Here is a 57,671-nt window from a genome sequence, read left to right on the forward strand (position 1 = left end):
AAGTGTTCGTCGTCACGCTTTGCTTCGCCTTCTTCGGTCTGGCTTTCTTCACGGAAGTGACCGCCGCAAGATTCTTCACGGTGGAGGGCGTCGAGAGTGAGGACTTCTGCGAATTCAAGGAAGTCAGCCAGACGGCCAGCACGTTCCAGGTTCTGGTTGAAGGAACCTTCGGAGCCAACAACGTTGACGTTTTCGTAGAATTCTTCGCGGAGTGCGGGGATTTCCTGGAGAGCCTTTTCGAGGCCAGCCTTGTTACGGGCCATGCCAACGTATTCCCACATGATGTTACCGAGCTGACGATGGATATCGTTAACAGTGCGGTGACCCTTGATGGAAAGGAGCTTGGAAATCTTTTCTGCGGTCTGCTTCTTGCAGTCTTCGAAAGCAGGATCAGATTCGGAAACCTTTTCCAGCTTGGTGCCTGCGAAGTAGCCACCGATGGTGAACGGAATCACGAAGTAACCATCGGAGAGGCCCTGCATAAGAGCAGAAGCGCCGAGACGGTTAGCACCGTGGTCAGAGAAGTTTGCTTCACCGAGAACGAAGCAGCCCGGGATGGTGGACATCAAATCGTAGTCAACCCACAGACCACCCATGGTGTAGTGGATTGCCGGGAAGATGCGCATCGGAACCTTGTACGGGTCTTCGTCAACGATCTTTTCGTACATCTGGAAGAGGTTACCATACTTAGCAGAAACGCCTGCAACGCCCATGCGCTTGATAGCGTCTGCGAAGTCCAGGTAAACTGCGAGGCCGGTGTTGCCTACGCCGAGACCGGCGTCGCAAACCTGCTTTGCGTTACGGGAAGCCACGTCACGAGGAACGAGGTTACCGAAGCTGGGGTACTTTTCTTCGAGGTAGTAGTAACGATCTTCTTCGGGGATCTGGTCCGGAGAACGCTTGTCGCCAGCCTTACGGGGAACCCAAATACGGCCATCGTTACGGAGAGATTCGGACATCAGAGTCAGCTTGGACTGCAGGTCTCCATGACGGGGCAAGCAGGTCGGGTGAATCTGAGTGTAGCAGGGGTTAGCAAATGCGGCACCCTTCTTGTAAGCGCGGAATGCTGCAGTGACGTTAGAACCCTGAGCGTTGGTGGACAGGTAGTAGACGTTACCGTAACCACCGGTGCAAAGGCAGACTGCGTCGCCAACGTGGCTTTCAAGTTCGCCAGTAACGAGGTTACGAACGATAATACCGCGAGCCTTGCCATCGACAACCACGAGGTCCATCATTTCGCGACGAGGAAGGAGAGTTACCTTGCCTGCTGCAACCTGGCGCATGAGAGCCTGGTATGCACCGAGGAGGAGCTGCTGACCGGTCTGACCGCGAGCGTAGAAGGTACGGGAAACCTGGGTACCACCGAAGGAACGGTTGTCCAGGAGGCCACCGTATTCACGGCCGAAAGGAACACCCTGAGCGACGCACTGGTCGATGATCAGGTTGGAGTTTTCGGCGAGACGATGAACGTTGGCTTCACGAGCGCGGAAGTCACCGCCCTTAACGGTATCGTAGAAAAGACGATAGACAGAGTCACCATCGTTCTTATAGCTCTTAGCAGCATTGATACCACCCTGGGCAGCAATGGAGTGAGCACGACGGGGAGAGTCCTGAATGCAGAAGGACTTCACATTGTAGCCCAGTTCTGCGAGAGAAGCTGCAGCGGAAGCACCAGCAAGACCGGTACCCACCACGAGAACGGTGAACTTACGCTTGTTAGCGGGGTTCACGAGCTTCAGTTCAAACTTATGCTTGGTCCACTTTTCTTCAATGGAACCACCAGGAATTTTAGAATCGAGAATCATTAGTTATGGTCTCCATTAAACGTTGGTGGAAATGATGCCGACAGAGGGAACGACGAAAGAAGTCTTAGCTTCGGAAGCGGCCTTCTTCTGTTCCAGCTGCTGCTGGAGTTCATGAGACTTGGCGCGGAGAGCTTCGGTTTCCGGCTGATGAGCGATGTAGCAGGAGAATGCAGCTTCAACAGCAAAGCCGATTGCAATCACGATGCTGTATGCAATGCCAATAACTTCGATAACCGGAGTCCACTTCTGGTGAGCAAGGCCGAGAGTCTGGAAAGCAGAAGAAATGGCATGGAACAGGTGGATGCCGATAACGAGCATGGCAACCAGGTAGAACACGGTCCAAACCGGGTTAGCAAACATGTCGATGGTGGTGAGCCACATGTCGCGGACGATTTCGCCGGCAGCGTTCTGGTACAGGTAGTGAGCACCGAACTTGAGGTTAGCGAGATGCTGGATGCCAAAGCCGAGAATGATAAGGCCGGTCCAGATCATGGTGAAGGTAGCGAAGGACTTGTTACCCTTGCGAGCGTTGACTTCGTAACCCACAGCGCCACGAGCCTTCTTGTTTTCGAGCTTCAGCAAAACGCCGAGACCGATATGGAGACCGAATGCAGCAACCATGCCCAGTTCCATGAGGTAAATCAACTTTACCGGGAAGTGGAGCGGGTTGAAGCTGGTCAGGAATTCAGTATAGGCATTGTAGGATGCCTGTGCTGCAGACTGATCAAAGTTCAGCAACTGGAGGTTGCCGCACATGTGGACGAGGATGAACAGAGCGAGGAACGCACCAGAGCATCCCATGATCTGTTTCTTACCAATGGAAGAGGTAAGGTACTTGATGATCCATTGCATTGTTTTGTGTCTCCTTGAGAGGGGTCTTTTTTTTGTTTGTAATTCTAACAGACCTTAAACTGCCATTAGAGGATGCAGCAAGCCTTCTTGCTTGCAGCTTCGTAGGCGTAGCGGTCTTCCTTCTTGAACCAGAAGTCCAGTTCGCGTTCTGCGGATGCAGGACTGTCGGAGCTATGGACAACATTTTCGGTCATGGAAGGAGCAAAATCGTAGCGGAGGGTACCGGGTTCTGCCTTAGCCGGATTGGTAGCACCGTTGATAGCGCGAACCTTGGCAATGGCATTTTCGCCACCCAGAGCGAGCATCACGGAAGGACCCTTAGTCATGTAGGCTTCCAGTTCCGGGAAGAAAGGCTTCTCGACGTGTTCGGCATAGAAACCGCGAGCGTCAGCAGAAGTCATCTGATGCATCTTGATAGCGCAGACGGAGAGGCCTGCAGCTTCGTAACGGGCAATAATTTGACCAATCAGGCCGCTCTTCACGGCGTTGGGCTTGATCATAGCGAATGTCATTTCCATAGGGTATACCACCTTTTATTGTGAGTACGTTAAATATAACTCTTTATTCTTCGGCACTGATTTTCTTCATCAAATCATCGGCCAATTTTCCATTAGATTCAATGTTCTGCACCAGCCAGTCCACCGACTCCTTCAGTTCGCTGTTCGGATATTTCTGTTGGAAAGTCTTGAGGACCTGGAGAGCCTCATCGTTCTTATTGAGATTCTCGCTCAAGATAAAACCGCGGCTGAACAAGGACTTTTCCGCTTCAGGGCTATCGGGGAAGATTTCGTAGCAAGCCTGATACTCCGCTTCAGCTTCTTCAAAGCGGCCTGTCTCGTTATAAATTTGAGCGCTTTCGTAGATAGCCAACTTCACAAGAGAATCGTTTTCGCCATAGGCAAAAATCAAATTGCGATAGGCTTCCAGGGCTTCATCATTCAAGCCTTCCTTACGCAAGGAATCAGCGTTGGCCACCAGTCGATCAGCCAAGATCGTAGGCTCCCATTCCTGGATACTGCTATCGTAGAAGTGAAGCACAGCAGACTGGTAACTTTCAGCAGCAAAGCGGGCTTCACTCATATCGCTCTGCATCCTCCAGTTCTGTCTGAAGAGGGCCGGAAGAGTTTGTTCGAAATCAAGTTTAAAGTAGCTAGATTTTTTACTCAGGAAATATTCGTGCCTAAGGATATTCATCGGGAACATTGCTGCGGCACGAACCTCACTGCGTCCCTGTTCAAAGGAATATTCCTGATGCACGGGGCTTCCATAACGTTCGTAGAAAGCCTTCAGGGAATCTTCGCTAACTTCTACGTTCTGACGTTTCTTAAAGAAGTAGTTATCGAAGATGAAATTTCGACGGGCTGCACGCACCAAGGCGCGGTATTCCCAGGTTTTATCCAGTTTCAAATTCAGGGCAGCCTTGCTGAACAGCAGTCTTTCTACAACCATGCTAAACAAGTGCTGATGGTTGCGAGCATTGACCTCGGCCATGAAATCCCTTTTGCAAATACGCTTCAGTTCCCCTTCAGTCAGCAAAGTTTCACCATTTTCAGACAGGAGAACATAGGAAGAATCCACATCAAAGAATTCTCCGCTAGCCAACCCCTGCTTGATAGAGGCTTCAACGCGATCAAAAGTCTTTTGTTTCGGCTGAACCAGGGAAGACAGATAGAATACGTGGTAGGCATTACCGACATCGGCCTTGATTACAGGCGATACAAAGCCTGCATCCTTGCCATTCAAGGCGGCACTCAAACCAGAAACCATGCCAATACCGTACGGCATGGCAAAGCCGTCCTTGACGTAGCCGACAAAGCCGCCTTCCTTGGCGGTAGCTTTATTTGCACTCTTTGTGGAAGCGATTTTCTTGAAATTTTCAAGGTCAGTGGTTTCGTTAAACAGGGCTGCCAGGGCAACGGAATCTGTTCCCTGCACATGATACAGCTCATAACCGGGGGCAGTCATGAACATATCCATATGCTTTTCGTAGAAAGCCTTCGGTTCCGGCTTAGGCAATTCATGGAACGTCACATGAAGGTCTGAGGCGAGGTTCCTTGCAATCTGTTCCTTGAGTTCAGAACGGTGGAGTTCAACGAACTTGGTCTTCCAAGTTATGGAATCTTCTCTGGACGTAGAGCCCATCAAGTGTTCTTTCAAGTAAGCGTTCAAGGCTTCCTTGGAATGAGACATATAGTATTCGCAGGCAACAATTCCCTGAATGACACTAAAATCAGGAAGGGGCGCCTCTTCAAACAGGCTGCGATGTTCGTCATAGAAATGACGAAGTTCCGGTTCGGAATAAGTAAGGCGTTCATTCAGGTAGAAACGCTGATAGACGGAAGCAAGCAGCTTGGGTTCAATCAAACCGAGAAATTCTTCCCATTCCTTGTTCAACTCGGGGAACTGTGTCAAAGCCTTGGAAACGACGGCTTCCTTCGCATAAACATTTTCGTAGAGACGCTTGTTCAAAGGTTCCTTGGAGGAAATGGAATTTTTCATCAAGAGAACAAGGTCTTCTCGATAGACGACTTCCTTATCAATGCGAGCAAGAATGGTATCCTTATCCCCCACACTGTTGCAGCCAGTCAAGGCAAACAGATTTAGGAGACTCACAGTAAAAAAGGCAAAGCGGAGTTTCATGTAACCTCTTGTTTCCGGCGGGCTCCAAAGCCCAATAATAGCGCACTGAATATAGTAATAATAATAGGTAAAAAAGCAAAATTTCCGCTCAAATTACAGGTGTGCGCCCGATATCGGAAAGCGACAATAAAATACTACACAAAAAAGCACTTGTGTACAAATTACGAGCCGTTTTCATAACTTGTTGACCATCAACGAATTATCGCATTTTCTATACTTGGACTCAGTTTGAAAAAACGCAAACAGACATTCTTTGGAACAGCATTTTTTGCAACTGCTGCAGTAGGCGCCATCGCTCTTGGCGTCTGGTTTGTTCATGCGTTTGTGGAACGCTACCTTTCCGCCCCACACACTTTTTCCGGGGTAACGATTACCCCCTACGGCCACAACGCGCAGTCCCTGTTAGAGCATTCCTTCGATTCCCTTTTCATTTCGACGGACTCTACCGAAGTAAAAATCATAAACCCTAACCTGGACATCACCATTCTTGGAGAAAACCGGGGGGTAAGCCTGAAAATGGACCATGTGGATGCATTCATCGCCATTCCACAAAGCGACACCCTTTCCGCGACAAAAGATACCACCAACCCTGCATTCCCCGACAACCTTAGATTCCCGGCAAACGTTTCAGTCAACATCGAGGACGCAAACATCAAGCTGTCCGACGGAAAGTCCTGGAACGCCAAGGGGCTCAGCGTACAGAACAACGGGGAATACGCGCTCAACGTAGGAATCAGGCAAGTCAACGGAGACTTCGTAAGCAACCCCGCCTCAGTCAAGATGAAAGGGGACTTCGCAGGGGCAAAGCTGACTTTAGAGGCAAGCGTAAAAACAAGCAAGGATTCCGTCCAGATCAAGGCAAACGTTCCCAAGAAGGACATGAGCCGAATCAAGGCGAAGACCAACATTTCTGTAAAGAACCCCGCCGAATGGTTGCCGTTCAAGCTCCCCGAAGAGATTCCTGAAATCGGTAAAATCGATGTCGTTGCCGAGGCAACCTTAGACACCCGAAAGGAAACGGTCTTCTACAACAGCACCATCCGCACACGAGTCGGAGCCCTGTGGCCGCTGGAACCGGAACGAGTGACAATCAAGGTCCAGGGAAATCAGGAAAAGATTAACGCCGACATTCTTCTGCAAAACGACGAAGGCGGCTCCATCCACCTTGCCGGAGATTTCGACACGAATCTTAACGGACACGTAGAAGGCAAGGTCGAAAACATGAGCGCCCTGTACGGACCGCAGATGATGCCTATGGACGTAGACATTCGTTCCGCCGACATAAACGACATGGTCATCCGAGCCTCCCTGGAAACAAGACAGGGGTCCTACGTCAATGGAACAATCGACTTGAGGGATTCCCTGATGATTACATTCATCGGAGACATCTCCCCTTACGAACCTTGGGCTCTGGACTGGACTCACGGAAACTTGACCTTGGGCGGAAGACCGCAACTTTACGGAACCTGCGACGGACACAAGCTCCGAATTCTGGCGAAGTTCGACACCGTTGCCTACGCCTATCACATGACGGCCGATTCCATGCAAGTCACCCTGGATCTTGACACCAAGGGAATTGATTTTTCAAAGGGTGTCATCTACACCCCGAATGAAACGTTCGATTTCGATGGCGACGTAAAATGGAATCATGAACGTCCTCACACCTCATGGAACATCACTCAACGACATGGCGGTAAGGCCAGCGCCTATATCGACATCGGAGATTCTATCGCAATTGATGTCAGCGCAGACAAGGCCATCATTGCAACAATACCCTTTGCGGATTTGTCCATATCAGACCGAATTAGAGGCCGCGTGAGCGGAATGTGGCATTGGAATATCGACGACTCCACTGGATTCGCCAACGTTACCATTGACGGCGAAGTGGCCGAATACAACATGGTTGCAGACGTAATCGCAAGACAGAATAAGGACACGATTTTCATTGACAGAGCCCATAGCATTTACAACAGGAATGAAGTAAACGCATACGGTTCATTCATATTGCCCAATGATTCGAACCCGGATTTCAAGCCCACTCCCTTCCTTCCCATCCAGGTTCTCGAAGCAAGTATTTCCTCAAATGACTTCAGTATTCCGCTCCTGCTAGAGCCACTAAACGACAGCACCTTCGCCTCCGGTATGCTCTCGGGCCAATTGTCGTTCAACCAGAATACAGGCGTTATGGGGAACCTGGACTTCTCCAATATCGAGTTTAACGACCTCTCGCCAGATTTGCTCCGAATCAAGAAGTTGAACATCTTTGCAGAAAAAGACAAGGTCGAGCTAAATTCCTATCTGGACATTGGCCGTGGTGGTTGGACAGGAAACACGCAGATAATCATCGATCATATTTTTGACGACAGGCGACACCTCAGTTTCTCTCATGGAAGTGACAATGGTGGCACTTTATGGTCGGAAGGCTTCATCGACAACGACTTGAAGTTCAAGGGTACCGTTGACGCAAACGGTTCCTGGTACATTCCCGGAACTATCAGCGAAATCACCAACACGGACCTCCATGTCGACATTACCGCAGACATCCGCAAGGGATTCAAGGGAATTACTGCAGACATCACCGCAGATTCCACTCGATATAACCCGCCCAAGATGAACGTTTCCTTCCCCATCAGTTTAAGAGGACGCATTGAAAACGGTCTACTGGACATTTCCTCCGCCAAGACAACCAATCGCAATAACGAAACTATCGAAGCTACATTAAAATTCCAACTTGACAGTCTAAAGCTTAATGCCATTGACGTTAGGTCAGACCGCTACACGATTGAGATGGACCAGCACAAGCTGGTTCTGGAAGGTATCAGCGGGCACCTTGAAGATGGAGACGAAAATCTCACCATAACCGCAGACATTCCAAAGATCACCTACAATTTTAACGATGACGTTATTGGACAGGCTGAAGCATTAGCCAGAGGCGACATTGCCTACATTATCCCCCATAGCAAGGCGGGCCAGATTCAAAACAACACCATCGCAGGAAACATCCTTATAGACAAACTCGTTTATTATCGCGATCTTGATATCGAAGTTACACCTTCGGCCATTGACAAATACATCGCCATGTTCAACAACGGCGTCGCCAAGTTAAAGAAAAAAGAAGTTCAAGAAGAAAAGCTCTCTACGGCAAGCCCAATCAATCTTTCACTTCATATTAGCGATTCCCAAAGGGATTCTGTTGGTATCGTGACACCGTTCGCTACCTTCCCCGTTACTTTGGACATCTGGGTCTTGGGCAATACCACAAGGCCCTTGCTCAGAGGTGACATTGCAAATACGAACAACGGATTTATCGGCATCCACGAAGTCTACGAATTCAACTTGAACTCCTTCCAAATTTCTTGGAACGATGTGCCCTGGCAAAAGGGCGTTATCGACGTAACCAGTAGCCAGGATCTTCCCTATTGTAACGAAAATTCAGAAAGCGTTAACGAAACCTGTCCTATCAATTTGGACATTCAGGGAACAATTACCAATCCCCAGCCCATGCCATCTTCGAATTGCGGTATCGAATCATCCCCTGCGGTAATTTACTACAACGTTCTCCTAGGCTGTATTGCAGACAAAGGCGGCGAATCCGCAGACTGGAACCGAATCGCAGGCAAGGCAATCGGCAAGGTTATTTCAACAACGGCAAACAAGACTCTTGGCGGCGACTACATTGGCGACATTGACATGAAGGTGATGCTGTTTGAAAACACCACCACCAGCGACAAGGATTCCAGCTACTTCAAGATTCCGGTTTCATTAGACCGCTGGGTAAAAAATTTGAGTCTGGTATTCGGCTATACCAAGGACCAGAGCGTAAACCCCACCTACGAACAATCCGTTCAGTTCGGAGCTAACTACACACTTCCTGTATTCCAGGAAGCTGAATACTCCCACAAGAACCACATTGCACCGGCATTATCACTTAACGCCCTATTAACCAGAAAGCAATACCTGACCAACTCCGGTACAGAACGCGACGATGACCGACTTGAAAAGAATATCGGCATCAACTATGTCTACCGTTATTGGAACCCCTGCTTGCTAGGAATCGGCCGTTGTGAAAGCATAGGTAGCCAGCATACCCAAAATCAGGATTCCAGGGAGGACACATCCAAATGAATAAATTTCTAATCCTCCTCTTGGCAATGATTGCGTTTTCATGGGCAGCAGACGATGTAAAGCATCCCTGGTTTGTACAAATCTCCGGAAACAAGGCGTTCTCTAATTACCAGTTAGAAGAACAGCTCGACGTTCCCGAAGAGTTCGGCCAGATGGACACCACAAAGCAAGACTTCCTCATGAGACTTTCTATAGAGAACATCAAGGCTCTCTATTACTCTAGAGGTTACTACAGCCTTGACATGGCACTCAACATCCGCAAGGACACAACCTCGGAAGGTATTGTCCAGAGAGGTTATATCATCCACATCCGAGACGGCGAACGTTACAAATTTAGCGGTGCAAAAATCATCGTTCCCGAAGAAGCAAAATTGGAAATTGACGAAAGCAAATTGAACATTTCAAAGGAAAACTATTACAACCAGGAAGACATCTCAGAAGACCTGCAGGAAATCCAGCGCGTATACCGCAAGGAAGGCTATCTTCACGCCTATCTTTCTTCCATTGAAATGTTGGATTCCCTACACAAGAAGATATTTGTCGAGATTACAATTACCCCAGGTGCCAAAGTCCTGATGGGAAACATGATCAGCACCAGCTTCCGTTCCGCCGACAAAAAACTGCAGGGGCCAACGGAAGCAGGACTTACGGATACCGCCTGGCTTTCAAGCCTATGGAAAATCGAACAAGGCGAACTGATTGACGGAAACCAGTACAATTCATTCAAGTCGAAACTGTTCTCGACCCAGTTGTTCACTCAGGTAAAAATGAGCGACACCCTCCGCGAAGACGGTCTGTCTGACGTATATCTAAACGTAACGGAGCGTGTACCCGGCGAAACTCGTTACGGATTCTTCTATGAAGAAATCTACGGATTCGGAGCCTTGGCCTACGCTCGTCACAAAAACTTCTTCGGTCACTTCCACGAATTTTCATCAAGTGTTCAAATTGCACAACACAAGCAGGAAGCCTCCATCGGTTACGCAAACCCGCTACTTTTCGGAACATCCGTAAGCTTTATTCCCACAGCAATCCGTTTCGACAACCGACTGACATTAAACCACGAAAAAATCACGCAGCCCGCCTACGATGACCGATACGAAGAACGCTACGAAATCATCAACCGAGGAGACATTACCTTCGGCATTACCAACCATATTAGATTCCGCGGCACGATCGATACCCGATACGTTTCCAAAGCCAAGGATACCGTACTTGTCGTAAGCAAGGAGAATTCAGGCACCGCAGACATCAGCGATACAGCAAGCCTCTCAAGTTCACAGGACTCTTTGCTAGAAACGCAAAATAAAGATAAGTTGCTTAAGCTAAAGGGTGAAATTGCCCTTACATTTGACTTTACCAACGACTATTTCAACCCCACCAAGGGAATCCGCCTTGCCCCCACATTCGGCGCAGGAACGAACTGGGACGGCGATCTGAAATCATTCAACATGAGAGGCGATCCCTACACCTACGGCGAAATAACAGCAAACGCCTACCTCCCCCTATTCTGGACATTTTTCGGAGCAATTAGTGGAAGTACGGGCCGCTTCTTCGCAAAGGCCCTGGAAGAAGACGCACGCATTTTCTACCAGGGCGGTTCCCGATCCGTTCGCGGTTATAAATTCAGACATATTTTTGCCAGCCGAGATTCTATCATCTACACAGGGCAAGAATCTTCCATCAAGGCAGACACAATCATCAACACAGGCCTTACCCCCACCTACTTCAGATTCAACGAAGAAATCCGCTGGATGTTCCCCTGGAAAGGATGGAGACACTGGCAACTCGTACAATTCTACGACTGGGCTAAAGTAACCGACGATGAAGACGACATCTACACATCAGCCCGAAATGAAAGCCTTGGCCTCGGAATTCGCTATAGTTGGCAATTCCTGACTTTCCGACTTGATTACGCCTTCAAGAAAAATTTGACCGATTGGAGTGCAGAAGGATTCGCCTGGAGCAGATTCGCCTTCGACCTATCCCACACGTTCTAAAGTCAAGACTAATATTCGGGATTAGACGTTCTCTTTATAGATATCCGCAAGAGAGGATCCCGCATACCTTATAGAAACCGAAGGAAGGCCAGCGCTTTCTAAAGCACGCTGAATCAGCTCCTGGGAAACATCCTGTTCAAAGGACAAGTCAAAATTTTTGCCCTTTTGCAAAGGAGAGTGCGCATTAGAAGGAGCTGCCCCCGCCTTCAGAATCTTGCCATGGTTCACAATGGCATAATCTGTAGCTTCCTGATCCATTTCGGCAAGGATATGGGAACACACAATGGCGGTGCCACCATCCCGTTTACGCCAATCCGCAATAAGGCGCCAAACCGTTTCGCGGGACATTGGGTCCAGATTAGCTACAGGTTCATCAAGAATTAATAACTTTGGATTATGAATCAGGGCTCGCAGGATTTGAACCTTCTGACGGTTCCCCAAGGAAAGAGCGGAAAGTTTCGTCGACAAGGCAGGCAACTCCAAGTCCCTGGCAAGGGATTGCAAACGGGTACCGCATTCGCCACAGCCGTACATGCCCGCAAAATACTTCACATATTCTTCAACGGAAAGCTTCGGGTAGACGCCAGGATTTTCAAGGAGAATTCCATAGGACTTGGGGTCAAGAAAGCCGTTAGGCCCGCGGAATCCTTCCGCAATATTCAAGGTTCCCTCATAAGACGCGAAACGACCGCAAAGCAATCGCAACAAGGTCGTCTTCCCCGCCCCATTGGGGCCCAGCAACGCAAAGAAACTCCCCTGGGGAATTTGAAGATTCACCTGGGAAAGAGCCTCTACAGCCGCCCTTGGATAGCGAAAGGAAACGTTTTCAAGCTTGATTGCGTCCATATTCAGAATATAGAAAAAAGACCCCAAGTCGCTCATAGACGACTTGAGGTCTTTTCAAAAGCGCGAAGCGCTTATGCGTAAAGCGGGTGCTTCTTGCAGAGGTCGATGATTTCCTGACGGATAGCCTTCAGGCCTTCTTCGTTGTCCTTGTTCTGGATGCAACGGTCGATGATCTGAGCCACCAGGCGGGAATCGTTTTCGTCGAAGCCACGGGTAGTGATGGCAGCGGTGCCAAGACGTACGCCGGACGGATCCATGGGCTTGCGAGTGTCGAACGGAATGGTAGAACGGCTGCAGGAGATGCCAACCTTTTCCATTGCGATTTCGGCATCCTTACCACCGATACCCTTGGAAGTCATGTCCACAACCATGAGGTGGTTGTCGGTACCGTCGGAAATGATCTTGTAGCCGAGCTTCATCAGTTCGTCGGCCATAGCCTTTGCGTTCTTGATGATGTTCTGGGCATAGGTCTGGAATTCCGGCTGGAGAGCTTCCAGGAAGGCAACAGCCTTACCAGCGTTGATGTGGTCATGGGGACCACCCTGCATACCCGGGAACAGACCTGCGTCGATTGCCTTGGGCAGGGAGACTTCCTTTTCTTCGCCCTTGACGATCTTCTTGATCATCTTGTCCTTGCACATGATGATTGCAGAACGGGGACCGCGGAGAGTCTTATGGGTGGTGGTGGTGACGATATCGAAGTAGGGAACCGGAGATTCGATTGCCTTACCAGCGATGAGGCCAGCAACGTGAGAAATGTCAGCCATGGTGAGAGCGCCGACTTCGTCAGCGATTTCCTTGAACTTCTTCCAGTCCAGGTTGCGGCTGTAAGCGGAGAAGCCAGCGAGGATCATGCGGGGCTTTTCCTTGAGGGCGATTTCACGGACCTTGTCCATGTCGATGCGGCCAGTTTCCTTATCCACTTCGTACTGGACGAAGTTGTAGAGCATACCGGAGAAGTTCACCGGATGGCCGTGAGAAAGGTGTCCACCGTGGTCCAGCTTGAGGCCGAGAACCTTGTCACCCGGCTTGAGAACGCCCATGTAGACAGCGGCGTTTGCAGGAGAACCGGAAAGGGGCTGGATGTTTGCGTGGTCACAACCAAAGAGCTGCTTGCAACGTTCGATTGCCAGGGCTTCCATCTTGTCGATCACTTCGTTACCACCGTAGTAGCGCTTGCCAACGTAGCCTTCGCTGTACTTGTTGGTCAGCACGGAACCCATAGCTTCCATGACGGCCTTGGAGGTGTAGTTTTCGGAGGCGATCAGTTCGATGCCATATTCCTGACGTTCGGCTTCTTCCTTGATGATGTCGAAGATTGCCGGATCGGTCTGCTGCAGAGTAGATTTAAGCATTAGTAGCTCCTTTGAGTTTACGGACGTAAAAATAGTATTTTAAGGCCGTTTTTTAAAGATTTTTGCCGTTTTTTGCTTCATTTCGCCTATCGCTTTCGTAATCCATTGACTTTCAACAAGTTACGAAAAATTAGACGTTCCTAGGGATTTTCAATACACCACCTAAAAGCAAAAAAGCGCCCTTTCGGGCGCCATTTTAGCAAATCGTATTATCGGAGGTTCACCTTTCGGGTCATGTTCACCGCACCGGAACGGACTCTGACAATGTAGTTGCCACTGGGAACTGCGGACAAGTCAGCAGAACCAACCACATTCTTCAGGCGGACCATGGGACGACCTTGCAGGTCAAACAAATCCACATCGGCGGAGGTTACGCCAGCGATGTTCAGCATGCGGCCAGCCACAGCCACGGTGATATAGGACTTCTGGACAGCAGCCAGGGCCGCTGTAGCAGAGCTTGCCGGAGCCTGGGAATCACTGGAAGCGATTTCTGTACCGGCGGCAACGACCTTCACGTTCAAGGTCAGCTTTTCACCGTTAACGGTAAAGGTATCCGAGTAATCACCCGTATTCAAATACTGATCGATTGCACCACCCTGGGTACTGATAGTCACCTTATCCCCTTCCTGTTTGACCTGGAGGAAGTAAGCTGAGTAAGTATCGCGATTGAAGCTGCTCACGCCAGTAATGGTAATGGTGTTAAAGGTACCGCCCTGAGCCACAGTCTGATTCAGGCTACCGGAAACATTTGCGCCGCCGGTAACAGTCTGGCTAGCACTGGAAGTAATCTGCTGCTGGGCGCTGGAGTTTGCGACCTGCTGTTGAGCGCTGCTTGACTGAGCCTGCTGCTGAGCACTAGAACTTGCGATCTGCTGCTGGCTGCTGGAGCTGGCAATCTGCTGCTGGCTATCAGAAGACGGAGCAGAAGAACCGTCGCAAGCCTTATAAGTTGCCGGCAATGCAGCAAATACGTTCTCGTTTGTCCAGCTACCGCTTTCGGTATAGCTCCACTGGCTAGAAGGAGTACTTGCAGAAACACCGGTAGTGAAGTAGGAAGCCGTTTCAGCCTTGTTGGACACAGACCAGTTGGCACCGGAGAGCTGGTTGGTCTTCATCCAGTTGTACCAGGTAGTACTGTAGCTTTTAGTAAAGCCGCCATCGCCACTGGGACCAGAGTTACCCCATTCCGTAACGAACACAGAGTAACCCTTGTTCATCATATTTTCGGGATTCTTGCCAAGTACATCCACCTTGTGAGTCCATTCGGAATTCTGGACTTCTTCACCTGCGTAATAATGAAATGTATAGGCAACATTCTTGTCGTTAATAGGCTGAACGGCCGCAGCATCTACGTACTGATCGTAATATGGCGTACCAACAACAACCAGGTTGTCGGAATATTTACGAATCTCAGAAATGACGGCATTTGCATAGGGATAGATGTTAGATTTCCAGTAATTCTTTGCTTCTGCAGCATCGTACCAAGGATTTTCTTCGTTGCAATCACCATGCTTGGGTTCGTTATAAATTTCGAAGATTACGTTGTCGTACTTGCCCCACTTCTGAGCCATCTTGCCAAAGAACTGAGTTGCACCTGCAGTATTCTTTTCGGCGCAATGGGAATGATAGTCGATAAGCACGTAGATATCGTTATCGATAGCAGCCTGGACAACGGCATTCATGGCGGTTTCGTGCATGGCATTGGTGTAGTAGTTGCCAACATCATCTTCCCAGGAGCCATCAACACCCATGGGAGCACGAATCAGCTGGATCTTGTGCTTATCCACCAGGCCCTTGATGACGTCTCCGTTCCAGAAATTAATACCGGCAGTTTTCGTCATGGACCAGAAAAGGCTCATACCCTGAACAGCGACTTCGTTGCCGCTGGTGCTGTAAGCCGGGCAGCTACCGTAAATACGGCCCTTGCCTGCGGCGTTCTTGCCAGCCTGAAGCTGACCATACTGAGAAACGGGACCGACGCGATTTGCGCCAAATGCCATAGTGGCAAGACCTGCGGTCATAAGACCCAATGCGATAATCTTCTTCATAACATCCTCATACACTAGGGTGAATCCCAATCATCCTAACAAAAAGATAAACGTACAAAGAAAATTTCGCACGGGTTATCAAAAAGCAAACTCAAACAACTGTACTAGCTGTTTGAGTATTTTTTGATACACATCACATTTCAAAAACGCATTTGATACAAATTGTACCAAAATTACAGTTCATAAATCTCGCTGTATTTGCTTTCCAGATAGTCCAGGAAATCCGTGGGAGTAAAATCACGGCCCGTAATGTTCTTAATCCAGGTCTTTGGCGACTCCCTATCGGCGCGTGCCCACACGTTTTCGGTCATCCACCCGTTGATTTTTTTGAAATCGCCGGCAAGGACAGCAGACTTTATATCGAACTGCTTATTCATGGTGTTATAGTACATGGCATTATACATATTGCCCAAGGCGTACGTGGGGAAATAGCCAAATCCGCTGGTCCAGTGAACATCCTGAAGAATACCCTCCGCATCATGAGCCGGACGGATTCCCAGATATTCGGCATACTTGTCATTCCACAATTTCGGCAAGGCGGCAACATCCACGTCGGCACCACCATTCACAATCATCTTCTCGATTTCATAACGGATAATGATGTGGAAAGTGTAGGTAAATTCATCCGCTTCAGTACGGATCAGGCTAGGCGTTACCGTATTCATGGATTCATAGAATTCCTGTTCAGAAACGCCTTCAAAAACATTGGGGAAAAGTTCACAGCACTTGGGGTAAATCAGCGAAATGAATTCACGGCTGCGGCCAATGCGATTCTCATAAAATCTGCTGGTACTTTCATGCATTCCCATAGTCTTATTGAATTCAATAAAGTGGCTATAGTTTTCCTTAGGCTGGTTCTGTTCAAACAGCGCATGACCACCTTCATGAATAATACTGAAGATGTTGGAATAGAACATATCCGGGTAATAATGGGTCGTCACGCGAATATCATTCTTGCCAATTTCCGTAGTAAAGGGATGTTCCGTAGTGGCAAAGGCTCCGCGGTTAAAATCGAAGCCCATGGTTTCCAGCAGATACTGAGTACAAGTTTTCTGGGCCTCATCCTTTACAGGGCGGCTCAAGAAATCCGTGCGGATCTTTTTCTTGCTGTTCATGACGCGCTTAAGCAGCGGCACCAGGCGAGCCTTGCATTCGTTAAAACAATCATCCAGGTCTCGAGAAGACAAGCCCTGTTCATAACCGTCGAACAGAGTATCGTAGGGCGTTTCCTTACGTTCTTCATTGAGGTTCGCTTCACGAACCTGAATCTTCTGCACCTCGGCAAGACTTGGAGCAAAAATGCCAAAATCCTTCGACTTTTTCGCCTCAAGCCAATTAACATAAGCCTTGTTGTACGTCAGGGAACGTTCGTGCTGCATTTCGGGAGTCACGTTTTTTTCGCGGGCATAATCACGATGAAGACTTTCGGCCAGGCAGCGGTCAAATTCGTCAGTCAGTTCATCCCGATGATCATAGATGTACAGACAAGCCTCGATATAGGCGGCATCCTTCTGAAGGACAAAGGCCTTATTACTCAAGAAGGCATCCACCTCGCCTTGAGCATTCATCCCCTCCTTGGGGCAAATAGTCTGCATATCAAAATTCAATACAGCCGATGCCTGATTATACATGCGAACTTCAGACAGGATTTTTTTTACCAGAGACAAGGATTCGGAAAGTTTGGACATACGAGACCTCTAAAAAAAGACGTACTATACAGGGAATGTAATAGAAAAACGTCTAACCTTGAAAGACAGACAGATAATGGAAAATTCCAATAGTCAAAAACAACATGTTCCTGTTAATGCAAGAACCATGCCAACCATTGAATTCAGGAATTTTCGTCCTTGACGTTTTCGTTGTTCTTTTCGGCGGACTTTCTGGAGAATTCCTCTTCCGAGGCCTTGCGGGTCGCTTCCTGCAGTTCCTTCAGTTCCTGCCAGGTTGACTTTTCTTCTCCAGATTTTTCCTTAGTATTGAACAGGACACACAGCACGGCAAAAACGGCCATATAAAAGCCCATGGCCGCCACCACACCAAGAAGTTCATGTCCGGAAAGTTCAGCCACCTTCAGGTAGACAACCACAGAAAAGCCGGTTGATATCAGGAACAGAATTGCAGGAAGTTTTTGTTTCATTTAACGAGGTCCAGTTTTATCCTTGAGGGTCCAGGCAAGGTCTGCATCGGCAGGCTCTGCCAAATAACCATAGTCCGGTTTGTATTCCAGGGATGAAACTGAGACTTTCAGAGGATCACCGCCAACCGTATACCAGTTACCGACCATCTTGGGGAAGCCAACTGAAGTATCGATCGGAGCGCCTTCGTCATCAAAGAAACTGTAAACGAGCACAGGATCATCCATGTTGAACACGTTGCCTTCAATATAGCAACTGGCGGAGTCCGTGCATTCTACGGCATAGCGATCCAGGTTCTTAAAGAAGTTATTGAATGCATGCAGGCGACCGCGTCTTGCAAAAGCGCCAGACCAGCTCATATTATCAAAGAAATTGTGATGCAACGTCAAAGTCTGAGTCGATTCATCGATCAAATCCGGAGTCAGGCCAAAAAGGACACCCGTTTCTGCATTTTCAAAACGAGACCATGAAATAGTTACGTCATGGGAACCGCGTTTCACATCAACTTCGACAATGGGATATTCTTCAAAGGAGCAATGGTCAATCCACACATGATGGGTGTTATTGTGAAGAGAAATGGCCCTGCGATTTGCTGTATCGGAAACAACTGTCGACGGAGCAGAGAACGTCAGATTTTCAAAAATCAGGTTAGACGATTCCTCCGTCATAATTCCCATACCAGAAATGCGGATATCTCGACCGCGACCATCAAAAGTCTTGTTGGACTTAATTCGAAGAGCCGCCGTCAAATTATAAGTTCCGCTTTTCTCGAAAAGGATCCAGGTCGGTCCATCACGATAGGCGCAATCCCGCAAGGAACCGGGAGCGATTACGGCGGTAGTGGCCGCCTTTCCGGTAGAGTCCACATTGGTGGTATCTTCTACAATGATGTAATCCTCTGTTGTCGTAACAAGGCAAATTTCACCCTGGATAGAATCTGCAGCCAGGCTGTCGATGTAGCCTTCACCGCCACGAACACCCGATGCATAGCCGACAACTTCCCTCAATAAGGCCGCGTGATCCTTCCAGTCTGCAGGATAAGTTGAACGATCCTCGCCTACGCCCATTGAAATCTTTTTCAGGGATTCTTCAGAAACGCCGCCCAGGAACACATCATCCAGGAAGACGGTATCCCCAGCATTCACACTAAAGTCAATTCGGTTTACAGCAACTTTCTTCGACCCCACAGGAAGAGCGAATCCTTGCCAAACCTTTGACAGATCCACGTCAAACTCTATGCTCTTGGCAGAGCTATCATAAGCCGAAAGAGCCACATGCAAGGTTCCATGGCCACGGGCACTGAACATCAGGGAATCAAAGCCAGGCAATTCGTAATCAGTTCGATATCCGCCCAGCAAGAAACCCAAGTGCGTCGAAGAACGAGAGGATTTACCTTCTCCAAAAATTCGGGCGCAACCACCCGACGCACAGCCATCATTACCAGAGAATGTCTGCGTCAGGGATTCATCCCAGAGGGGCATCAAGTTCTGGCCATCGGCATCCATGGTAAACCACCAGCCATCACCAAGAATAGCTCCCGTGGCAGAAATTCCGCTAAAGCTTTCGAAATCTTCCACAGCAAAACCACGGGGAGCGCCCAGGTTTATTTCGGGCACGGTTTCACCGGCAGATGCGCTCAACTTGATTGTACCGCGGTTGCTTCGGCTCTCGATAAGAACTTCAAAATTTCCGGCAGGAAGGGAATCAATTACAAAATGTCCAGCGCTATCGGGAACTACAAAACGTTCCAAGCCAGGAATTCTAATGACAGAAGGACCTTGCCCAGGTGCAACAAAGCCCTCGATGGTAGTGAGTGCGCCAAGTGCAATGGAATCAACAGCAGACACTTCCTGCAGCTCTACGGACTTGGTAAATACGGCACCTAATGCAGAGGAATCACTTTCTCCACGGATTTCTACAGAGTATTCACCAGGATCCACAGTTAGCTTTACATAACCGCGGTCATCCGTATCAGACCATTCTTCCTGAGACAAGCCGTCAGACAAATATCCTACCGGCAACACGCGAATACGGGACTTGGCAGCAGGCGCACCATCCGCCAATTGGATCTGCAAGGCAATTGTAGATTCAGCTTCGGTACCACCGGCAACTTCATCCTTGTCATTGGAACAGGATGTTGTCAATGCAGCGAGAGCTCCACCCAAAATCAACCAGAAGGGCTTTTTAATCATTGGAAGCCTCCATCTGTTCGCCTGCAACTTCGTCGTTAACTTCGTTGCGGATTTCTTCACCGATAATACGACGCTTACGTCCACGCCTTACGGGAGGTGGATAAGGATCGCTTAAAGGGAACAACTGCATCCCCAACTGGAAAACTCGATTGGGTTTCTGGCATTGATTCACCTTGGCCAGAACTTCGCGACGGAAACGGCGAACCATTTCAACCAATTCCTTATAGGTATCTTCATCGCAACCAAATGCCAAAGTAGAGAGGTTTCGTTCCTCTCGTTCAAAGCGGTCAATAGCCGATGTAGCCACATCCAGATTCTGCTGGATGTAAGAATTAACCGCCGTGCTATAGGATTCGCTTCCGCTAGAAATCAAGCCCTGGGTCTGTTCATAAAAACCAGTTTCCGGATTCTTGCGGATCATGGAAAGACGTTCCAGCAAGGCCACAGAGGATTTCACCTGACTAGCGGAAATCGGCGGACGGACCATGAGGCCCAAGGCCGCATCATCCCCCACATAAGGGTAGAAGGTAATCAATTCGCGAATAACCGCATGATACCAGTGATCAAAATATTCAAACTGGTCGCGGGCCACATTTTCGACTTTGCATTCCTTGGTGGCCACCAACTTTTCGAGGTACTGGCGACTTTCGGAATGGTTTTTGGCCTGATTGAAAGAGACCATGTCCGCGAAATACTGTTTTTCGCGACCGTCATTGCAGAACAGGTCTGCAAAAACTTGAACCAGACGCGGAGTCAAGTTGCGTTTGCCCTGAAGAATCTTATTGAACATGGAGCCATCGATTCCGGCCTTTTCTGCGATAAAACGGTGGCTGAAACGCCATTCAGCCGCATGCCGTTCTTCGTAGGCATCCTTCAGGAAATCGCGATAGTTCAAGTATTCAAAAAGATTCACCATAATTTACAATATACAAAAATGACGATCGAAGTCTACAGTTTAAACATTAAAAACGTCTACAGTTTAGAATAACCGTAGCGCAACAAGCACTACGGTTGTTCCAAATCACAACTAAGAATTACTTAGCTTTCTTGTTAAGGTATACGCCGTGAGAAGCCTTGGATCTGACAGTACGACCAAGCAGATTCACCTGTTCGGTGCGGCCATTTATCTGAACATTCTGGCGGACAGTTCGACGAATGGATACATTGCAATCTTCATCGCCTTCGGCACAGACAGAACTGCTGGACTGATCGGAACTACTGGAGCTTTCAGGAGCAGGTTCTGCACCAATACGGTAAACGTCCTTGATGTCAAAGCCAACCATATCAATATTGGGGCCGCCGTCAGAAGTTAAAGACGTAAACTTCAGATCGAAATCGCAAGCATCCAGCCACACGTCATCTACATAGACCGTATCCCAGGTATCCCAGTTTGCACTAGGCGGAAATTCCACTTCGTACGTTTTAGCATCCACCTGAACACTCATCTTACTTGTAGTGGTTTTACCATTGCAGTAACGAATAAACATTCTTGCATTGGAGGCAGACTGATAAGAAGTCATCTTGTAGGTAGCGTAACGGCCCGTAGCATTGTCAAAGTTGAAGAAGCCCTTTCCACTAAAGCCTACATGGTTTGCTTCAGTCCAACCCTGAACATCCTCCCCTACGTTGGGATAAGACAAGTCGCTTACGCTAGGCCATTCTTTTGAGCCTTCAAGAATTTCAAACTTGATTATTTCACTACTAGAAGAAACGCTCGGCCCCTCGCTAGCACTGGATCCCGGCACAGGAATATTTTCTTCGCCGTGAGCCGTCGTGACGCAGTTTGCACCACCTTCGAACATCGCGGTAAAGGTGATATCGCGGTAGGGCATTTTGACCTTGTAATAGTTGGAATCAGCAGTTACCTTATTGCAATCATCATCAGCCCAGTACTGGAATTTCTTGCCGAAACTTCCCGGAGAAACATGAAGATTCAAGGCGGCGCCACCAGGCAAATTCTGGTTATGGGTAATAAGGCCACTGCCTGAAACATTGGCCTTTACGGTCAACTTGTAGGTCGGAGCAATTACGCCCACCAAAGTAGTCAAGGCGGCCTTTTCAGAAGCATTTACAGAAGAACTATTCAAGTTTTCACGAAGGCCATCCATGATAAGCTGCGCATGAACTACAGAACCGGATTCCTGGAAATGGGTGGTACCGTCATTGGTAACGCCATTGGGATAATTGGGGTATTCTCCTGGCAGGAACATCTTGAAAACGTAACGGGAAATGTAGGCGGAGCTTAGCTGCGTATACAGATTATAAGTCTTTGTGGTAAGGTCAACAAAGGGAACACCATTCTTCTGGGCGACTTCCTTAATCTTATCCTTTACAGGATATTCCTTATTCTTGTGGGCAGCATCCGTAAGATTATTATCGAATACGTTACGAGGGTAAGTATTCAGCATCAGGGGGCTCATAAGAACAATGTGAGCACCCTTGCTTTTAGCCCCGTCAACATATTTCTGGAACCAATAAGCACTGGAATCAATGGGAACGTAGCGATCCGCCTTGGAGTAGTCACGATCATTGGTTCCCATCTGAACAAAGATGTAATCACCTGGTTGTGTCGCAGCCAAAACTGAATTTAGACGACCATCGTTAATAAAGGATTTGGAACTACGACCACCAATGGCGTAGTTAATCACCTTTACACGGGACTGATCAAAGAAAGGAGCCAGAACCTGGCCCCAACCGGTCTGCGGATAAGCATTTTCCTTGTAATCGCAAACCGTGGAGTCTCCAATCACGTGAATGGTAAAACTCGTCGTATCGCTAACGGCAACACTTGTAAAAAGAGCAGCAGCGGAAAAATACTTCAAAAGTTTATTCATTTTGCCACCCTTACTTTGTCTTTGCCATAGTCTGATGAATAAGCTGGGAACCCTTGCGGATAACCACATGGTAAAGGCCAGAAGTTTTTACCATTCCGTCAAATTCAGCAGAAGAAATTTTGTTGCCCACAACCATCTGCTTCTTGGCAACAAGCTTACCATGCATATCGAAAACGCTAACCGAGGCTTCGCCCATCTGCGGAAGATTCAGGGAGGCATTCACAAATCCAATAGAGGAATCGTTCTTCAGGGAATCTGCAGCGGCAATGGAATCCTTTTCAGCCTGTTCCTTGGCAATGACTTCTGCAACACATGCTGTATCAGAAACTCGACAAACATCATCAATGCTGAAACCGAAGGCGTCAATATTGGGAGCACCATCAGATGTCAAGCTGATAAACTTCAAATCGGCTTCACCAAGGGGTGCATCCATAACAACATATGCGGTATCCCACTTGTCCCAGCCACCAGTTGGAGGAGCATTCAGGTAGTAGTCATGATCCAGATAAGCGTTAAACATACGGTCAGAAGTTCCGCCATTAGCATAACGCACGGCAAGAGTCACATAGCCTGCCCCCGGGAAACGCATTCTATAGGTACCAAAGGAATTCTTCTCGTTGGCAAAGTTAAAGAAGCCTTCACCCGTATGGGCCCAGTTGTCTTCAGAGAAACCAACACCTGTATCCGGCTTAAAGGCATCAAAATATTTCTTGATGTCCTTATTTACAGCCACTCCATTAGTATCGCTTCCGCCGATGGGAGTGAACGGTTCAAAAGTCACATCATCAAGACTCGTAGGAGTTGTTGTGGGGAAGCTAGTCAAAGCCTTTCCGTCACCCTCATACTTTACGGCAGAACCACCTTCATAAACGGCTGTATACTGGGTAGACTTATTGCCCATCTTGAAAGTATAGATGTACTGAGATTTAACGGTAGAAATGGCATTACCGCTAACCTTATTTCCATTACCATCATACCAGCCCAGGAATTTCTTGCCGCTCTTGGGAACGGTCTTCAACATGACAGTCATACCTTCGGGATAATAGGCACCAATAGATGTTGCTTCAGCAGCACCTTCCGGAGAAACCTTCACGTCCACCTGGTACATAGGAGCCATGTAATTGCCCAACTTCTTTACCACAGGGTCGGAATGAGCACGCATCTGTTCGGTAATAATACGGCCAAAGGCATTGGCTCCATTCATCTGCAGATGAACGGCATCAGTCTGGTCAGACTTCAAATTGCTGTATTCAGCAGAAGTGGCGTAGTTGAAGATAAACTGCTGGGCGTAATATTCACCCACAGAAATCATGTAGTTTGCCACCAGTTCACTCATGTCGATAAATGGAATATCAAGGCTATCGGCAATGGCCTTGGCACGAGCAGGATAACCGCGGTAGCTGTTATGGATCTGCGTCGGAGAATCGTAATAGAGTCGACGAATAGGGCTCATGATAATGGGATAAGCCCCCTTTGCACGAGCTTCCTTTGCCATGGTGGCCATAGCTACGGTAAACTTAGCTTCGTCACTCTTGCTCACATCATTGATACCGAACTGAATTACCGCATAGTCGCCAGCCTTCAGCTTGCTCACAATGCAGTTGCCCTGAGTACAATCGCTCTTCCAGAAAAGTTCGTAATAGCCATCGGCCGCCATACCGCCCTGACCGCGATTAACCACGGTAGCCAAGCCAGAATCAAACCAATAATGGAAATCCTGCCCCTGGCCCTGCTTGGGGCAGTAACCACTAGCCCAGTCCTGCATGGTGGAGTCTCCACACATATAGATAACAACCTGAGCCAAAGCGGCAGGAGCCGCTAACATAGAAGCCACGACGGCGCCCTGCCAAAACTTACCAGAAAAGAACTTCATACCCATAACACTACTACTTCAAGGAGAAACTGGACTTAGCAATAGTCTTGCCGTTCAACATAACCTTCACAACGTAATTGCCCTTAGGCAGCAAATCTCGATCGATATTCAGCACAGACTGACCTGCAGGAACCTTAGCATCCATGCTACCCACAATCTGGCCGCGCATATCGTAAATGCGAACTTCTGCATAACCAGAAAGATTGGTGCGCAAGATACCTGTATTGGGATTATAGGCATTCACGCCAGCAGCAAAGGGAACGGGAGCAAGAACAGTACCCGGATTTTCAGGATCCGTCGGCTCAGGAACTTTCTGGTTATTATAGAGTTCAATGCCATCCATACCAAAGGTAAAGGTATCCACATTGGGACCACCATCAGAAGTGGTAGAAGACAATTTCAGAGTATTCTTACCGGCCTTGAGCGCTACATTTACAGTTACTTCCGTGTAGGTTGTCCAACCACCGGGAACAAATTCCACGGTACCTGCAGACTTGCCATTTACAGTAAGAGTCATGTTACGATTGGAATTTCCACCATTGGCAAATCGAATGGTCAAGGTAGTCTTTACATCCTGGGGAGAGTAGATTTCCCACACGCCATAACTGCCAATGCTGTTATCAAAATTGTAGAAGCCATCCTGTTCAAAGCCTGCATTATCCGTCTGACATTCAAAGCCAACACCATCTACAGGTTTGCAGATTTCCAGCGCAGACGTTCCATCCTTAATAACCGGATATTCATCGGTTTCATCAGGAACAGAAACAATGGGTTCGCCCACAATCTGAATTTCAGGAGCAGTTAATTTCTTGACAGCATCCGGCAGGTAATAACCCAGGTGAGGCGGCTGATTGTAGGCAGTATTCTGCCAAGCAATAGCTGTACGATAAACCGGATCATGCATCAAGGTGTACACACGATAAGGTGAGGTCACCGGAGTGCCGATGATGTAGAGAACGGACGGGTCTTCGGAATTACGAACCACCAGTTCTTCGCGCCAGTCACCAAAGAGGTCTGCCACCAGACTGGGAGTGTTCTTGGTGCCGTTACAACCTGTTGCGCCAAGAGCCTTTGAGCCATCGAAATAAGTTTCAGATTCTCTCTTAGTGATGTTAAACTTCGTTACATAAGCGCCATCAAGAAGTTCGTCCTGCAAGTCACCATCAAAGTAAATACGGAAGTTAGTGGAAACCGCAGGAGAGCCCATGGACTTGCCCTTGATATCATGCATGCCGCCACTATAGCTGGACCACACTTCGAAGCCACGATGAGTAGAATCAATGTCAGCAGCCATGCCGCGACCATTATCCTTACCCGGCTGCGGAGTACCCCAAATAATGGTTCCATCGGGTGCGCGAACTTCATCGGTATACTTGGCATCAGTATGTTCATGCACATCAAAGAATTCCAGGCCAGGAAGATCCGGATCCAAGTCAGACAAATGACCTGCATCCCCATGACCCAACTGAGTGGAATAACGGAGAGTACCGTCGTGATTCAAAGCGGCACCGCCGAAAACGATTTCATCATAGCCATCCCCATCAATATCGCCGGTAACAATATTGTGGTTGCCCTGGGCATAGAAACCCTGGCCAGGATCTTCAGATTTGTGATACCAGCGCTGTTTCAAAGTCTTGCCGTCAAAATCGTAGGCAACAATGTAGGAGGAGCTATAGTAGCCGCGGATAAAGATCGCACTGGGATGAACGCCGTCCAGGTAGGCAGTGGCGGCAATATAGCGTTCGCAACGGTTACCGTAGTTATCGCCCCAGTAGCCCTTCTTATCCACGCCCTTTACGTGCTGGTTGATATTACGGCTGGGAACAAAATCAATGGTAGTGATGGCGGCACCATCTACACCACGAAAAACTGTAAGGTATTCGGGGCCATCAAGAACAGTTCCACCGGAATTACGGTAATCCTTGGACTTGTCGCCAATGGCCTTGCCCGTACCGTCAATGGTTCCGTCGGCAGTCTTCACGATCATTTCGGCCTTGCCGTCACCATCGTAGTCATAGACCTGGAACTGGGTATAATGGGCGCCAGCACGGATATTCTTACCCATGTCGATACGCCACAAACGGGTTCCATCCAACTTATAGGCATCAATGAATACGGTGCCTGTGTAACCACCCTGGGAGTTATCGTGGGCATTGGACGGATCCCACTTCAAAATCAATTCAAGTTCGCCGTCACCATCCAGGTCAGCAGCGCTCATGTCGTTAGGAGTATATGTGCAGATTTCACCATCAGGCATGGTCTGCTTTGCGGGAACTTCAAGTTTAATGGTCTTGTAGGGGAAAGACTTTCCGCTATTAGAAACGGTCTGGCCCAAAACTACAGATAATCCAGATTTGGCACTTTCCTTACCATTCAAGACAGCAGTCACCTGATATCCGGAAGAAGTCTTACCTTCTGCATCCAGATAGTTTGTGCCATCGGTTCCCTTGATGGACGCAATCTTTGTACCATCCCTATAAAGATTAAACTCCGTTTGCGGATCATCAGAGCCTAGTAAGCGCCAGCTTACCAGCATACCCTTACCCACATTCGCAGCAACAAGACCGCGAGTCAAATTTTCCATCTGCTTGGGAGCAGCGAAAACCAAACTATTCATGCTCAAAAGAGCAGACCCAATAAGTAATGCCTTTGAAATATTACGCATACACACCACACCTATCTTAAAACTGTAGACAAATATATACTAAAATTGTCCACAGTTGCACTTTTGTAAGATATTTTTATTGACATTCTGTCAACATCCCTTAAAAAAATACCCCGATATGGAATGATAAAATCGTTTAACATTTATCATTTTTTCTTACAAAAAACTATCATTTATGATTGAATAGACTCTAGAGTGCCCTATGAAAAGATTTTTCTCATATTTTTTCGCAATTATTCTGGCTTTCGCCTACACAGCAAACGCCCAACCTGGGCCTAAAAATGTCCACAATCGTGGAGACAAGAAGCCAAAGACTGTCCGTGTAGGATACTATCAGAACGAAAGTTTTCAGGAAGGCGGACAGGGATCTCCGCTGTATGGCTTCGGTTACGAATATTACCAACGCGTCGCCCAGTACTCTGGCTGGCGTTACGAGTATGTCTACGGACCCTATGAAGAACTCTATCAGAAATTCATTGACGGCGAAATAGACCTGTTTGCAGGTCTCGCCCGCACCCCGGAACGAGAGGCCAAAATGTTCTTCCCTCAAGCTCCCATGGGCCGCGACATCTACCATTTGATCAAGAAATCCAACAACACGTCTATTCACGAGGATCCTACCTCCCTCCAGGACAAGAAAATCGGGACACTCCGCGGAGCTATGGAACTGGCACTCATTACGCTTCTGCAATCCAGACATGTCAAAGCCAACATTATCGTATTCGATGACATTAGTTCCCGAGACCAGGCCCTGAGCACAAATTCCATTGACGCCGCCATCGTTGAAAACGCAGGATCCAGTGTTCAGGAAGGTACAGAAACTTTCTTGAGAATGGGAAATACAAATTTTTATCTGTGCGTTACCAAGAAACGCCCCGACCTATTTGGTGAGTTAAACCGGGCCATCGGACAGTTAATGACCGACGACCCGATTATCATGGCCAAACTGTACGACAAGTACATGCGCGCCGGTGCCGCCTCAAAAACATTGACATTGCCAGAAAAGATTTGGCTTGCAAACCACGACACCATCAGGATCGGCTATCTCCGCAACATGCTCCCCTACAGCGACGACAGGGATAACGACAAAAACGCGGAACAAAACCACTCAGACCGCATCGTAGCAAGCAGCGACAAGCCCTCAGGCATCGTGAGCGAAATATTCCCTGAAATGGCAGGTCACATCACTTCGAAAAAATTATTCCTCAAGTATAAGGGATACGATTCCTACGATGAAATGATTTCCGCCCTTGTCAAGGGCGAACAGGACGTAGCCTTCCCTGCAGGAGGCAGTCTATATAGGGCAGAACAGGCGGGAATCCGAGAATCAGCCCCAGTCATACGATCCGAATTGAACCTAGTCTACAAGAACGTCTTCAACAAGAATACGGTTTCCAGTTTTGCAGTCAACAAGAACAACAGGGTCATGGATTACAACATCCAGGACAACTTCCCCAATGCAAAAATCGTTTATTACAATTCAATCCAGGAGTGCCTTGACGCCGTACAGAAAGGCCAGGTCAATGCAACAATTCTAGGAAATCTCCGATCCATCCACCTACTAAAGAACCGCCAATATTCTAACCTGTCGGTTAAGTTGCTAAACATCCCCGACGACAAGTATTTCGGCGTTGCCAACGGAAACGAACCTTTCCTGAAGATATTGAATCGAGGAATTGCATTGACAGGCGCAGAATATACGTTAAACCTGGCCTATCAGTACGCAGAAAAACTGTATCAGCCGAGTCTAGTAGAAACAATTTCCGACCATGCAGCGCTCTTCTTCTCGCTGCTTGCCGCATTTTTCGTATTGATATCCGCATTCATCATCAGCCGCTACAGACGAATCAAGAGGGAAACCGCCAGGGAAAAGGAACAAAACGAACGACTCAGTATGCAGTTGGACGTGATTAACTCCATTAGCGACTTGTACCATAGTGTATTCCTGGTCAACATTCCCCAAAATACCTTCACCATTCTACATACATTCGAATCCATTGAAAAAGCCGTCGGACATTTAAGAAATGACGCCCAGCAGGCATTGAACCAGATGGCTGAGAACATGATTCAGGACAAGTTCAAGCCTATTATACGAGAATTCAACAATATCGCCAGCTGGAAAAACAAACTGGCAAATTCAGATTCCATTTATGAAGAGTACGTCGGTAAAATTCAAGGTTGGTGCGGAGTCAGCATCATTGTAGCCCGTCGCAACGAAAAGGGCGAGCCGACGCACGTACTCTACATTTCACAGGAAATCAACCGTCAGAAAAAGACGGAACAGAACCTGCAGGAAGCTCTTGAACAGGCGGAACAGGCAAACAAGGCCAAGACGTTCTTCCTGAACAACATGAGCCACGATATCCGCACCCCCATGAATGCCATTATCGGTTTCACGACACTCGCCGCCACTCACATGGACGACAAGGAAAAACTTTCTGACTACCTCGGAAAGATTACCACCTCCAGTGAACATCTCCTGTCCCTGATTAACGACGTTCTTGACATGCGCCGCATCGAAAGCGGGAAGGTCAAGTTGGAAGAACGCGAATGTCATCTGCCTGACCTGCTCCACGACATCAAGACTATCGTACAGGCAAACATCCTCCGCAAACAGCAGGAGCTGTTTATCGACGCCATGGACGTAGTCAACGAAGACGTCATTGTAGACAAACTCCGTCTAAACCAGGTCTTGTTAAACCTTCTGAGCAATGCAATCAAGTTCACCCATAACGGAGGCACAATTAGCCTGAGGGTTCTTGAAAAGCCTTGCACCACTAAGGATTACGCCCGATACGAGTTCAGCGTCAAGGACAACGGTATCGGTATTAGCGAAGAATTCCAGAAGCATATTTTTGATGCTTTCTCCAGAGAAGAATCCTCCACTGTTTCCGGCATCCAGGGAACTGGCCTGGGTATGGCCATTACCAAGAACATCGTCAATATGATGAACGGAAACATCGAAATCGTTTCTGCAGAAGGTAAAGGCACAGAATTTATCGTCTCCCTGGAATTTAAACTGTGTAAGGGTCCCACAAGAAACGTTTCCGTATCTCAGCTTATGGGCTTGAGAGCCCTGATTGTCGATGACGATTCCAACACCTGCCTAAGTGTAAGCAAGATGTTGAGAACTATCGGCATGCGCCCGGAATGGACAATATCCGGAAGAGAAGCAGTCCTTAGAACCCAAGACGCAGTGGATCAGGGAGAAGACTTCCACACGTTCATTATTGACTGGCAGATGCCAGACATGAACGGCATTGAAACCGTACGCCGAATCCGCAAGATTATCGGAGAAGGAAAACAGATTATTATCCTTACCGCATATGACTGGAGCGAAATTGAAGAAGAAGCGCTTAAGGCAGGCGTAACCGCGTTCTGTTCTAAGCCGCTATTCATGTCGGAACTGCGCGATGTATTGACCAGACCGGCCGGAACAGCCAAGAATAAAACTGTCAACGGATACGACTTCAAGGGAGCACCCATCTTACTGGCAGAAGACAACCCGCTTAACCAGGAAATCGCTTCTACGCTGCTTACCGAAGCCGGCTTTGAAGTGACCGTAGTGAACAACGGTAAAGAAGCTGTCGATAAAATCAACGAAGTTCCGGCAAACACTTTCAAGCTGATCCTGATGGACATCCAGATGCCCATTATGGACGGTTACGAAGCTTCCAGACAAATTAGAAGTCTAGCCGATTCCGAGAAGTCAACTATTCCTATTGTCGCCATGACGGCGAATGCCTTTGACGAAGACCGCAAGAAGGCCTTTGACGCAGGAATGAACGGACATGTGGCAAAGCCCATCAACGTGGAAAAGCTGATGGAGACTCTCAAGATCATCTTGAAAAATTAATCAGCAGACCTTTCCAAAAGGGCTTTAGTAATATTTAAATAAGATTTCTATTCTATATTTCAAACCAAGCTGTAAAGGTTTGGTATGATTCGTAGTAAAGTTGAGCCCCTGTCTATTGTAAGACTCTTATTACTCGTGGCAACATTCGTCGTGATGTTCGCCAGTAGCCCGGCCGTCGCCGATTCCGCGGAAAAAATCGTCAAGGTCGGCTGGTACCATAGCGATATGTTCCAAGAGGGAATGAGCGACGATGAGCCCAAAAGAGGTTACGCCTACGAATACCTTCTAAAAATCGCAGACTACAGCGGTTGGCAGTTCTCTTACGAGTACGGCCAATGGGTCGACCTATTAGAAAAACTTGAAAACGGCGACATCGACGTCCTTGCCGGAGTTTCGTACACCAAGGAACGTAGCTCCAAGATGCTGTTTCCCATTCATGCCATGGGAACCGACAGATACTACCTGTATCAGCACGACAAAAAGCGGACCATGGACGTTTCCGACATCACGACCTTTATCGGGAAAAAAATCGGTTGTATCAACAACAACCGCATGACCACGCACCTGATCCAATGGGCCGAAGAAAACCAGGCAAGCCTAGACTACATCTACTATGACGGATTCCGCGGACGAGACGAAGATTTCACCAACGGTAAACTAGACGGCATTGTCGCAACAGACAACAACATCAACACCACCGTTGGTTACTCGCCCGTAGCCAAAGTGGGTGAAGAACCATTCTACCTGGCCGTTGCCAAGAAGCGCAAGGACCTCTTGACCGACTTAAATCGATCTCTTGAAATTTTGCAAGAGATGAACCCCTATTTTCTTCAAAGTCTGCAGTACAAAAGCTATGGGGCCACCATGGCCAATAGCCAACTTTCTGAAGAAGAGTTGCAGTGGGTTTCTACCCATGACACACTGCGCATCGGATATCTAGGAGACTACCTCCCCTACAGCAAGAGCGATAAGGACGGAAACGCCTACGGGCTGATTACCGAAGTTATGGACGCCGCTCTCGACCATCTAAAACTAAGGGATTCGCTCGTCGTATCCTACCAGTCGTTCTACAGTTTCCAGCCAATGATCGACGCACTGACCGAAAATCAAATTGACGCAATTTTCCCCATCGGAGGGCAAATCTGGGATATTGACAGAAGTGGAATGAACACTACCACCGCAGTGGTTTCAACAGGGTTAGACCTTGTCTACCAGGGTAACTTAAGTCAAGAAAAGATCAAACTTTTTGCAATCAACAAGAACAACGAACTGCAAGAAAAATTCGTCAAGAGAAACTACCCCGACGCAGAAATTCTTTACAAGAATTCAATCGAAGATGCTCTTTATGCAGTCAAGAACGAAAACGCGGTCACCATCATCAACGGCCTTCGCGTAAATTTGATTCGCAGCAACAGCGAATTCAACAACCTCTCATTGATGCAATTGAACGCCTCCGGCAACAGCTACCTGGGCGTCAAGAAGGGGAATGTGGGCCTGCTCCTCCTACTGAACCGAGGTCTAAAGTTGACCGGCCGAGATTTTGGCATCAATACAGCCTACAAATACATGGACGAATTCTACAACGTCACATTCATTGATTTTGTAAAAAGCCGCATTATTTCCATCGGTTCAATTTTCCTTGGAATTATGTTGCTCATCATAATTCTTCTTAACAGAAACATCTACCACACCAAAAAAGATGCACTTGAAAAAGAAAGGCTGAACAAAAAACTGGAATTTTCTCGCAAACAGGCAGAAGAAGCGAATAACGCCAAAACAACGTTCCTGTTCAACATGAGCCATGACATTCGAACCCCCATGAATGCCATCATAGGCTTCACAGACCTTCTGCAAAAATACCAGGAAGATCCAGAGAAACGAAACAATTACCTCAAGAAAATCCAAGACTCCAGTACAACACTCCTGTCCATCATTAACAACGTGTTGGAAATGGCTCGCATTGAAAAGGGCGCCGAAAAAATTGAAGAAAACGCCTGGAGTACGGAACAGTTTAACGACACCTTATTTTCCGTTTTTCAGGAAATGATGAAGAACAAGGGAATCAAGTTCACCCGAACCATAGAAGTCCAGCACCACAACGTGTTGTGTGACACTATCAAAATGCGTGAAATATTCCTGAACATTCTTTCCAACGCCTACAAATACACCACCTACGGTGGCAGTGTCCATATGAACTTGAAGGAACTGCCCTACAATACCGAGGGATGGTGTCTCTATCAAACTACAATTACCGACACCGGTTGTGGAATGTCCAAGGAATTCCTCCCCCATGTATTTGAAGAATTCGCTCGAGAAAATACCTCTATCGGAAATAGGATTGAAGGTTCAGGTCTTGGCATGTCAATCGTCAAGAGACTTGTGGATCTGATGAACGGAACCATAGAAGTCCATAGCGAAAAGGGAATCGGAACCACATGCATTGTTACGGTTCCCCACAAGATTGCACGCGAAGAGGATTTGCTAGTTCATGCAAATAAAAAATTCAGTCAGGAATCCTTCAAGGGTTATAGAGTTCTTCTGGCCGAAGACAACGATCTAAATGCAGAAATCACCACAACACTTCTGACAGAGGTGGGATTCGCTGTAGATCGCGCCGTAGACGGGCATTGTTGTGCAGAACTGTTAAGCAAGGCAAGCGACAATTACTACAACATAATCCTTATGGACATCCAGATGCCCAAAATTAACGGTTATGAAGCAACTCGCATTATCCGCAGTCTGAGCGACACCAAGAAAGCGACAATTCCAATTATTGCTCTCACAGCTAACGCATTCGAAGAAGATAAACGAGCCGCATTTATGGCAGGCATGAACGGCCACCTATCCAAGCCAATCAATGTCAAAATGCTCTTGCAGGAACTTACGAGAATTCTCGGTAACCAAAACTAGAGAAGGAGTCCATGACACAACCATCTAACAAAAATTCAAGATCCGACAAGATTCATGTTTATCTGCCCCTAGTTTTCATTTGCGTTGTACTGGAATCGATATTCATCATTTCCACCTATTTCTCCGTAGAAAAACAAATCAAGACAGAAGCCAAGGCCCACGCAGAAGAGATTGTGGCCAGCATCCAGAGCGAGCTCAACAAGAGTTTTGAAACGACCAAGTTGTTGATTGACCTCCACAAAGTTTATGGGGACGTATTCCTTAAAGACTTTAACGAAATCTGCCTAGAACTGACCCGAGACAATCTGGCCATCGGCAGCATGTACTTTGCACCCAAGGGAATCATCAAGTATGCATTCCCCGACGAAGTGGATTCTGCTACGGCGAATTTCAATATGTTAGAAGATCCCGTTCAGGGATTAAAGTCACAAAAAGCCCTAGAAGACCGCAAGGCAACCATTGCCGGCCCCCACAACCTGATAGAAGGCGGCGAAGGCTTTATCCTACGAAATCCTGCCTTTATCAACGAAGAATTCATTGGATTTTCCATTGTCGTTCTGGACAAAGGTTTACTTCTGAACCAGATATCAAACAATCTCCATTTTTCTAATTACAATTTTGCCGTATGGAAGGAACCGGACTCCACTGCAGTTCTAGATAAAAATGGATTTATCCTGACCAATTTCAACAACGGAAAGATTGGTAAGGATGTTCAGCTATCATTTGACATTCTTAACGATACCTGGCACATTACCTTGGAACCTATAGGTGGTTGGAACACCCTAAAGGCAATGAGGGGATCCCTTCTCACATCGTTCCTGATTTTAGCAACACTACTTTTCCTGTTATACATGCATTCCCTTGCAGCAGTCCGCAAAAGAGAACTGCAGATGCAGATTTTTGCTAACAAGGCAAAAAGCAGCTTCCTCTTTAGCATGAGCCACGACATTCGTACACCCATGAACGCCATCATCGGCTTTGCCAACCTGATGCAAAAGAATTTAGGCAATCCAGAAAAAATCGCAGACTATCTAAACAAGCTTCAGGCCTCCAGCAAATTTCTCCTTTCCCTAATCAACAATGTTCTTGAAATGGCCCGCATCGAAAGCGGTAAGATGACTCTTGAAGAAGACATCATCTATGTAAAGAATTTCCAGAATGTTACCGATGCCGTATTCACCGATCTCGCACACGAAAAAGGGCTGGATTTTCGCAACGATTCTAACCTGATCAACGATTACGTCATCGGCGACGAAATGAAGATTAGGGAACTCGTGTTAAATATCGTAAGCAACGCCATCAAGTACACCCCTTCTGGCGGCTTTGTTCACCTATCCCTGACAGAATCTAAATGCGATCGACCCGGCTACACCATGTATACAGCCATCGCAGAAGATTCAGGCATCGGCATCAACAAGGATTACCTCCCCCACATCTTCGAGGAATTCTCTCGAGAAAAAAATTCCACTGAGAGCAAGATTAGCGGAAGTGGTCTTGGCATGCCCATTGTCAAGCGCCTGATCGATTTAATGAACGGCTCCATAGACATTCAGAGTAAAGTCGGCAAAGGAACGAAGATAACCATCGTTCTTTACCTGCGTCTCCCCACGGCCGAACAAATTTACGCCGCAAAACAGGTAAACGAGAACGCCAACGGGAAAGTCCACGAAGAATCAACCTCGGAATCCAAATCCTTCCAGGGGAAGCGAATTCTCCTCGTAGAAGATAACGACCTAAACGCAGAAATTGCAGAAGCACTCCTTGAAGAACTAGGATTCACCATAGAACGAGCAGCCGACGGGCAATCCTGTATCAAGATGATAGAGGCCCAGGATTACAATTATTATGACATAGTTCTCATGGACATTCAAATGCCGATTATGGATGGGTATGAAGCCACTCGACATATTAGGCAATTCAAGAATAAAAACAAGCGAAAAATTCCCATTGTGGCCATGACAGCAAACGCCTTTGACGAAGATCGTCAGAAAGCACTGAATATCGGTATGAATGGGCATGTCGCAAAACCAATCAACACCGCTGATTTGGTAAAGGCATTGACCAACGCACTTTCGGACAGGCAATAATTTTTTAAATTTGCCCCCACTATGCCCGAATGGTTTAAAAATTTTTCCTGGGAACGAATATTCGACGCATTGGCCGCCGTTTCTCCGACCCCTATAAAGATTGCAGTAATCGCTGGCAAGTCTTTCCTGTATTTCCATGGTCTTACCCGTGCAGCAGCCTTGACCTACACCAGTTTCTTGGCTGTGGTCCCCATGCTGATCCTGCTGACTTCCATAACTATTTCTGCCGGCTTTGGTAGTTTCTTCTCTGATTACCTCCCCCACCTCTTTGACATTCTTGATTTGGACTGGCCCACAGAACCCCTGGTAGCCATCGTGCAGAATGCAGAACACGTACCTATCGGTCGACTGGGCTTCATCGGCGCATTGGGTCTTTTCGTCACCTTCATTCTGTCTTTCGGAAGTCTGGAATCCAATTTTAACGTCGTTTGGGAAAACAAGACTTCTCGCCCCCTCCACAAGCAGATCCGTATCGCCATCCCCCTGTTGCTGGTATATGCAGGCATCATCGGCATTTACGCAGGTCTTGTAAACCAGCTGCAGGAAGCCCTTTCCCTGATCGTGGTAGATGGTTTGCATTTCCCGCCCTCTGTCATCAAGACCCTCATTAATGCATTCTGGTTCTCTTCTTTCCAGTTTGCTGTAATCTTGATGATTTTCATGGTATTGTACGCCTTGCCGGCCCGGCCCGCAGAAAAGCGATCCTACACCAAGAAGCAATTGATATTGACCTCTATCGGAGTATCCCTGCTGGCCTGGATCTGCATTATCGCCTATGTGAAGATTTTGGTGCTCATCCAGACCGCACTGGTCACAAGAATGTCTATTTTCTATGGGTCCTTAGCTTTTATTCCCCTGGTGCTTTTCCTCGTTTTCGGAATCTGGATTATCATCTTGTGCGGCAACAGTCTGGTATGGACCATTTGCAACTGGCCCGAAGCCGCAAACCGTACCTGGAACTGGGATGGAATTACAGCCGAAGGGCACGGACTTACAACGGAGGATCGTCTATGATTTTCAAGAAGATTTTGATTACGGGCCTTGCCCTCATGGGTCTGGCATCCACCGCCAACGCCGAACTGCAATCAGTCAAGTTCACCCCCGAAGAAAAGGTGAATGACGGTTGGAAGGCCTTCCTTGGCATCGGTGGAGGTAATTCCCTGGTTGCTGACGACGGTGCCATCTTCGCCAATCTGCGAATCGGTATCCAGTGGAACAACCTGCTGGCCTCCGGCCTTTTCGCCAACTTCCTCATCAGCGACATTCGCAATTATAATGTGCCCCAGAAGCAGATGTTGGACTACAATTCCTTTGGAGCCTTCATCGAACTGTTCCCGGTGCGCATCAATGAAGCATTCAGCATTTCCGTTCCCATCGAAGTGGGTGGCGGCGCCATCAATGTCATCGAAAATGGCGACAACAATTTTTCTTCCGAAGATTACTTCTTTGTAGCCGACATGGCCGTTCATTTCAACTACCGCGTTACCAAGATGCTGGAAGTTTCTGTGGGTGGCGGTTATCGCATGTTCAACGGCATCGAAGAAAACGGATTGGAAAATCTGGACTTCTGCACCCCCTTTGGCGAACTCCGCTTTACCATTAAGGAATAGGGTTCAGTACGTCTGACTTTATAACACTTCGTGGATGCAGACTCCACAACCTAAGGAATGTGGATGTCCAATTCCCCTTGGGGAAGATTACGGTTGTCTGTGGACCTTCGGGGTGTGGAAAGTCGACCCTGGTCCTTGATACATTACACGGAGAATCCAAGCGCAGGTATCTAGAAACCCTATCGCCCTACGCAGCCGAAATGCTGGGCGGTCGTAAGGTTATACCCCTTGACAGTGCTGACGGTCTGCCCGCTAGCCTTGCCATTGGCCCAAGCCACGGAGAAGCCAGCGCCAAGTCCTACGCCTTAAGCATTTCTGAATGCGACAGCAGTTTGCGAACTCTATTCGCAGCTTTCGCCAAACCGGCCTGCCCTGTTTGCGGCAAGCCCATGGAAAGCACTAGCCGCGAAGACATTATCCGCCAGGTTGCGAGCCTTCCCGAAGGAACCAAACTGCAATTTTTCGCCCGAATCGACACCGGTGCAAGTGAGGACGCCTCCGGTCGCAAACGTAGCGGCCAATCGCTAGACAAACTTTCAGCCGCTTTCCTGGCCCAGGGTTTTACCCGTGCCGTTGCTGACGACCAAGTCATTTCTCTAGCAGACCTAACAGACGATCAACGAGCAATCTGCCCCAGAGAATTCTTTATCGTTGTGGACAGAATCATAGTCCGTTCCAACACCCGCACGAGAATTGCCGAAGCCGTTGACGGAGTCCTTAAGCTAACTCACACCGAAGTTACACTAGATGAAAACGGCAATCGCCGAGTATTTAGCACAGTCCCCAGCTGTAAGGAACACGGTGCTGCGGACTTTCACGCCTTGGACGCCTCGGACTTCTCCCCCTACTGCAGAAGTTCCGTCTGCCCCACCTGTGGTGGAACCGGCACCTGCGAAAAAGACGGCAACATCGAAGATTGCACGGAATGTAAAGGTCTCCGTCTCAAGAAAGGTCTGCTCAACGCCACAGTTCAGGGAACCCGCTGGAGCGACTTGCTGACGACACCCTTCGCAAACATGGAAGAAAAAATCCACGCGGTTTTTGACGGTTCCATACAAGAAAGTAGGCAGGCAACTTTGTCCCGTCTTACGGCATCCCTGTCCGAACGAATTCAGGCCATCAACGAACTTGGCATCGGTTACTTGACTCCGGGCCGCGCAGGCACCACCCTTTCCGGAGGCGAAATCCAGCGTCTCCGTTTGGCAAGCCTTTCTACAGGTCATTTAAACAATTTGCTGATTGCGCTAGATGAACCGGCAAGTGGTCTCCACAAAAACGACGTGGAAGCCCTCTGGAACGTCCTTAAAAAAGTGCAGGCCCGCGGGAATACTCTAGTCCTTATAGAACACAATCCAGCCATTATCGAGAAAGCTGACTGGATAATAGAAATGGGACCGGGCGCAGGAGAAAAAGGCGGAGAAGTGCTGCACATGGGATCCGCCGCAGAGATTTTGAACAACCCCGTCTCCCCCACCGGAAACTGGATTAAGTATTTGAAAGGCACGAGGCGCGAGACTGAACGTCATTCTGAGCCGAAGGCGATATATGAAACTAGGGACTTTAGTCCCCTAGTTGAATTAGGTTCGAAGGAGCAGAATCCAGGAGCATCCATTCTCGTTCGCGATTTTGCCCTCTTCGATATAAAATCCGTTTCGGCAGATTTCCCTTTAAAGAAGTTCAGCGTGATCACAGGCCAGAGCGGTAGCGGTAAGTCTACCCTCATGTTCAAGAATCTGGCACCTCGCGCAGAAGCCGGCGAATTCGCCCCCTTGGGAATCGATGCCCTATCCATACTTTCTACAGGCGATTTTCATGGAAACCGTCGCAGTACGGTATTAAGCGCCACCAACATGAGCAACCTTTTGCGGGACCTTTTCGCAAAAATGCCCGAAAGCAAAGTCCGTGGTTACAACGCCGCCAAATTCGCCACCCACGCTGCTGGCGGACGCTGCGAAAACTGTAAGGGAGAAGGCGTCATCCTGGACCCCTCCGGCTATGAAGAAAACGAATGCCCCGTTTGTCTGGGCAGACGTTTCAAGGATGAAGTCCTAGACATCCGTTTCAAGAGCAAATCCATCGCCGACATTCTGGATATGGAAATCGGGAACGCCTACAAGCTTTTCTACGACATGAAGCCTTTCGCCGATAAGTTGAAACCTCTTGTAGATACAGGCCTCGACTACATCCGTCTGGGGCAAAGCACGGCCCACATGTCCGGTGGCGAACGAGCCCGCTTACGACTTTCCATCGCTCTCGCCCGTGCGAAAGCACCTAACACTCTTTTCCTGTTTGATGAGCCCGCCCGCGGTCTCCATCAGGTCGATATCAATCACCTGCTAGAGCTGATCCGCGGCCTCACGGAAGCGGGCCACACCGTAGTGGCCATCGAACACGCCCAGGATTTTGTAAACGCCGCCGACTACGTGGTGGAATTGAGCAGATAGAAACTAGTCTTGGAGACAACGAACCGACTTTGCGTTGTTCTTGTTGCTGTAGTTGAGTATCGCACTCTCCTCAGCGGAGTCCAGGTCCAAGAAGAAGGCGTTGTTACTATAGTCCTCACCCGACGACCAGAAGTTAGCGTCGTAACCGATATAGTCGAATTCACCGGCGATTTCTCTGCCGCCACCGGGGAGCGCAGAGAAACCATAGGTATCCGTTCCGTTGCCTCCAAATTTCCAACCGGACTTGTACTTCAAGAACTCGCCCGCAGTAGATGAACTGACCTTACTGGTATGTCCATATCCGAATGACGGATCAATGTAATTGATCAATGTTTCAAATTCCCTATAGCTCGGCAAGTGCCAGCCCTGGGGGCAAACACCGCGAACCGGAGTTGTTGGATTAAGGGAAACTCCGCAGGTTTTGCCATAAGTACAGGCAGCTTCATCCATGGCAACTTCCCAAGTATACAGACGACCGTATGTTGTACAATTTGCAGCAATTTCTTCAGCAGTCAAATTTTTATTACTGGAATAATCGTAGCCTCCGTCACCGTAACAGCCGCTCCATGCGTAGGAGCCCATACTAGAGACATCGCCCGGGTTATAGTTCAAGTTCTCCGCCATCCAGGTCTGGGTTCCGATGGTTATTGTCTTGTAATTTTGACCGTCGCGAGAATCAGTTAACGATCCATATTCAACGCTGGAGGAAGAGGAAGTTTCGCTCCCCTCGCTAGAGTCCCTGAGACAACGAACGTAAGCACCGGAGTTCAGCTTATTGAGCCATGCGTCGGGCACGTCGTCGATGTTGTAGTTGAAGAACCAACCGTACGCATAGTTTCTATAGAGTTCAGTAGAACTCCAGAAGATTGTGCTTTCGCCTTCGTCGTAGGAATGTTCATCATCGCCGCGATAGCCTGCCGGCAGAACCGCGAAGTCGAAGGAATCGGTACCATTGCCACCACTAAACCAACCACTGGTAGATTTCAGTGACCTACCGGCAGAACTGATTCCACCTACGGCAGTCCACAGAGTATCCCATTCCGTGTAACTTGGTAAGTGCCAACCTGTAGGGCAAGCATCCATAGCAGCAGACCATTCATATAAACGGCCATACTTAGAACAATTTCTTGTTTCACTTTCATAGCAGTAACTTTTGTTTGTATTGTAGTTCAAGTTCTCCGCCATCCAGGTCTGTGTACCGATGGAAACGGTCTTGTAAGTTCGACCGTCGCGAGAATCGTTTAACGAACCATATTTGACGCTGGAGGAAGAGTTCGTCGGCTTCGCCTGCGAGCTCGACGAGGAGGCTCCGCCCCCCTCGTCGGAATCCCTGAGACAACGTACGGAATAACCTTCGTACTTTTCGACGCGGATACGGGCCACGTCGCCGTAGTCGCAGTGGAATGTCCAAGAGTACGCGGAGTAGCTCTTGTACTCACCAGAACTCCAGAAGTCAGCGATGCCTTCCTCTCTCATGAAATCGCCATCATCGATGCCGCGGAGGCCCGCCGGAAGAACAGTGAAACCGAAGGAATCAGTACCGTTACCTTTATAGCCCCAGCCGCTGGTAGATTTTAGTTTTGCTGCGGCAATCCTGGTTCCACCTACCACAGTCCACAGAGTATTCCATTCAGCATCGTTGGGCACATGCCAGCCTTCGGGACAAATACCGCGGTGGGGGCTGTTGGGGGTGCAGGTCTTGCCATAGCCACACTTGGTTCCTGCATTTACATTAAACTGGGCAGCACTATCCATCACGGCACTCCAGGTATAAAGGCGACCGTACTTGTCGCAGTTGGAAGCCTTGTTTTCGTAGCACCAGCTGGTGGAATCGGAAGTGTAACCTTCGTAGTTGAACTTCACGCCAGTGTATGCGTAGTTCAGGTTCTCGGCCATCCAGATCTGGGTGCCGATGGTGACTGTCTTGTAAACTTGACCGTCGCGTTCATCAGTAAACTCGCCGTAGTCAATGTCAGGGTTCAGGTAGGACCAATTCGCCTTGGAGCTGCTGGATCCTTCGCTATCGCTCAGGATGACACTAGAGGAGGAGCTCAGGATGACACTGGAGGAAGAAGAGTCGTCATCATTAGCCGGTCCGTTTGAAGATTCGCCGTCGCCACAGGCGGCAAGACCCAAAGCCAGTGCAAAGGCGCCAACAGCAACCGAGCAAAATCCAAGATGCTCATTCATATTTTTCATAGATTCCTCAAACCACCCGTTTTTCAAGATTTATTCTACAAACAAATCCATAAATTACTTTCTCAAATACCCTGCGTATTGGAACAAACTAAGTCCAAATTCAGGCAGCACCGCAATCAGGTGGTCAAATATGTCAGACTGGATTCCTTCGTAGGCCACCCACTGGGTAACATTAGCGAAGGCATAAATTTCCAGAGGCAGACCTTCGGGAGTTGGAGCCATCTGGCGAGTCATCAAAGTCATGTCCTGCGCCACATTTTTTAGAGAACGTAAGTACGCCGTACAATAGGCGCGGAAAGTTCCGATGTTAGTCATGTGACGACTATTCACCATGTCTAATTCTGTAGGCACGGCATTTTCCCCATACTTGGCGGTAAATTCCGAAGCCAACTCTACGCGCTTTTCATCCATGTAGGGTTTCAAGATTTCAATCTTTGACAATCGTTCGATTTCTTCTTCAGTCAAAAAGCGGATACTCTGCTGATCAATGAAAAGTGAACGCTTGATTCGGCGACCACCGGATTCTTCCATTCCGCGCCAGTTCTTGAAACTGTTGGTAATGAGGTCATAAGCAGGAATTACCGAAATGGTCTTGTCCCAGTTTCTGATTTTCACAGAGGTAAGAGTAATGTCGATGACTGTACCATCAGTATGGTGACGTTCAATCTCAATCCAATCCCCTTTGCGGAGCAAGTCAGACAAATTAATCTGGATACCCGAAACTACGCCCAGAATGGAATCCCTAAAGATCAACATCAAGATGGTTGCGGCGGCACCCATGGCGGAGAGTATGAATACGGGGCTCTTGCCAATAACCTGCGATATGACAACAATGGCACAAACGCAGAACAAAATCAGTTTAACCGCCTGGAATGTTCCGTGGAAAGATTTGTTCTTTCGTCTTTGGTTCTGGTCGTTCAAGGTTTCGACCACATCAAAGAAGGAGCTTCCCGCCGCAAAGGCAATCAGGGCAAACCATACTGCAGAAACACGGGTACAAATATCGTACACAAGGGACTGCTGCTCCACAAAGCGGGCAAAGGCTGCGCTAAAAATTGTTGCGGGAACAAGCTGCAAAGCCCTAGAAAAGAACCGTTTTTCTACAAGGAGATCGTCAAACTTGTTGGGAGTCTTTTCTGCAATTTTTCGGGCAATAGGATTCACCACGAACATGCAGAGTAGAAGAACAACGAGAACTATGCTTAAAAAGATTACAAAATTCAAGCTCATAGCCCTAAAATACAAAAATGAAAACAGCCTAAACGGTATGCTCTAGCCTGGAAAAGAATAAATTGCTAGATTTTCGGCTATGAAAAAGTCAGTACCTATTACAGTGCTCACCGGTTACTTAGGAGCCGGAAAAACTACTCTTCTCAATTACGTTCTTAACAACCAGCAAGGCTATCACGTCGCCGTTATCGTTAACGACATTGGTGAAGTGAATATCGACCAGACCCTGATTGAAAAGGGCGGAAACATCACTAAGGCCGACGACGGCACCGTGGTTCCCCTTTCCAATGGCTGCATCTGCTGTTCCCTGAAGCAGGACATGCTGGAACAGATTGCCGAAATTCTCGAAACCGGCAAGTTCGACTACATTCTTATTGAAGCAAGCGGTATTTGCGAACCGGTACCTATCGCACAGACCATCTGCATGGCCGGCATGCAGCTCCAGAGCACCAAGGGCGAACCTCTCCCCTGCCACCTGGACAACGTGGTTTCCGTGGTTGACGTCTGCCGTCTGGCCGACGAATTTGGCGGTGGCCAGAAGCTTCTCCAGAAGGATCTTGAAGAAACCGACATCGCAAACCTTCTGATCCAGCAGATCGAATTCTGCAATACCATCATCATGAACAAGGTGGATCAGCTTTCCAAGAACGATCTCGAAAAGGTGAAGGCCGTGGTTCGAGCTCTCCAGCCCGAAGCCAAGATGATCGAGACCAACTTCGGTAAGGTTGAAATGTCCGACATTCTGGACACCAAGCAGTTTGACTTTGAAAAGGTGGCAAATTCTGCTGCCTGGGCTAAGGAACTGGGTAAGTCCGTAGACGAAGAAGACATCGACGAAGACGATGACGATCACGAAGATCATCACCATCACGACCACGACGAAGACCATAGCGACTGCGACCATGAACATGGCGTCTGCCATCACCACCATGATGATGACGATGATGACGAACATGAACATCATCATGACCATGACGAAGACCACAGCCACTGCGACCACGAACATGGTGTTTGCCACTGCGGCCATCACCACGACAAGGATCATCCCCATGGCGATGAATACGGCATTTCTACCTTCGTGTATGAACGCCGTCGTCCGCTGATCCGCGAACGTTTCGAAGTGTTCCTGGACAATTATCCCAACAGCATCATCCGCACCAAGGGTCTCCTGTGGTTCGAAGACGAAAGGGATACCAGCTACCTGTTTGAACAAGCCGGCAAACAAGCCTCTGCCCAGAATTTCGGCCCCTGGTTCGCCTCTGAACCCGAAGCCGAACAGAAACGAATCCTCAAGGAAAATCCGGACCTGTTGAAGGTCTGGGACGAAAAGTACGGCGACCGCATTGTCCGCCTGGTCTTCATCGGCCAGCACATGGAAAAGAAGAAGGTCATCGCCGCCATGGACGCTTGTCTCGGCGAATAATCTCGCAAAACCAATCCATTAAAAAATCCGGTTTCGTTCGTCGCGAAATCGGATTTTCATTTTTTAAAGTTTCGGTGGATTACCCCAAATTCTCACGCCGTTGCGATACACCGCTATAAACGGATTTATAGGAACATCAGCAACGTCTCCATAATCCTTATCTTCTTGCGGCATTCCCACATAATCAATTCCATCTACATCAGCAGAATGGGGCATCCACGACCAGTCCTTTTCATTGGGAATCAAGAAACGTTTCTTTGCAGGTTGTCTAAACGTTTCACACCAATCATTCGCATAAATACCATAAGAAAAACCAACATCAAGTCTCATCGAAGATTTCGAATTTATCACCGCAGAAGCTAAAGGTACTGTTATGACCCAAACGGACTCTCCTGTTACAGGATCATAAGAATTCGTTAAAGGAAGAGGAACAACTTCACGCATCGCACCTCTCATAGAAGCATCTGCATATTCGCCATTCTTTCCTAAGCAAGGTTGATTAAATCCGTTTTCATCATAGGCTTGGCAAATATCAGCATCTACAAGCAAAGGGCATGAACCAATTTTATCGTCAACACCCGCTACAACTTTAATCTCTTCAGGTTTTGCTTTTGCATACAATCTCAACTCAACACTATCCAATATAAATTCTTCATTATTTACAATTCTTAACTGAAGAAAATCAAGACCACCAAATTCATATTGATAGGAACGGACTTCCATATCATAAAGTTTTTCCGCAACAAGTTCCCCAGACGAAGAGGAAACTACGTCATTTGAACTAGAACTATAATCCTGTAAAGAAATTTCAGATGATGATGACGTTCCAATCGTCTCCGGAATTGAATCGGTAGAAGATTCGATCTTACTTTTTTCTGAGGAAGACGATTCCGCCTCATTTAATTCGGAAGAAGATTCAGCTTCAATTTGCCCGGAAGAACCAGTATTTTGTTTATGCGAAGATGAAGAAAGCTCTTCGACAATCACATTTTCATTGGCATCGAGATTGACGTCCGAGCAGCCGGTCAAAAAAGCCAGTCCACAAAGGGCAGCACTCAAGGTACGTTTACTTTTAAACAAACAGTTCATTTGCAAAATCCTTCATCCTTTATCATACCAATCTAGCTTAATTATTGTTATTAGTGTCCGGTAAAAAATATAGCCAAAAATAAAAATGGCAGGCTCCTCAGACGAAGAACCCGCCTCAACGGGCTGCCCGGATGGCTGGGACGGCTCAAAATCATCGATTCCACAACGGTGACGCTGTTCTCCAACCTGGTTTTCAGGGGTGTCGGCAGGGACCCGAAAATTGGAAAGAAGAAAGGCGGTATAAAGGTCCATACAGTCATCATCGCGAACCTTCTCCTGACCCTTGTGCAGCGCAGCCTTGAACGGTACTGGGAACGCATGCTGCAGCATCCACCTTGCACATCGTAGCACCCAAATTTCTAGGGAGGGGGCTTGCAACGGCAAAATAAAAGTCTAGACCGCGTAAAATCTGGAGTCTAGACGTTTTGAAAATTTTCTCCGTACACTAATAAAATATTATATTTCCCGTACGTATGGAGGATACGACTGTGATTTTCAAAGCAAATTTTTCTTGTTTAGGAATATTCATTATTTCCTTAATCTGTGCCTGTTCAGATAATTCAAGCGGACCGTCTACCGAAAGTTGGGTATCCAATCCAGCAAATGCAGGCGAAGAGGTTTATTCAAACAAGAACGGAGACCGACTTAACGGCATTGAATGCAGCATTTACGCAAGCGAAAATGCTGTATACGAAGTTTCAACAACAAATTCTTCGGGTTTTCATGTAACAACGACTGTCCAAACGATAATAAAGTACCCAACAGCCAGTACCACTGTTTACGTTGAAGCGGATCCATCCTCAGAAGACGTCATGGAGGCACTTTGTTTATCCGTCAAAAAGGATAACCAAGATGCAGACATTGAATGCACCAGGAACTACGTAAAGCTAAACAATAGCGGAGCAGTCAATGGACCTTTTAAAGATATTTTTGATTACGTAATTCAAAACGCAATCAGCCGTTGTTCCAACATATAAAAAGATATTTCATACTAAATTTTTTCGAAAAAACAATGGGGGTTCTATGAAAATGAATAAGCGTCCTTTTTTCCTTGGTGCACTGTCCTTGGGAGCAATTCTATGCGCCTGCACATCAGAAAATTCTTCCAACGCAACAGCTTCTTCTGTTACCGAGGAAAACTGGTTCAAGGATCCTGCCAGCACAGGCAGGGAAGTGTACACAAGCTCCAATCAGAAGGGCGATAAAAGTTACAGCTGTTCCATCTACGCTACAGAAAATACTTTTACAGTTGTTTCAAGGACTAGCCAACCCAGAGAAACAACAACCTCAACCGGCCACTCCACCTACACCCCAGGCTATCTTGAAACCACCTCTTATACAGAGTCTTCATTAGCATCTTCGCCAACTATGAAATCACTGTGCGAACAAGCCAAGACCATGTATGAAGCCATGATTAAATCTGGAAAGGCAAATATTGATTGCGAAGACAACCATGTCCAGATCTACTCCAGTGCAAATACATCCATGGATATGAATCAAATTATTCAAGTCCAGATTAGCCTTTGCAAAGCGGGGGAGCAGGAGTTCTTGGCAGGTTCCAGCACAAGCGATACTGTCACAAATGACGTGCCAGTAACAAACGATCCTCTGCCAGAAACATCACCGAATGGTGGAAATTCAACGACTCAGGAAAATTCCATTTCCTGTCAAATATCGCCCAGCGACCCCTATACTATGCAAATTGTCACTGCAGACGGCCGGTCGGAAACTTCATATATGACGATAAACAGTAATGGAGCATCCATAACCGACACCTATACCGGCATTGACGCAGAAACATTTACAAAAATCTGCCAGAAAGTCCAGGAAGAATTCAACGCTCAATGCGAAGACTATACAATTTACATAACCGATCCAGAAATGACTCCGGACCTGCTTTCTCCCTCAACCATCGTTGAAATGATGGAACAGGACTGCATCGATTTGTTGAGTGGAGCCATCACGTTTGATGAATACATCCTGGACTAAAGTTTCGTGAGCAGGCTTGGCATAAATTTTGCAAGATTTTTCTAGATTTTTAGCCGAAAAATCTAAACACAAAACCACCATAGCAGTGAGTTATGAGTAGTGAGTGATGAGTTTAAGTTAGGCGCCCTCGGTGCGACTATTTAGCTCACACCTCAAGACTCGTAGCTGATAGCTTCAGGAGACACTATGCTTTTCAATTTCGACATGATCCAGAAGGTCTATGCCAAGATGCCAGCCCGCGTTGACGGCGCCCGCAAGCTCCTTGGCCGCCCCCTCACCCTTGCAGAAAAGATTCTCTACACCCATTTGATCGACGGTGCAGAATCCAAGCAGTATGTTCGTGGTACTGATTTTGCCGAATTTAACCCGGACCGCGTTGCCATGCAGGACGCAACCGCCCAGATGGCACTCCTCCAGTTTACAACTGCTGGAAAATCCAAGGTCGCTGTTCCAAGTTCTGTACATTGCGACCACTTGATCATCGCCAAGGAAGGTGTAGAAGTCGACCTTCCCAAGGCAAAGCAGGACAGCAAGGAAGTGTATGACTTCCTCCAGTCCGTTTCCGCAAAGTACGGCATCGACTGCTGGCTTCCGGGCGCAGGCATCATTCACCAGGTGGTTCTCGAAAACTACGCATTCCCCGGTGGCATGATGATCGGTACCGACTCCCACACTGTGAACGCAGGCGGTCTCGGCATGCTGGCTATCGGTGTTGGCGGTGCTGACGCTGTGGATGCCATGGTTGGCCTCCCCTGGGAATTGAAGTACCCGAAGATGATCGGTGTGAAGCTCACCGGTAAGCTCCAGGGCTTCGCCACCGCTAAGGACATCATCCTGAAGCTCGCTGGCATCCTCACCGTTAAGGGCGGCACCAACGCTATTATCGAATACTTCGGCGAAGGCGCTCGTAGCCTCTCCGCTACCGGCAAGGCAACCATCGCCAACATGGGTGCAGAAGTGGGCGCTACCTGCTCCACCTTCAGCTACGATGATTCCATGAGCCGTTACCTCAAGGTCACCGGCCGTGCAGAAGTTGCCGAAGCCGCCGACAAGATCGCTTCTTACCTCCAGGCTGACCCGGAAGTTGAAGCCGAACCGGAAAAGTACTTCGACCGCGTTGTGGAAATCGACCTTTCCACTCTCGTTCCCCACTACAACGGTCCCTTCAGCCCGGACCGCGCATTCGCTGTTACCGACATGGCCGAATCCATCAAGGCTACGGTCGCCAAGCCGGAATCTACCCCGGTGGTTTCCGCAGCCCTCATCGGTTCCTGCACCAACTCCAGCTACGAAGACCTCTTCATGGCTGCAAGCATGATCAAGCAGGCTCTCGCCAAAGGTCTCGGCCCCAAGTGCCCGCTCATCATCAACCCGGGTTCCGAACAGGTCCGCTACACCGCTGAACGCGACGGCCTCATCGACTTGTTCAAGCAGTTTGGCGCAACCATCATGACCAACGCCTGCGGTCCTTGCATTGGCCGTTGGGACCGTGCCGGTGCCGACAAGAAGGAACTGAACACCATCGTTCACTCCTTCAACCGTAACTTTGCAAAGCGCGCCGATGGCAACCCGAATACTCATGCATTCGTGGCTTCCCCGCTGATGGCTGTGATCGCCGCCCTCTCTGGCGACATCCGCTTCAACCCCATGACCGACACTCTCACCAACATGGAAGGCAAGGCTGTTAAGCTGGATCCTCCTGAAAAGTGCGAACTCCCGGTCAACGGCTTCGAAGTGAAGGACGCAGGCTTCCAGGCTCCGGCAGAAGATGGTTCCTCCATCACCGTGACCATCAATCCGGAAAGCAAGCGTCTCCAGGCTCTGGCTCCGTTTGCAGCATGGGATGGCAAGGACATCATGGGTGCTCCGATCCTGATCAAGGCCAAGGGCAAGTGCACCACCGACCACATTTCCATGGCTGGTCCGTGGCTCAACTACCGCGGTCACCTGGAAAACATTTCCAACAACATGCTCATCGGTGCTGTAAACGCATTCAACGGCGAAACCAACAAGGTTCTCTGCCAGTGCGGCGAATACAAGGAAGTTCCGGAACTTGCCAAGGTTTACAAGTCCAAGGGTACCGGCTCCATCGTTATCGGTGACGAAAACTACGGTGAAGGCTCCAGCCGCGAACACGCCGCTATGGAACCCCGCTTCCTGGGCGTCAAGGCCGTGATCGTGAAGAGCTTCGCCCGTATTCACGAAACCAACCTGAAGAAGCAGGGCATGCTGGCTCTCACCTTCGCAAATCCTGCCGACTACGACAAGATTCAGGAACAGGACGTGTTCGACATTATCGGTCTTACCGAATTTGCTCCGGGCAAGCCTCTGACCCTCGCTATCCACCACAAGGATGGCAGCTGCGAAAACATCACTTTGAACCACACCTACAACGAGACTCAGTGGGCATGGTTCAAGGCAGGCTCCGCCCTGAACTTGATCAAGCTGAACAACAAGTAAGCCGAGCGCAGCGCGGTGCTCCCGTGCGTCCATAAAAATTCAAGAGTCATTTCCTTAGGGAAATGGCTCTTATTTTTTTACAAATCAGCATTACTTTACTTATATATATTAATGAAGATAAGCAACCCTTTCTACAGTTTCTATGCAATCTTTTTTGCATTGGCGATGTTAAATGCTCCCCCCTCGAAAAAGACATCAACTGCTACCGATACAAAGCCGAAGCCTACATTGTTATTGAGACTTCCATCCCAGAACAGGTGGAGGACACAGTCACACATCACCCTGCCGGTTTCAAATGCTTTAAAGACAGTTTAACTTGCGAAAAATCCTTAACATTCCCTGCCCCCCAAAGAAAATGGAATCTATTCTTTAGAGAACGCCCAAAAAATTCTTCCCAATTTTACGGGCAGCGTTTCCGCGGAAGTCAAAGCGAAACCAATTGCAACACAAGCAAAACAAAACGCACCGAGCAGGAATTTGATGTTCTGCTTATGGGCTTCTGCGAAAAAAACGATCCCGGTAGCCCACTACTGCGTACACGAAGGAAAAAAGCCTGCCCTACAACGGACCGAAGTTTTTGAATGGATTACTGTAAAAGTAAATAACCCACTTAAAAGGCCTAAATACGTCAAAAAAGCCCAAAAAGAACGTGCAGAACCACATCTTTGCAGTTTTTTTGGGCCATATCTTGACCGAATAATTTAATTATCATATTTTTGTTACAAAGTTTGACATTGCAGTCAAAAACCACGTTTTTGCAAGGAGATTATTAAAATGAAAAAGTTTTTTGTCGCCGCATTGTCTGTTGCAGCTCTTTTGATTGGTTGTTCCAGCACTCCCCAGCAGAAAGCAGCAAGCGCCATGACCGAAATGCAGAACCTCAAGACCAAGTACATCAAGTCTGAACACAGGATTGCTGGCCTCGGTAAGGGCGTTTCCTCTGACGAACAGGTTGCATACGAAAAGGCAGACCAGAATGCCCGCGTTGACCTGGCTCGCGCTGTGGACATTCAGGTCAAGGCAATCACCAAGAACTTCAAGGAACAAGTTGACGTCGAAGGAAAGGAAGCCCTGGTGGAACACTTCCAGACCACTTCCAAGACCAAGATCGACACCCACCTGAACGGCGCTACCTTTACCGATGTGAAGGTTGAAGTTTCCGAAGACGGTAAGTTCAACGTATATGGCGTGATGGTCCTGGACGTAAACCTGGTTGACGAACTGATTGCTTCCATGAAGGAACGTAACGACAAGCTGGATGAAGCCACTGTGCAGAAGGTTCGCGCCCTGGCAGAAAAGTCCTACGCAGAACTGGACTAATCCTTTAGGTTTAAAAGTCTAAATTCAAAAGCCTTGCAGTTTATCTGCAAGGCTTTTTTCATAGGCTTACCTAAATAATAAAAGAATTAACGATGCTCGTTGGTCGTAGGTTCAAGACCGCGGAAGAACGCCAGGCCATCACAGTCATTCTTTAGTGCCTGCACACATTCGCCAATCATGTAGAGACTCCCCGTAATCAGCACGGGAGCCGCATCATCAGCAGAAGCAGCAGCGCTCACCTGATCCAGGAACTCACGAGAAAGTAAGCCCTCACTGGCCACATTCAAACCGAGCCCGGCAAGAAGTTCACGCAGGTCATCCAGTTCTCTAAACCTAGGATAAGGTGTCTTGGTAATATGCCAATGACTTACATGGGGTGCCATCAGCTTCAGCATTTCACCAACATCCTTGTCTTTCAGGGCTCCAAAAACACAATGGAACTTCTGCCCCGGATAATACTGCGACAGCGTTTCCACCAGGCGTTTAACGGCATGGGAATTGTGAGCTCCATCCAAGATGAAACGCACCTGGCCATTTGAGTCTGACAGGGTCTGCATACGACCAGCCCAGCTGCGGGTCGCCAAGGTTCGTACCGCCAGAGCATCATCAAAAGCCATGCGTCCAGCCATTGAATTGCAGAACATCTTCGCCGCCATCATCGACAGGCTGGCATTTTCCACATAATGACGTCCAAGATTCGGAAGCACAATGTCTCCACGGATTTCAGGCACGGCTAAAGTGGCACCACGATTTTCGGCAAATAGACGAGCCTCTGCCAAAAGTTCCTGCGACAAGCCTCCAACTACAAATGTCTTTCCGGGAAGGTCGCCCTCCCCCAGCACAGCCATCTTTTCTTTCAAGATTGCCGATTCCGTTGTCCCGAGAACCTCCGTATGTTCTAGACCGATGCTGGTCACCACGGCAATATCGCCCTCGGCAACGGCAGTGCTATCCAGTCGACCGCCCATACCCGCTTCCAGAACAACAACATCTATTTTCTGTTCCGCATAATAGAGGAATGCCACAAGCGTAAGCACTTCAAAGAAGGTGGGTTCGATTACCACTTCCGCGGCACCGGCGTTAATGGACTCTGCAGCAGACTTTACCTTCAGAAGCAGGCGATCCAGATCTTCGGCACCAATGGGCAAATCGTTTACGCGAATACGCTCCTGCAAACTCACCAAATGAGGGCTGGTATACAAGCCCGTTCTATAGCCATGGGCCTGAAGGATTCCCGCCAGATAGAAACTGGTAGAGCCCTTGCCGTTAGTACCCACCACATGGATGGTCTTAAACTTTTCCTGAGGGTTGCCTAAGGCCTCGCAAAGTCTACGAGTCGATTCGAGCCCCGGCATCATCCCGAACATCAGTCGGGAATTCAAGTATTCCATACCTGCGTTTTGCATGCGCCAAATTTAAAAATTAATGTACCTTTATAGCACATCCATTTTTTATATCGAGTATTCTTTATATGTCCAGAAAAAAAGCGGGAGCACGCCAATTTTTTACGTTTATACTGCTGGCCGTAATTTGCGGTCTAGCCATAATTGCCCAGGCCAAGGTCGATCCGGAGGCCAAACCCAGGCATTATAATTACCGCGAAGCAGGCAAGCAGATGCGCCGCATCTATTATGGGGAACTGCAGGAAACCCTGTACTGCGGCTGTCGATACCTAGACAAGAAAACCGTAGACTTTTCCTCCTGCGATTTCGAGCCCCGCCACAACCCCAACCGCAAAAGCCTGAAACGCGCCCACTCCATCGAATGGGAACACATCGTGACCGCCCACAACATGGGCCACTTTCTCCCCTGCTGGAAAGATGGGGGCCGCAAGAACTGCAGCGCCAATGATTCCACATTCAAGATCATGGAAGGGGACCTTCATAACCTCTACCCGGCCATCGGCGAAGTGAACGGGGACCGCAACAACTTCATGTACAGCCAGTGGACCAACAATCCCGAACCCATGTACGGCAAGTGCAAGACCATCGTCGACTTCAAGGAGAAAAAAGCCCAGCCTAGAGAGGAAGCGAGAGGCATTATTGCACGAGTCAGTTTCTACATGGAAAAGACTTATGGGATTAATTTGTCTAAACAAGACCGCAAACTTTTTGAAGCCTGGGACAAAATGTACCCAGTCACAGAAAAAGAATGCGAAAGAGACCGTCGAATCTTCAAAGTCCAGGGCGACCACAACCCATTCGTCTACGAAAAATGCCGGTAAAGCCTAAACATTGTATGTTTTTGGTAAGAAACACTCCATTTTGAGCCTTCCTTAAATAGGTGTTTTTTTTACTTATGTAAATTTCTAGTTATATTGTATAACATACGAGGTTTTAAGTATGTGTAGAGGTTTTAGGTTTATTCTGGCGGTTTCCGCCCTATTTGCAAGCAATATTTTTGCCCAGGTGGAATTTCCCCTGGGTTCCAAGGTCATCAACGTCACCAAGGATCCGTATCACGCCAAGGCCGACGGCAAGACCGACGACACCGAAGCCATTCAGAAGGCATTGAACGACCATCCGGATGGAGACTACATCATCTATCTCCCCCATGGCATCTATAAAATTACCGACCAGCTGGTTTGGCCCACCACAGAAAAGGCAGAAAATTCCAGCAGACGAACCATTCTTCAAGGTCAGAGCATCGGCGGAACCATTCTCCAGTTAGCTGATAGTACCTACGGCTTTGACAATCCGGACTTCCCCAAGGCAGCCATTAACACGGGTATGGGTCCCGAGCCCAGAATCCGTAACGCCATCCGCGATATGACCATCCGTACCGGCAAGGGCAACCCCGGCGCCATCGGTATCCAGTTCAACGCCTCCAACCAGGGCGCCATCAACAATGTAAAGATTTACTCCGGCGACTCTACCGGTGTGTATGGTATTGACCTGGGCTTTAGCGAAGGCGTTGGTCCCCTGCTCCTGAAGAACGTGGAAATCCGCGGTTTCCAGGTCGGCGTTTACGCCAAGGGCGAACAGGGAACGGTCACCATGGAACACGTCACCCTGGGCGGACAGACCAAGTACGGTCTGGAAAATGAAGACATGAACCTGGCAATTAGAGCCCTACGTTTCAAGGGATATGTTCCTGCAGTCTACAACCACGGCCCTTATGCCATCATGAGCCTTGTAGACGGAACCCTGGAGTTTGACAACGAACAGAAGAAGGGCAAGCCCACAACCGCAATCAAGAACGAAAGCGAACTGTTCGCAAGATCCATGAAGGTCAGCCGTTTCAAGACCATGCTGACCTCCAAGAAAAAAGGCGTCATGGACGCCCTGTCTAACAGCGAAATCATTGAATTTACCACTCAGGAAAGCCGCCAGCTCTGCCATAGTCCCAAGCAGACTATGCGTGTTGCCGTGGCAGAAACCCCCAACTACGCAGAACAGAAGGCCGATAACTGGATTACCATCGCAGGCGACTACGGTGGACGCTCCAATACCGGTTCCGATGACTCCAAGGCCATTCAGGAAGCCATTGATGACGGTGCAGAAACTCTGTACTTCCCCCCGGGAGGCCGCTGGACCATCAACCGTGACATTTATATTCGTAACCGAATCCGCAGAATTATCGGTATCGAAGGTCGAATCGACGGCAAGGGCAAGTTCATCGTAGAAAACGGAGCCTTCAATGAGTTGACCATCGAACGATTCTCTGAATTCGGTAGCGGCATCATCCAGAAGTCCACCCGAAGCATTTTGATCAAGAACACCATGCTCCGTTCTCTGGAAACCGATGAACACGGCCGAGGCGACTTCTTCCTGGAAGACGTGGCTGTTGGAACAATCCAGCTGAACCACAACCAGAAGTTGTGGGGCCGTCAGGTTACCATGATGGGCGACACCAAGGGTCCCAAGATTACCAACAATGGCGGTACAATCTGGATTTTAGGTCTTACAGCCAAGAAAGGTAACACCATCCTTCAGAACTTCAACAAGGGTTCCGCAGAACTGATCGGCGTGCAGGTGGTGGATAGCGACAAGGCCAAGGACCGCCCCATGTTCATCAATGACAACGCAGGCCTTTCTATTGTTGGCCTCCGTGAAACATTGACTCGAGGCAATCCCTTCCACAAGGTTATCGAGGAATCTCGACAGGGATCTGCAATCAAGTCCCTCCTGGGCACAGAACTTTCCCGAACCGAAAGCGGCGGTGCATTGTTGCCCGTGTTTGTGGGCTATGCTCCTAAGCAGGGTTCCAACGAAAAACCCATCGCCAAGATCCCCGACGAATTGCTGATTGTTCAGCCGAACCGCATCCGCGTTACCGGCACGATTATCGATGACGGCCGTGGCGACGGTCTTTGCGAAGTGCCGGTCCACTGGAAAAAAGGCGCCGGTCCGGGTAAGATTATTTTCTCTGACAGTTCCGCATACGAAACCGACATTTCCTTTACGGCAAGTGGACGTTACAATGTGATTTTCTCTGGCGATGACGGTTACCAGATTGGATACGATACCGCAAAGGTTTACGTGTTCGACAAGCGCTACACCACTCTCGACAACGATGGAGACAACATCCCCAGCGGTCGCGGAGCAGCCACCTGGATTTCTGAATTCGACAACTATAGCCCCCACAACACAGACCCTGAACTGCGAGTTTCTAACACCGCCGGTTCCGTGGGAAAGATTTACCTCAAGTTCGACCTTTCCGCATTGCCCGGTCCTCTGTTTGACGCAGCCCTTAAGTTGGAATTCGATCCAGCAACCGTGGACTCCATCAAGAAGCCCATGCAACTGAACATCTTTGGTCTCAAGGAAACTGGAAAGGACATGAAGTTCGGCGACCAGAAGCTAGGCGTTGACTGGCCCGACTACGAACTTACCTGGGAAAACGCTCCCGCCAACCTTCCCCAGCCCGGTGGTCAATTCAACATCCGCAAGAATTCTGGTGGCGGTGTCGACACCAAGTATGCAGACTTCCTTGGCATTATCACCTTGAATCCCAAGGCTCCTCTTGGTGCATTCCTCCGTACACCTACACTTACAGAATTCTTCAAGCGCAAGCATCCTTCCAACCTGTACACCTTGATCCTAACCGCAGTCGACACCAACGAAGTCGTTCTTCCGTCTCATAACGCAGGCAAAAACTTTGCTCCGTCCCTGATGGTCGGCTACTTCGACAACACCAAGTCCGTAGGTGGTGACGCCATGGATGGTGGTTATACCTTGACCAAGGTCGTTGTAGATATTTATACTCTCGAATGCAGCTTTGACTTGACCGTCGGTTACCCGCAGTTTGTTCAAATTGAAATCTTGAACGAATTCGGCAAACGTATGCTTACCGTTGCCGCCCGCGAACTGGACGGCGAAAAGAAGACCACGATCAAATTCAAGGCAAAGGCCTTCCCCACCGGCAAGTACGTTCTTAAGGTGGTTGGCGAAGCATTCTCTGCCGAACAGAAATTCTATATCTTGAACTAGGGAACAATTATGAGCATCAAGAACATCTTTACTCTAGGACTTAAGTTAGCCGCCATTGCCGGCACCACTTGTCTCCTTTTCGCATGCGGAGACGATTCCAGTTCCAATTCAGAACCGGAGGAATTCGGTTATGTACCTTCCAGTTCATCCATCAGCACCCGAGCCGACATCGACTACGGTGACACTATCGTTTTGAACAAGAAGCTGGACTTGAACATCGAACTGATCAAGGATACTGCCGATGCAAAAGAC

General features: G+C 48.4%; 35 protein-coding genes and 1 pseudogene (1 of these 36 running past the window's edge). 18 read left to right on the forward strand and 18 right to left on the reverse strand.

The window, feature by feature from the left end; genetic code table 11:
• The 4 genes from BUB94_RS12640 to BUB94_RS12655 all read right to left on the reverse strand — a co-directional run.
• On the reverse strand, nucleotides 1–1,805 hold a 1,805-nt coding region (locus tag BUB94_RS12640), incomplete at its 3' end, for a fumarate reductase/succinate dehydrogenase flavoprotein subunit (protein ID WP_073237620.1).
• A 15-nt stretch (nucleotides 1,806–1,820) separates the two neighbouring features.
• Nucleotides 1,821–2,657, reverse strand: coding sequence for a succinate dehydrogenase cytochrome b subunit (locus BUB94_RS12645; RefSeq protein ID WP_073158434.1), 837 nt, complete (start codon nucleotides 2,655–2,657; stop codon nucleotides 1,821–1,823).
• Nucleotides 2,658–2,722: 65 nt separating this feature from the next.
• Nucleotides 2,723–3,175 carry a nucleoside-diphosphate kinase gene (gene ndk / locus BUB94_RS12650; protein WP_073158432.1) on the reverse strand — a complete coding sequence of 151 codons (453 nt, stop codon included), beginning with the start codon at nucleotides 3,173–3,175 and terminating at the stop codon, nucleotides 2,723–2,725.
• Nucleotides 3,176–3,218: 43 nt separating this feature from the next.
• Nucleotides 3,219–5,297, reverse strand: coding sequence for a peptidyl-prolyl cis-trans isomerase (locus BUB94_RS12655; RefSeq protein ID WP_073237623.1), 2,079 nt, complete (start codon nucleotides 5,295–5,297; stop codon nucleotides 3,219–3,221).
• Between the two features lie 228 nt (nucleotides 5,298–5,525).
• Between BUB94_RS12655 and BUB94_RS12660 the strand changes: the two genes are divergently transcribed.
• Together BUB94_RS12660 and BUB94_RS12665 are read left to right on the forward strand one after the other, a co-directional pair.
• Nucleotides 5,526–9,422: a translocation/assembly module TamB domain-containing protein gene (locus BUB94_RS12660; protein ID WP_073158426.1), complete on the forward strand. Its 3,897-nt coding sequence runs from the start codon at nucleotides 5,526–5,528 to the stop codon at nucleotides 9,420–9,422.
• Nucleotides 9,419–11,422 carry a BamA/TamA family outer membrane protein gene (locus BUB94_RS12665; protein ID WP_073237626.1) on the forward strand — a complete coding sequence of 668 codons (2,004 nt, stop codon included), beginning with the start codon at nucleotides 9,419–9,421 and terminating at the stop codon, nucleotides 11,420–11,422. Before BUB94_RS12660 ends, BUB94_RS12665 begins: the two co-directional genes overlap by 4 nt.
• 21 nt (nucleotides 11,423–11,443) lie before the next feature.
• Here the strand turns inward: BUB94_RS12665 and BUB94_RS12670 are convergent, their stop codons facing one another.
• The 10 genes from BUB94_RS12670 to BUB94_RS12715 form a co-directional block, all read right to left on the reverse strand.
• The gene (locus BUB94_RS12670; RefSeq protein ID WP_073237693.1) at nucleotides 11,444–12,268 is read right to left on the reverse strand and encodes an ABC transporter ATP-binding protein; all 825 of its coding nucleotides are present in this window, start codon (nucleotides 12,266–12,268) and stop codon (nucleotides 11,444–11,446) included.
• 71 nt (nucleotides 12,269–12,339) lie between these two features.
• Entirely contained in the window at nucleotides 12,340–13,623 is a 1,284-nt protein-coding gene (glyA, locus tag BUB94_RS12675; protein WP_073237629.1) for a serine hydroxymethyltransferase, read from the reverse strand.
• Between the two features lie 209 nt (nucleotides 13,624–13,832).
• Nucleotides 13,833–15,671 (reverse strand): cellulase family glycosylhydrolase, encoded by a 1,839-nt coding sequence (locus BUB94_RS12680; protein ID WP_139260221.1) that lies wholly within the window; start codon nucleotides 15,669–15,671, stop codon nucleotides 13,833–13,835.
• 173 nt (nucleotides 15,672–15,844) lie between these two features.
• Nucleotides 15,845–17,359, reverse strand: coding sequence for a carboxypeptidase M32 (locus BUB94_RS12685; protein WP_073237635.1), 1,515 nt, complete (start codon nucleotides 17,357–17,359; stop codon nucleotides 15,845–15,847).
• Nucleotides 17,360–17,502: 143 nt separating this feature from the next.
• Nucleotides 17,503–17,808 (reverse strand): hypothetical protein, encoded by a 306-nt coding sequence (locus BUB94_RS12690; RefSeq protein ID WP_073158413.1) that lies wholly within the window; start codon nucleotides 17,806–17,808, stop codon nucleotides 17,503–17,505.
• The gene (locus BUB94_RS12695; RefSeq protein ID WP_073237638.1) at nucleotides 17,809–19,998 is read right to left on the reverse strand and encodes a pectate lyase family protein; all 2,190 of its coding nucleotides are present in this window, start codon (nucleotides 19,996–19,998) and stop codon (nucleotides 17,809–17,811) included. It abuts the gene before it with no gap.
• Complete coding sequence (locus tag BUB94_RS12700) at nucleotides 19,991–20,914, reverse strand: TIGR02147 family protein (RefSeq protein ID WP_073158408.1); 924 nt, start codon at nucleotides 20,912–20,914, stop codon at nucleotides 19,991–19,993. The genes BUB94_RS12695 and BUB94_RS12700 overlap by 8 nt, the downstream gene beginning before the upstream one ends.
• A gap of 118 nt (nucleotides 20,915–21,032) precedes the next feature.
• On the reverse strand, nucleotides 21,033–22,832 hold the full coding sequence (locus BUB94_RS12705; RefSeq protein ID WP_073237640.1) for a GDSL-type esterase/lipase family protein: 1,800 nt from the start codon (nucleotides 22,830–22,832) through the stop codon (nucleotides 21,033–21,035).
• A 10-nt stretch (nucleotides 22,833–22,842) separates the two neighbouring features.
• Entirely contained in the window at nucleotides 22,843–24,705 is a 1,863-nt protein-coding gene (locus tag BUB94_RS12710) for a GDSL-type esterase/lipase family protein (protein WP_249269304.1), read from the reverse strand.
• A 13-nt stretch (nucleotides 24,706–24,718) separates the two neighbouring features.
• Entirely contained in the window at nucleotides 24,719–27,322 is a 2,604-nt protein-coding gene (locus BUB94_RS12715) for a rhamnogalacturonan lyase family protein (protein ID WP_073158401.1), read from the reverse strand.
• 250 nt (nucleotides 27,323–27,572) lie between these two features.
• On the opposite strand from BUB94_RS12715, the gene BUB94_RS12720 reads away from it, so the two are divergent.
• The 6 genes from BUB94_RS12720 (at nucleotide 27,573) to BUB94_RS12745 (ending at nucleotide 40,277) form a co-directional block, all read left to right on the forward strand.
• Nucleotides 27,573–31,226 (forward strand): response regulator, encoded by a 3,654-nt coding sequence (locus BUB94_RS12720; RefSeq protein WP_073237643.1) that lies wholly within the window; start codon nucleotides 27,573–27,575, stop codon nucleotides 31,224–31,226.
• Between the two features lie 84 nt (nucleotides 31,227–31,310).
• Entirely contained in the window at nucleotides 31,311–34,136 is a 2,826-nt protein-coding gene (locus tag BUB94_RS12725; protein ID WP_083538280.1) for an ATP-binding protein, read from the forward strand.
• A gap of 11 nt (nucleotides 34,137–34,147) precedes the next feature.
• Complete coding sequence (locus BUB94_RS12730) at nucleotides 34,148–36,223, forward strand: hybrid sensor histidine kinase/response regulator (RefSeq protein ID WP_073237649.1); 2,076 nt, start codon at nucleotides 34,148–34,150, stop codon at nucleotides 36,221–36,223.
• A gap of 21 nt (nucleotides 36,224–36,244) precedes the next feature.
• Nucleotides 36,245–37,237, forward strand: a complete 993-nt coding sequence (locus BUB94_RS12735; RefSeq protein WP_073158391.1) for a YihY/virulence factor BrkB family protein — start codon at nucleotides 36,245–36,247, stop codon at nucleotides 37,235–37,237.
• Complete coding sequence (locus BUB94_RS12740) at nucleotides 37,234–37,833, forward strand: hypothetical protein (RefSeq protein WP_073158388.1); 600 nt, start codon at nucleotides 37,234–37,236, stop codon at nucleotides 37,831–37,833. Before BUB94_RS12735 ends, BUB94_RS12740 begins: the two co-directional genes overlap by 4 nt.
• Nucleotides 37,834–37,892: 59 nt before the next feature.
• The gene (locus tag BUB94_RS12745; RefSeq protein WP_254793734.1) at nucleotides 37,893–40,277 is read left to right on the forward strand and encodes an excinuclease ABC subunit UvrA; all 2,385 of its coding nucleotides are present in this window, start codon (nucleotides 37,893–37,895) and stop codon (nucleotides 40,275–40,277) included.
• A gap of 3 nt (nucleotides 40,278–40,280) precedes the next feature.
• On the opposite strand, the gene BUB94_RS17225 is transcribed toward BUB94_RS12745, so the two are convergent.
• Nucleotides 40,281–42,476 carry a fibrobacter succinogenes major paralogous domain-containing protein gene (locus BUB94_RS17225; RefSeq protein WP_073237654.1) on the reverse strand — a complete coding sequence of 732 codons (2,196 nt, stop codon included), beginning with the start codon at nucleotides 42,474–42,476 and terminating at the stop codon, nucleotides 40,281–40,283.
• 54 nt (nucleotides 42,477–42,530) lie between these two features.
• Nucleotides 42,531–43,706, reverse strand: coding sequence for a mechanosensitive ion channel family protein (locus BUB94_RS12755; protein WP_073237696.1), 1,176 nt, complete (start codon nucleotides 43,704–43,706; stop codon nucleotides 42,531–42,533).
• A gap of 79 nt (nucleotides 43,707–43,785) precedes the next feature.
• Here BUB94_RS12755 and BUB94_RS12760 point away from each other — a divergent pair, with 79 nt between their 5' ends.
• Entirely contained in the window at nucleotides 43,786–45,129 is a 1,344-nt protein-coding gene (locus tag BUB94_RS12760; protein ID WP_073237657.1) for a CobW family GTP-binding protein, read from the forward strand.
• A 63-nt stretch (nucleotides 45,130–45,192) separates the two neighbouring features.
• On the opposite strand, the gene BUB94_RS16510 is transcribed toward BUB94_RS12760, so the two are convergent.
• Nucleotides 45,193–46,218 (reverse strand): hypothetical protein, encoded by a 1,026-nt coding sequence (locus BUB94_RS16510; RefSeq protein WP_146498113.1) that lies wholly within the window; start codon nucleotides 46,216–46,218, stop codon nucleotides 45,193–45,195.
• A 132-nt stretch (nucleotides 46,219–46,350) separates the two neighbouring features.
• On the opposite strand from BUB94_RS16510, the pseudogene BUB94_RS17515 reads away from it, so the two are divergent.
• From BUB94_RS17515 to BUB94_RS12795, 6 genes and pseudogenes are all read left to right on the forward strand, one after another.
• Nucleotides 46,351–46,488, forward strand: a pseudogene (locus tag BUB94_RS17515) (transposase); the annotation flags it as partial.
• Between the two features lie 218 nt (nucleotides 46,489–46,706).
• The gene (locus BUB94_RS16520) at nucleotides 46,707–47,195 is read left to right on the forward strand and encodes a hypothetical protein (protein ID WP_139258279.1); all 489 of its coding nucleotides are present in this window, start codon (nucleotides 46,707–46,709) and stop codon (nucleotides 47,193–47,195) included.
• A 46-nt stretch (nucleotides 47,196–47,241) separates the two neighbouring features.
• Nucleotides 47,242–48,207 carry a hypothetical protein gene (locus BUB94_RS12780; protein WP_073158362.1) on the forward strand — a complete coding sequence of 322 codons (966 nt, stop codon included), beginning with the start codon at nucleotides 47,242–47,244 and terminating at the stop codon, nucleotides 48,205–48,207.
• A 186-nt stretch (nucleotides 48,208–48,393) separates the two neighbouring features.
• Nucleotides 48,394–50,667, forward strand: a complete 2,274-nt coding sequence (locus tag BUB94_RS12785; protein WP_073237662.1) for an aconitate hydratase — start codon at nucleotides 48,394–48,396, stop codon at nucleotides 50,665–50,667.
• A 62-nt stretch (nucleotides 50,668–50,729) separates the two neighbouring features.
• Nucleotides 50,730–51,248, forward strand: coding sequence for a hypothetical protein (locus BUB94_RS12790; RefSeq protein ID WP_073237665.1), 519 nt, complete (start codon nucleotides 50,730–50,732; stop codon nucleotides 51,246–51,248).
• A gap of 193 nt (nucleotides 51,249–51,441) precedes the next feature.
• Complete coding sequence (locus BUB94_RS12795; RefSeq protein WP_073237668.1) at nucleotides 51,442–51,987, forward strand: LPP20 family lipoprotein; 546 nt, start codon at nucleotides 51,442–51,444, stop codon at nucleotides 51,985–51,987.
• An 86-nt stretch (nucleotides 51,988–52,073) separates the two neighbouring features.
• Here the strand turns inward: BUB94_RS12795 and BUB94_RS12800 are convergent, their stop codons facing one another.
• Nucleotides 52,074–53,393 carry a bifunctional folylpolyglutamate synthase/dihydrofolate synthase gene (locus tag BUB94_RS12800; RefSeq protein ID WP_073237671.1) on the reverse strand — a complete coding sequence of 440 codons (1,320 nt, stop codon included), beginning with the start codon at nucleotides 53,391–53,393 and terminating at the stop codon, nucleotides 52,074–52,076.
• Nucleotides 53,394–53,458: 65 nt separating this feature from the next.
• Here BUB94_RS12800 and BUB94_RS12805 point away from each other — a divergent pair, with 65 nt between their 5' ends.
• The 3 genes from BUB94_RS12805 to BUB94_RS12815 all read left to right on the forward strand — a co-directional run.
• Nucleotides 53,459–54,211, forward strand: a complete 753-nt coding sequence (locus BUB94_RS12805; protein WP_073237676.1) for an endonuclease — start codon at nucleotides 53,459–53,461, stop codon at nucleotides 54,209–54,211.
• 118 nt (nucleotides 54,212–54,329) lie between these two features.
• Entirely contained in the window at nucleotides 54,330–57,419 is a 3,090-nt protein-coding gene (locus BUB94_RS12810) for a glycosyl hydrolase family 28-related protein (RefSeq protein ID WP_073237679.1), read from the forward strand.
• 9 nt (nucleotides 57,420–57,428) lie between these two features.
• Nucleotides 57,429–57,671: the start of a hypothetical protein gene (locus BUB94_RS12815; RefSeq protein ID WP_073237681.1), read on the forward strand. 1,479 nt of this gene lie beyond the right edge of the window; 243 of the gene's 1,722 nt are visible here — the first part of the coding sequence; its start codon is at nucleotides 57,429–57,431; its stop codon lies beyond the right edge, outside the window.

The organism is Fibrobacter sp. UWH9, from assembly GCF_900129715.1.
GTDB lineage: Bacteria > Fibrobacterota > Fibrobacteria > Fibrobacterales > Fibrobacteraceae > Fibrobacter.

Bases quoted from the DNA above. Each gene is read 5' to 3' on its own strand.
- BUB94_RS12645 (WP_073158434.1), bottom strand. From the start codon at position 2,657: ATGCAATGGATCATCAAGTACCTTACCTCTTCCATTGGTAAGAAACAG.
- ndk (WP_073158432.1), bottom strand. From the start codon at position 3,175: ATGGAAATGACATTCGCTATGATCAAGCCCAACGCCGTGAAGAGCGGC.
- BUB94_RS12655 (WP_073237623.1), bottom strand. From the start codon at position 5,297: ATGAAACTCCGCTTTGCCTTTTTTACTGTGAGTCTCCTAAATCTGTTT.
- BUB94_RS12665 (WP_073237626.1), top strand. From the start codon at position 9,419: ATGAATAAATTTCTAATCCTCCTCTTGGCAATGATTGCGTTTTCATGG.
- BUB94_RS12670 (WP_073237693.1), bottom strand. From the start codon at position 12,268: ATGGACGCAATCAAGCTTGAAAACGTTTCCTTTCGCTATCCAAGGGCG.
- glyA (WP_073237629.1), bottom strand. From the start codon at position 13,623: ATGCTTAAATCTACTCTGCAGCAGACCGATCCGGCAATCTTCGACATC.
- BUB94_RS12680 (WP_139260221.1), bottom strand. From the start codon at position 15,671: ATGAAGAAGATTATCGCATTGGGTCTTATGACCGCAGGTCTTGCCACT.
- BUB94_RS12685 (WP_073237635.1), bottom strand. From the start codon at position 17,359: ATGTCCAAACTTTCCGAATCCTTGTCTCTGGTAAAAAAAATCCTGTCT.
- BUB94_RS12690 (WP_073158413.1), bottom strand. From the start codon at position 17,808: ATGAAACAAAAACTTCCTGCAATTCTGTTCCTGATATCAACCGGCTTT.
- BUB94_RS12695 (WP_073237638.1), bottom strand. From the start codon at position 19,998: ATGATTAAAAAGCCCTTCTGGTTGATTTTGGGTGGAGCTCTCGCTGCA.
- BUB94_RS12700 (WP_073158408.1), bottom strand. From the start codon at position 20,914: ATGGTGAATCTTTTTGAATACTTGAACTATCGCGATTTCCTGAAGGAT.
- BUB94_RS12705 (WP_073237640.1), bottom strand. From the start codon at position 22,832: ATGAATAAACTTTTGAAGTATTTTTCCGCTGCTGCTCTTTTTACAAGT.
- BUB94_RS12710 (WP_249269304.1), bottom strand. From the start codon at position 24,705: ATGAAGTTCTTTTCTGGTAAGTTTTGGCAGGGCGCCGTCGTGGCTTCT.
- BUB94_RS12715 (WP_073158401.1), bottom strand. From the start codon at position 27,322: ATGAATAGTTTGGTTTTCGCTGCTCCCAAGCAGATGGAAAATTTGACT.
- BUB94_RS12720 (WP_073237643.1), top strand. From the start codon at position 27,573: ATGAAAAGATTTTTCTCATATTTTTTCGCAATTATTCTGGCTTTCGCC.
- BUB94_RS12725 (WP_083538280.1), top strand. From the start codon at position 31,311: ATGATTCGTAGTAAAGTTGAGCCCCTGTCTATTGTAAGACTCTTATTA.
- BUB94_RS12730 (WP_073237649.1), top strand. From the start codon at position 34,148: ATGACACAACCATCTAACAAAAATTCAAGATCCGACAAGATTCATGTT.
- BUB94_RS12735 (WP_073158391.1), top strand. From the start codon at position 36,245: ATGCCCGAATGGTTTAAAAATTTTTCCTGGGAACGAATATTCGACGCA.
- BUB94_RS12740 (WP_073158388.1), top strand. From the start codon at position 37,234: ATGATTTTCAAGAAGATTTTGATTACGGGCCTTGCCCTCATGGGTCTG.
- BUB94_RS17225 (WP_073237654.1), bottom strand. From the start codon at position 42,476: ATGAAAAATATGAATGAGCATCTTGGATTTTGCTCGGTTGCTGTTGGC.
- BUB94_RS12755 (WP_073237696.1), bottom strand. From the start codon at position 43,706: ATGAGCTTGAATTTTGTAATCTTTTTAAGCATAGTTCTCGTTGTTCTT.
- BUB94_RS12760 (WP_073237657.1), top strand. From the start codon at position 43,786: ATGAAAAAGTCAGTACCTATTACAGTGCTCACCGGTTACTTAGGAGCC.
- BUB94_RS16510 (WP_146498113.1), bottom strand. From the start codon at position 46,218: ATGAACTGTTTGTTTAAAAGTAAACGTACCTTGAGTGCTGCCCTTTGT.
- BUB94_RS12780 (WP_073158362.1), top strand. From the start codon at position 47,242: ATGAAAATGAATAAGCGTCCTTTTTTCCTTGGTGCACTGTCCTTGGGA.
- BUB94_RS12785 (WP_073237662.1), top strand. From the start codon at position 48,394: ATGCTTTTCAATTTCGACATGATCCAGAAGGTCTATGCCAAGATGCCA.
- BUB94_RS12790 (WP_073237665.1), top strand. From the start codon at position 50,730: ATGGCTCTTATTTTTTTACAAATCAGCATTACTTTACTTATATATATT.
- BUB94_RS12795 (WP_073237668.1), top strand. From the start codon at position 51,442: ATGAAAAAGTTTTTTGTCGCCGCATTGTCTGTTGCAGCTCTTTTGATT.
- BUB94_RS12800 (WP_073237671.1), bottom strand. From the start codon at position 53,393: ATGCAAAACGCAGGTATGGAATACTTGAATTCCCGACTGATGTTCGGG.
- BUB94_RS12805 (WP_073237676.1), top strand. From the start codon at position 53,459: ATGTCCAGAAAAAAAGCGGGAGCACGCCAATTTTTTACGTTTATACTG.
- BUB94_RS12810 (WP_073237679.1), top strand. From the start codon at position 54,330: ATGTGTAGAGGTTTTAGGTTTATTCTGGCGGTTTCCGCCCTATTTGCA.